This window comes from Nocardia sp. NPDC004260 (genome assembly GCF_053603155.1).
This window is the reverse complement of record NZ_JBSGEZ010000031.1, coordinates 1-56562: the sequence shown is the minus strand read 5'-3', so window position 1 is coordinate 56562 and position 56562 is coordinate 1. Positions and strand designations below refer to the sequence as shown.

Here is a 56562-nt window from a genome sequence, read left to right as displayed (position 1 = left end):
AGACGTCTTCGAGCAGTCGCTCGCGCGCGAGCACCGCGCGCGGGCGGCGGGCCAGCCGGGCCAGCAGATCGAATTCCAATGGCGTGAGCAGGGCCTCGACCTCCGCGCGCCAGACCCGGCGCTGGTCGACATCGATTCGGAGATCACCGACCAGGATCGTCGCGCCGTCGCGGTCGGCGGCCCGATCCAGCCGGCGCAGCAGCGCGTGCACCCGGGCCGCGAGTACGCGCAATGAGAAAGGTTTCGTGAGATAGTCGTCCGCGCCGACACCCAACCCGACGAGCTGGTCGGTTTCCTCGGCGCGCGCGGTGAGCATGAGTACGGGCACCGGGCTGCGCGCCTGAATACGGCGGCACACCTCCAATCCGTCGAACCCCGGCAGCATGACGTCGAGCACCACCAGGTCCGGTCCGACGGCCTCGGCGGCGGCGACGGCCGAGGGGCCGTCGTGCGCCAGGTCGACGGTGTACCCCTCCGCCCGCAGGCGCGCCGCGACGGATTCGGCGATGGTCATCTCGTCGTCCACCACCAGGATCCGCCGTGCGGCCTGCGCCGGTGCGCTGTGTTCCATGCACCGAACCCTAGCCACCGGCTGTGGAGAGATCCGGGCTCGATTGTGGAGATTTCGTGTGCATCCACGCGGGCGCGCCCGCGTTCACGGCCGGGGCCACGGACGCTTGTCGATGCGTTCGATGTCGGTGTTGAACCGCTTCAGGAATGCGGCGAACGCGGCGATGTCCTGCGCCGTCCAGTCCGCCAGGACATTTTCGAGAGCGCGGACGTTGTAGGCGCGTTCGGCGTCGAGCTGGCGGCCGCCCTCGGCGGTGATCCGGAATTTGCGTGCCATGCCGCCGTCCGGATCCGGAATGCGTTCGATCAGACCGGCTCCGCGCATGGCGGTCGTCTGCCGGTGCAGCGTCGAGGTGTCCAAGCCGAAGGCATCGCTGAGTTCACCCACGGACATCGGGCCCTGCACCCGCAGCCTGCTCAGCACCGTGTAGGCGCTGCGGTCGAGGTGGCCACGGCCCCGGCGGGCCTTGGCGCTGAGGCTGTGCCGCCCCAGCAGCATGGTCTCGAACTCCACCGAAGATACGGGCTTGTCCACACAACGCTCCTGCCGATATTCGCCAGCTACGTGCTCATCTCCGCACCTATACCACACCCCTGCGGTCCGACCAGCTATTTGCATAATACAACTCTTGTGCATCATGCAATTCATATGTACCGCGCACAAGAATCGAGAAGAGAGGGAGACCCGCGTGACAGCACCATCGGCAGCTCGGTCCGAGGGCATCGTCGGCGTACTCGCGGCGGCAGGCATCGTCGCCGCACTGATGCAGACCCTGGTGGTGCCGCTGATCGGGGACCTGCCCCGGATCCTGCACACCACACCGTCCAACGCGTCCTGGGTGATCACGGCGACGCTGCTCGCCGGCGCGGTGGCCACCCCGATCACCGGACGCCTCGGCGATCTCTACGGCAAGCGCCGCATGCTGCTGGCGTGCACGGTTCCGCTCATCGCCGGATCGCTGGTCTGCGCGCTGGCGAGTTCGGTGGTGCCGATGATCGCCGGTCGCGGCCTGCAGGGCATCGGCATGGGTGTCGTCCCGCTCGGCATCAGCGCATTGCGCGACGTCCTGCCCACAGAACGACTCGGCACGTCCATCGCGGTGATGAGCGCGTCGATGGGAATCGGCGGCGCGCTGGGTCTTCCGCTGGCCGCGGCGGTGGCCGAGAACGCCAGCTGGCGCGTGTTGTTCTGGGGCTCGGCGGCGCTGAGCGCGGGTGTCGCCACGCTGATCTGGCTGCTGGTGCCCGCCATCCCGGCACGCGGCGGCGGCGGTTTCGACGTTCCCGGCGCACTCGGTCTCGGCACGGCGCTGGTGTGCCTGTTGCTCGCGGTGTCCAAGGGCGCCGATTGGGGCTGGACGAGCGGAACCATCCTCGGCCTGTTCGCGGTCGCGGTCCTGGTCCTCGCGGTGTGGGGCTGGTGGGAACTGCGTACCGCGGACCCGTTGGTCGACCTGCGCGTGACCGCGCGCCCGCAGGTCCTGCTGACCAACGCGGCCTCGATCGTGGTCGGGTTCGCCATGTACGCGCAGTCGCTGATCATCCCGCAGTTGCTGCAACTGCCGGTGGTCACCGGGTACGGTCTCGGACAGTCCATGCTGGCGATGGGATTGTGGATGGCCCCCGCCGGCCTGGTGATGATGGCGGTCTCCCCGCTCGGCGCCCGGCTCTCGGCCGCGCGCGGGCCGAAGGTGACGCTCGCCGTCGGCAGTTCGGTGATCGCCCTCGGATACGGTTCGTCGGTCCTGCTGATGGGGTCGACCTGGGGGCTGCTCATCGTCACCTGCGTGTGCAGCGGTGGCGTCGGCCTCGCCTACGGCTCGATGCCCGCGCTCATCATGGGCGCGGTCCCGCTGTCGGAAACCGCGTCGGCCAACAGCTTCAACACCTTGATGCGCTCGATCGGCACCACGGTGTCGGCCGCGGTCGTCGGCGTCGTCCTCGCGCAGATGAGCACCCGCCTCGGTGGGCACACCATCCCCACCGAGGCCGGCTTCCGCACGGGATTGCTGATCGGTTGCGGCGTCGCGGTGCTAGCGGCGCTCATCGCGCTGGCCATTCCGGTTCGCAAGCCTGGCGCGACGCTGCCGGAGGCCGACCACGAGCCCGCGGCCGCGCGCGCCTGAGCGCCGCGGCCCGCGCGGGGGTCAGGCGAAAAGGCGGGCGACGAACGGAATGCTGTCGGACAGCGAAGCGGCCATCGTGGCGCTGTGATCCTTGCCCGGATACACGTGGACCTCGGGCCGGACGCCGTGCGATTCCAGATCGGTGACCAGCTTCGCGGTCAGCGGAGCCGGGACGTCGGTGTCGTTGGTGCCCTGTCCGATGAACAGCGGCCGGTCATAGCCCGTGAGCGGAACGTCCATGACGGAGCGGGCGGTGGCGACGAAATCGCCGTCCGCCAGCGGGCGCGAGAACAACCGGTTGACCGAGATCCCTTGCGCCCGCTCGGCCAGCGGCTGGAAGCACAGCGATTCGGCGGCGGTGACCAATTGCTTGCCGACCGGGCTGAGGTAACTGTCGAGATCGAAGCCAGGTCGCGCCGCCTGCAGTCCGTTCAAGACATACGCGATATAGGCGGTGAGGTGCGAATTGTCGATCGGAGGGGCGTCGGGCCCGAGGAACGAGGCGGCCTCGACGACATTGGAGGCGGGGCCGGTGGCGACCGCGCCGCGATAGTCCAGTTCAGGGGCGTACGCCGTGGCCAGCGAGGCGGTGAACACCGCGGCTCCGCCGCCCTGGGACTGCCCGATGGCCACCCACTTCGACGACAGCGAATCCTCGACGGCGCGGGCCGCGCGCACCATGTCGATCCCGGCGTGCGCCTCGGCACGTCCGTCCAGATACGCGTGCGGCCCCGGGGTGCCCAGACCGATGTAGTCGGTCGCGACGACGGCGTAGCCCTGGCGCAACCAGGTCGCCAGGTAATCCAGGTCGCGCTTGCTACGGCCCGCTGTCGACGGCGCGCATTCGTCGGCGAGGCCGACCGTCCCGTGCTCCCAGGACAGCACCGGCCAGCCACCGCTCGGCGGCGTCCCCGCGGGAACGAAGACCGCACCACCGGCCAGCGCGGGCCGGTCATCGGAGGTCCTGGTCCAATACGTCAGGCGGCGGGCCGCGCCCGCGCCCTCGATCCAGAGCTGTTCGGGCAGCGCCTCGTCGGTGGCGACCGCGCCCGGAGCCGCGCCCGGCCCGGTGGGGTCGGCCACGGCCGCCCCCAGCGGGGGACCCGCGAAAAGCAATGCGGCTGCGGCCACGGTGATTCCTGCACGTCGCACCGACATGGCGCCACCTTTCGGTTCTCAATTTGGTGTCCCGTCGAGACACTGTAGCCCGATTGTCGGCTAATGTGTCACTTTGAGACACCAATGGAGATGACAGCGCCGAGAGAGAATGCGGGGCATGACGGGTGTGAACGGTCCACGCGACCGCGAGAAGGCGCGGGTGCGGCGGGAATTGGTCGACGCGGCGCTGCGACTGTTCGAGCTGCATGGGTTCGAGCAGACCACCGTGCAGCAGATCGCCGACGCGGCACAGGTCTCCCGGCGGACCTTCCACCGTCATTTTCCGTCGAAGCTCGCGGTGGTGTTCAGCCACGAGGAAGACCTCATGGCCCAGTTGCTCGCCGCCGTCGACCGCCGCCCGGCGAGCGAATCGGTGCTGACCGCGGTGCGCGCGGCGCTGCACGACTTCTTGCTCGACGAGCGGGACGCACCGTCGCGTGACCGCCAGGCGGAGACCGCGCGCCGAGCCAGGCAGCTGCTGGTCGGCAATCCGGAATTGCGCCGGGAGAACTTCATCGGGGCGCTGGGACGCCAGCGCGCGATGGCGCTGAACTTCGCCGCCCGCGCCGGGCTTCCCGCCGACGACCTGCGACCGCAGCTCACCGCCGCGGCCTGCTTCGCGGCCTTCGGTGTCGGCCTCGACCACTGGATGATGGGGGCGGACCACTCGATCCCGGCCTTGCACCGGGTTCTCGATCGCGCGATCGCGTCGCTCCAGCAGGGCATCGACATCCGGGGCGCCGGCTGAGCGCGCGCCGGATCGGCACAGCCCGCGCCCCAACCTGTTTCGATCGGTCGCATACCATCGCGAAGGTGATCACGGTGGCCACTTGGAACGTCCTGCATCGCGTCCACGCCGAGAACTGGTACGAGGACGTCGCCACCCGGTGGCCGGACGAGGGTGCGCGGATCGCCGAAGTCACCGCGCGGGTGGCCGAACGCACCGAGCGGATCATCGCGTTACAGGAGGTCAGCGGCGATCAACTGGCCAGCCTGCGAATGGCGCTGCCGGATCGAATCTTCCACGCGATGCGGTATCAGCGGTTGCCGACGCCGCGGCGCATGCCCAGTTCCTTGCTCGACGGCGGGGAGTACCTGGTGGTGCTCACCGCGGAGCCGAGCAGGGAGGTGACCGCCGAATCCTTCGCGCACGACCACGGCAAGGGCGCCCTCGTCGTCGACGTCGGCGGGCTGACGGTGATCGCCACCCATGTCACCGGCGACCGGCGGCGCACCGACCAGCTCGCCCGCCTGGCCGAACTCGCCACCGACGCCCCGGAGGACGCCGCGGTGCTGCTGGGTGACTTCAACATCGACCGCGCCACCGTCGCCGCCGGGTTGGGCGACCACTTCACGGTCGCCGAACACCTCGCCGGTGGGCTGCCCACCCGCCCGCGTTCCTCGGGAACGAAGTCGCAGCACATCGACCACGTGGTGGTCCACGGCGCGACCGTCACGGCGGCGTCGGTCGACGACATCGGCGGGGTGTCCGACCACAATCTCGTCCACGCGAGCGTCACGGTGTGAGTCGGCCGGGGTCCGCCTCGATGCCGTCGTGCTGCCGACGCCGAGCGGGCCACGAGTTCGGTGCCGCGGCGATTCCGGTCGAGCCGTGTAGGAGGTCGCGACCGGAGTTCCGGACCAGCGGTGATGCCACGGCATGATCGGCGAGTTGCCGCATCACGTGCGCCGCAACAGCATCCGTCCTGGTCACACCCGAGTCCCGAAACTCCGGGCAGCACGAACGACGTCGGCGCGGACGACGAACGTCGTCACCCTGCCCGTGGCAGAGATGCTCCACGCCAGAACGATTCGGCTCCGGTCTGTGGGCGGGACCCGTCGAGTAGAGTTCGGCGCGGGGGTCCGTTGGGTGTCCGATCCGGCACCTCCCCGCGCTACGACAGGCGGTAGTATGAGTCGGTGCGTAATCCGACGGTAGTGGCGGCGCGGCTGCGCGGCGCGTTCGTCGGATCCGCGGCCGGGGCGGTGAGCATCGCCGCGCACGCACTCGGCGGCGGCGCCATGGCACCCGGCGCGGCGCCGATCGCCCTGCTGATCGCCGCGTGCACGGCGGTCGGCGTGCTGACCGGTGCGCGACCCCGCCGGCACGGGCTCGGCGAGATGATGGCCACGCTGGCGGTGGCGCAAGCCGTCGCGCACCTCGCGTCCACCCTGTCGGCCGCTCATCACCACGACGCGGGCGCGACCTCGGTCATGCTCGGCACGCATCTCGCGGCCGTCCCGCTCGGCGCGCTGCTCATCCGCGCCGCCGAACACGCTGTGGTGCGTGCGGTTTCCGATGTGCGCCACACGGTGCGCGTGCTCGGCGAATGCCCCAGCGCGCCGGCCCGGATCGGCTCGCCCGCGTTCGGGCATGTTCTTCCCCATCCGGGCCGCCCGCTGCTGAGTTCGGGCCCCGGCTTGCGCGGCCCGCCACCGATCCGCTGACCCCTACATCGCGCCGACGAGCATCGCCGGAGCACCGGGCCGCGCCCGACGACCCTGCCCACGATTCGCTTCGGATCATGGCTGCCCACTCCGGCTCGTGAATGTCGTTCCGCCCTCGGATATCACGGCGGTACAGCGCCGGAGAACCGACTCGCCGTGAACCCGATTGCGAAGCGGGCGTTTCGGCGACTCACAGTGCGGCTTCAGGGCCGGATCTGCTGCCGCCGACTCGGATCGGCCTCGTCGCGGTGGGCCAGATGTGACGTGCCCACCGACAGCACCGAGTGACCCGGGCCCGCCGACGGGTCGGTCGATGCCCGGAGCTCCCGAGGCCTTCGTCAGCGCGCACCACACCGAATCTCACGACTTTGCGGAGTTCTCATGACCGTCAACCTTTTCGTCGCACCGCGCACCACTCGCCTCCTGCGTGGCGCGCTCGCCGCCGCGGCGGTGCCCCTTCTGCTGACCGCGTGTTCGTCGGCCGACAACACCGGCACTGTCGCATCCGCCGATGCGGTGACCATCTCCGACCAGTGGGTCAAGGCCGCCGACAGCGGGATGTCGGCCGCGTTCGGCGACCTGACCAACAGCGGCGACACCCCGCGCACCATCGTCTCGGCCACCAGTCCCGCCTCCGGCCGGATCGAGTTGCACGAGGTGGTCACCGACGCGAACGGGACCAAGGCGATGCGGCCCAAGCCCGGCGGCTTCGTCGTTCCGGCGCACGGCCGCACCCAGCTGCGGCCCGGCGGCGACCACATCATGTTCATGGACCTGCACGGGCCGCTGCGCACGGGGGCGGAGACGTCGGTCACGCTGACCTTCGACGACGGCTCGACCACCACCTTCACCGCTCAGGTGCGCGACTTCGCGGGCAACCAGGAGAATTACGTGCCCGATCACATGGGCGGCGAGGCACATGCAGGCGCGCAGACCCCCGCGCACGGTGGCTGACCGCGACGAACCGCGTCCCGCACGGATCAACCGGCGGCGTCTGCTCGGCGGCGGGGCCACCGCGGCCGGCGTCGCCGGTGTCGGGCTCGGCGCGGCCGCGCGCACCGGACGGCGGGAATCCGGTCCCTCGGCCCGGGAAGCGACGGTGCCGTTCTACGGCCCGCACCAAGCCGGGATCGACACCCTCCCACAAACGCACGCGGCATTCGTCGCCTTCGATCTGCGACCGGGTGTCCAGCGCGACGACCTCGTCGGACTGCTGAAGATATGGACCGGCGACGCCGCCCGGCTGACCGAGGGGCGGCCCGCGCTCGCGGACACCGAAGCCGAACTCGCGGTCCGCCCCGCACGACTCACCGTCACGGTGGGTTTCGGGCCCGCGGTGTTCACGGCGTCCGGGCTCGAACATCGCAGGCCGTCCTGGCTGCGGCCGTTGCCCCCGTTCGCCATCGACCGGCTCGAATCCGCCTGGACCGGCGGCGATCTGCTCGTGCAGGTATGCGCGGAGGAGGCGACCACGGTGTCGCACGCGGTGCGTGTGCTGTGCCGGAGCGTGACCTCGCTGGTCACCGTGCGCTGGGTGCAACGCGGATTTCGCAATGCCGCCCCGGGCCGGACACCGCGCAACCTGATGGGCCAGGTCGACGGCACGGTGAACCTGGCGCCCGGCACACCGGAGTTCGCCCGTCTGGTGTGGGACGACGGGGCCGCGCAGCCCTGGCTGCGCGGCGGAACCTCGTGCGTACTGCGGCGGATCGCGATGACGCTGGACACCTGGGACCGGATCGACCGAGAGGAAAGGGAACTCACCGTCGGCCGCACCATCGCCGACGGCGCGCCGCTGACCGGAACCGGCGAGTTCGACGAGCCGGACTTCGCGGCCGTCGACGCGAACGGGATACCGGTCATCCCACCCTCATCGCACATCGCTCGCGCCCATCACACCCACGACGGCGAGCGTTTCCTGCGGCGCGGCTACAACTACGACGACGCCCCCACCCCGGGCGGGACCTCCAACTCGGGCCTGCTGTTCGCCGCCTATCAGCGGGACGTGGACACCCAGTTCCTTCCGGTCCAGCGCCGGCTCGCGGAATTCGACGCTCTCAATGTGTGGACCACACCCATCGGTTCCGCGGTGTTCGCGATCCCGCCCGGGGTCGCCTCACCGGGCGGCTATCTCGGGCAACCGCTGTTCGAGGCGTGAGAGGTGTTCGGCGCCCATGCGGCGCCGGACACCCCAGGCCCACAACACGGCCACCAAGAGGTTCACGATCGCCAGCACGCCGCGGCATCGGCCGGCCACGGCACCGGCTTTCCTCGCCCGCACCGGTGCAGCGCACTCGAAGACCTCGGTCGCCGACCTACGTCGCGTACAGCGTCACCTGACGGATGTGGCGGGGATGCCGCACGACCGACAGTGGATCCCACGACTCGCATCACACCTGCTCGAAGGACTAACCGCATGGTCGAAATCCGACGCGGTCGCACACGGCGGCGAATCACCAAGACTGTCACCACAATCGCGGCCGCAGTCGCCGCGGGCGGTCTCGCCCGACCAGCGGCACGGTGCGCACTCCTTCTCCGGCTCCGCCCCGTTCGCGGGTCCCGCCGCGACCCTACCGAAGCGAACTCCCGGGCCGGCTACGACGCCGACGAGCCCGCGAAGAGACGTCGGCGTCCGTGTAGCGACACGACCGCCCGCGCGACTATCGTGACGAGTCGATCTGTTGGTGGACTTGGCTTCTCACCCCGCGGTGGGAGTATTCGAGGTGACGTATGAGCAGCACATCGGCCACTGTCACGCTCGACCGGCTGCGCCGGGATCTGCGCGAATTCGCGCGCTTGGCCGAAGCGCGTTACGACCCCGCGGTGGTGGATCCGGCGCTGGACGCTCTCGCCGATCTGTGGACCGGCTCGGTGGTCGGTGTGCGCACCACGACCCATCCGGTCCCCGAGCGCGAGGTCAACGCCAGGGTGCAGCACTCGGGCCCACCGGCCGAGTTGGTCGAGACGCTACGCGGTGCCGGACTGATCACCTTCACCGGACATCCCATGGAGCGATTGCTGGCGGAGGTCTGTGCCGAGGTCCCGGCGGGATCGGCCGTTGACCTGTCCCTCACCGGTGGTGTGCAGAAGGTCTGGCTGTTCTTCGCCGATGTCCTCGAGGTCGAGCGAATGCTCGCGTTCCCGGGGATTCCGGACGCGGCGCGCTCGCACACCGAGCACTTGACCCGCTACGGCGGCAAGATCGGCATGCTGGCGCTCGATTTCGCCAGTCGCACCATGAACTTGTACTCCCAGGTGCTGCCGCCCGGTGCGGTCACTTCCGACGACATCGCCACCATTCTGACCGACCTGGATTTCGTCGCGGCCACCGACGAAGAACTGACGCTGTTCGACGGCACATTCAACGTCTACCGCACCTTCTCTTGGACCTCGCCGCGCATGCGACGCATCTGCTTCCCGCAGCGTTACCAGGAATCGAATTTCCCGCGCGACCTCGATCCGGTACTGGCCCGTTTCGTCGACGGGGCGCCGCGCGCCTTCGAAGGGCCACGCGGCTTCACCCTCTACGCCGCCTACGGTCCGCAATCGCGGTACTACAAAGTGCAAGCCGAATACACGACCGTCCATCGTGCCGTCATCCCCGGCGGCGGCGCCGCGCCGCGAGCGAGATAGGCGCGGCTCGTGGTGGTCGCCGCTGACGAAGATGGCCTCGGGGTGCGGCGGACGTTCGTCGTGCCGCACGGGAGGGCAGCGACACCATCTCCGAGCGGATGCGAGCCCTCGACGTGGTCCCCGACGGACGCTCCGACACCGTCGCCGCGACGACGAGCCTTCCGCCGTTCCCCGCCCAAGAGGTGAACTCCGCCGACGTCGTCGACTTGATCACGACCGCACCTACGCGGCGATCGACACCATCCGTGACGTGCCGCGCTCTCGGTGTCCGGCGACGTCAAGGTGACCATCGAGAGGGCCTATCCCCTCGGCGAAGCCGCGCACGCGGTCGCCCACATGCTCGGACACCACGCCAGAGGCAAGATCGTCATCACCGACTAGCTTGCCCGGCGACCGCGGTCCAGCCTTCGCCGCACCTCTGCAAGCCACCGACTCCGATAACCGCACCGTCGGCGGAGTGGCCTGTGCGCCACCGGGGAAGTCGCTCAGCCACCCGTGAACTGGGGTGGTCTGCGCTCCAGCACGGCCGAGACGGCCTCGCGATGGTCCTCGGTGTGATGCGCGGCGGCCTGCATGGCCGCCGACAGTTCGAGCAGGCTTTCCAAGGTCTGGTGTGTGCCTTCGCGCAGCAGCCGCTTGGTCATTCGCAGCACATGCGGCGGATTGGCGCACACGCGGGCAGCGAGCCGGTGGGCCGCGTCCAGGAGTGCGCCGGGCTCGACCACCTCCGAGACCAACCCCCAGTCGAGCGCGGTGTGCGCGTCGATCGGCTCACCGGTGAACGCCATTTCGCAGGCCCTGGCCATGCCGATCGCCCTGGGCAGCAGCCAGGCTCCGCCGTCACCGGGGACCAGGCCGATCTTGACGAAGCTCTCGGCGAACACGGCGGTGGCAACGGCGATCCGCAGGTCGCACAGTAAGGCCAGGTCGCAACCCGCGCCGATGGCCGGGCCGTTGACGGCCGCGATGGTGGGTATCTCGCAGTGATACAGCGCTCTCGGGATCCGCTGAATCCCGTGACGGTATTCCTGACGTAACCGCGCCGGTGTGCCGCCGAACATTCCGGCCCGGTCGCGCATGTGCTTGACGTTGCCGCCGGAGGAGAACGCCGAGCCCGCACCGGTGAGGATGGCCGCCCGGAGGCTGTGGTCCCGGTTGGCCGCCGCCACCGCGTCCTCGAGGGCGCTGATGGTGTCCGCTTCGGAGATCGGATTGCGAGCTCGCGGGTTGTTCAGGGTCCAGACGACCACGTCGCCGGTCCGGTCGATCAGGATCGGGTCACTCATCGCGACCTCCGGACGCTGACTCGGACAGGACGATTCGCACATCCACCGGCGTGAGGTCGTGCCCGGACGCGATCACCGGATTGAGATCGAGTTCGGCTATGTCCGGGTGCGCGGCGACGAAATCCCCGATGCGCACGAGGAATCGCGCGAGCCCGTCACGATCGACCGCGGGCAGGTGCCGGTAGCCGTCGAGCATGCGGGAGGCGATGGTCTCCTCGATCATCTCGTGAGCTTCCGATTCGGTGAGGGGGACGGCTCGGAACGCGACATCCCGGACCGCCTCGACCAGCACCCCACCGGTGCCGAAAGCCAGCACCGGCCCGAAGATCGGATCCCGTGTCGCGCCGACGAGCAACTCCACCCCAGCATCCGCCATGGGGGTCACGATCATTCCGTCGATCCTGGCGTCGGGCACCTCCGCGGTCACCGCCTCGACGATGGCCTCGGCGTTCTCGGTCGCGGTGGAGGCCACCACTCCCAGCCGGACGCCACCGACGTCCGACTTGTGGATCACCTGTGCTGAGACGACTTTCAGTGCACACGGTCGCCGGTACGCGGCTACTGCCGGAGCCACCGCATCCACGTCGCGCGCGAAGGTCCACATGCCGACGTCTACTCCCGCCTCGGCCAGCACCCGCCGCGCGGTCGGCTCGTCGAGGATCCCCGAACCCGGGATGGGCGGGGCGGGCGGCGGCAGTGTCAGCGAGGAGCGCCGGGCGCGTTCGGCGATCAGGCGGCCGCGCCGCTGCAACGCCGCCGCCGCTCGCACGGCGTGCTCGATCGAGCCGAGCACCGGTACGCCGCCGGCGCGCAGCCGGTCGTGATTGGCGATATCGAGACCGGCGTAGCAGCTCTGGACCAGCAAGGGCACATGGTATTCGGCCGAAAGCGCGAGCAAGACGCCCGCCGTCGCGTCTTCGCGGTCACGCAATCCCGCGTCGAAACGCAGGTGGTAGCCACCGAACAGCCCGATGATCAGCACGAGGCCCACCGCGGGATCGCGCATGAGGATCTCGGCGGCTTCGGCGAAGACCATTGGGTCGGTATCGGTGGCGCCGGCCACATCGACGGGGCCGGAAACCGCGGCCGCCGCGCCGAGCACTTTCCGCAATTGTTGCCGGGTGCGTTCCGCGAGCCGCGCGGATTCGATCCCGTACGCGGCCAGGGCGTCCGCCGCCAGCGCGGCGTGTCCACCGCCGTCGCTGAGAATCGCGACCGTGCGCCCCGGGGTGATCGGAGCGCACACGGCGAGGGCTCCCGCCACGACCGCGAGTTCGTCGGAGCGATCGACCAGTTCCACCCCGGCCTGGCGCAGGACGGCGGTCGCCACGGCGTCCGAGCCCGCTATCGAGCCGGTATGCGAGGCCGCGGCGCGCCGGCCCTCCTCCGAGCGGCCGCCGCGCAGCAGGACGACCGGTGTGTCCGGCACGGTCCGAGCGGCCGCCACCAGGAACGACCGCCCGTCGGCGAATCCCTCGGAATGGATCGCCACGACACCGGTTTCCGGATGACGGGCGAGTTCGACCAGGCATTCGTCGTAACGGACGTCGGCTTGGTTGCCCAACCCCACGTACGCGTGAAAGCCGGGACCTCTGAGGGCGCTGTTGTCGTTCACCAACGACAACAGCATGTTCCCGCTCTGCGTGATGACGCTGATCGGTCCGCGCGGAACACCGTGCAGCCCGACCAGATTCGCACCCGACGTGAGGTTGAGCAGGCCGGAGGTGTTGGGACCGATGACGCGGATGCCGGTCTCGTCGATCGCGGCTGCCAGCGCGGCGGCGAGATCGGCGCCGTCCGCCCCGATCTCACCGAAACCGTTGGCGAGCACCACTGCTCCGGCGATGCCCGCGGCCGCGCATTCACGCAGCGCGCCGGGCACGGCGGCGGCGGGCAGAGCGATCAGCGCGACATCGGCGCCGGGAGGAACCTGATCGAGCGACGCGCAGACATCCAGGCCGAGTATTTGCCCGGCAGTGGGATTGACCGGGTAGACGGGGTTTTCGTAACCGGCCTCTTGCAGAGCGCGAATGGCCTGGTGACCGCGCTTCGCCGGGTCGGAGGACGCACCGACCACCACGACGGAGCGTGGATCCAACAGACGTTCGAGCGCGGTGCGGACCGAGGCGTCGAGTGTGGGCACGTCACTTCCCTTCGAACACAGGGGTGCGGCGTTCGGCGAACGCCGCGACGCCCTCGGCCCAGTCTCTGGTCGCCATCAACTCCAGGATCTGGCGCGGCTCACCGGCGAGCGCGACTTCCAGGGGATCGTCACGGCGCAGCGCGGCCTTCATCCGCGCCAGCGACAACGGCGCTTTCCCCGCCAATGTGTCGGCGAGTCCGCGCGCCGTATCGAGAAGGACGTCGCCGGGCACCGACGCGTAGGCCAAACCCCACTCGAACGCTTGTGTGCCCGTGCAGCGCTCGCCTAGGACGAGCAGATCGGTGGCGCGGCGCAGACCGATCAAACGCGGTAACCGGTGGGTGACTCCGCCGCCGACGAACGTCCCGATGCTCACCTCGGGGAAACCGAGCTGCGCGTCCTCGGCCATCACGAGGAAGTCCGCGCTCACCGCCATTTCGGCGCCGGCGCCCAGCGCGTACCCGGCGACGGCGGCGACGACCGGCGTGTCCATTCGCTGGATCTGCTCGCACGCCCGCTGGGCGAGATCGAGGTAGCGCGCTTGCTCGGTGGGCGTGCGGGAGCCGGCGTGGTGCGCCTTCAGGTCGGCGCCCGCACAGAACGCGCGGCCCGCACCGTGGAGGACCACGCAGCGCACGGCCGGATCGGAGTCGGCGACCACCAGATGGCCGATCAACGCTTCGTAGAGCTCTTCGCTGACCGCGTTGAGCCGTTCCGGATGGTTCAACGTCAGCGTCGCTATCGGACCGGACCTGCTCACCAGCACCATGGACATTCGCACATCTCCTCCTGCTCGGGTCGGGTCACACTATGCCATACAAGTTGCATTCCCAGCTCTGAATGCAATTCAGTTTGCATGCACGGTGACGCGGGTGTTGCATGACCGACCATCAGTTACCCGGGTCACAGCCCACGGTCCTTGGGAGGCATCGTGCCCACCTCAATTCCCCCTACGCGAAATCTGCAGCACACCATCACCACTCGTCAGCTCACGATGATCGGGATCGGCGGCGTCATCGGCGCCGGGTTGTTCGTCGGCAGCGGCAACGCGATCGCGGCCGCCGGACCCGGCATCGTCCTGGCCTATCTGCTCACCGGCCTGGTCGTGATCCTGGTGATGCGCATGCTGGCCGAACTGGCCACGGCGCGCCCGGAGACCGGCTCGTTCTCCAGTTACGCCTCACGCGAACTCGGGCCATGGGCCGGACTGTCGGTCGGCTGGGTGTACAGCTACCACTGGTCGGTGACGGTCGCTTTCGAGGCCGTCGCCGGTGGCGCGATCGCCAACCAGCTGGCGCCTGCGGTGCCCGCCTGGGCGTTCGCCCTGCTCTTTCTGAGCGCCCTGACCGGAGTGAACTTGGCCGCGGTGAGCTCGTTCGCGCGTTTCGAGTTCTGGTTCGCCTTGATCAAGGTCGCCGCGATCGTCGTCTTCATCGGCGTCGGTATCGCGGCGATCTGCGGCGCTTTCACCCACTACACCGCACCGGGCACGACGAACCTGCTGGGCCGAGGAGGGTTGTTGCCCAACGGATTCACTCCCCTGCTGGCCGCGTCGCTGACGGTCTTCTTCTCCTACTTCGGCACCGAATTGGTCACCATCGCCGCCGGTGAGGCCGACGATCCGGTCAACGCCGTGCGGGCGAGCATGCGCAGCGTCGCCGGGCGCATCCTCGTCTTCTACGTGGGCTCGATCCTGGTCGTCGTGACCTTGCTGCCGTGGGACAGCGCCGAGATCACCGAAAGTCCGTACACCGCGGTGCTGAACCTGCTGGGGATTCCCGGCGCGAGGACCATCATGAACCTGATCGTGCTCACCGCGGTGCTGTCGTGCCTGAACTCGGGGCTCTACTCCGCGTCGCGCATGCTGTTCGCGCTGGCCCAACGCGGAGAGGGGCCGCGACCGCTGGGCCGCGTCACCCGCTCCGGTGTGCCGACGGCCGGGGTTCTCGCCGCCGCGAGCGCCGGATTCCTGGCCGTGGCCGCGAACTACTTCCTGCCCACCGGAGCGGTTTTCAGCTTCCTGCTCAGCTCGTCCGGCGCCGTTGCGGTGGTGGTCTACCTGTGCATCTGCGCCACGTACATCGCCGGTCGACGCAACCGCGCCGCCGTGGAATCCGCCGCGCCGGCGGTACGGATGTGGGGGGCTCCCTATCTGCCGTACCTGGTCTTGGTCACCTTGCTGGGCATCGTGGTGGGGATGGTGTTCGGTTCCGATACCCGAACGCCGCTGGCGCTCACCCTGGTGGTCACGACCCTGGCCGTCGCCGCGGGCCTGCTGCACCAACGTCGCGCCGACCGGGGCGCGGCGATGACGCCGGTGAAATAGCCACCGGCAGAACAGGATCAGACGCCGTCGGCGGCGTATACGCCGAATTCGGCCAGCAGTCTTTCCTCCTCCAACAAGGTCTCGCGGACCTCACGGCCGAGGAGGTGCGCCACCGCGCCGGACAACGCCTGGACGATCGACGTGAAGGCGGTGATCGAGCGCAGCACGCTCGCGCTCGACGCCTCGACGTAGAAGGTCTCGTGCGCCGCCGCCGCCAGCGGCGAGGCCGGGGTGTCGGTCAGGGCCACGACGTGGGCGCCACGCTGACGGGCCCACCGCGCCGCACGGACCGTGTCGGAGCTGTAGCGATGGATCGAGATCGCCACGAAGCAATCCCCCGCGCGAACACGGCGCAGTTCGTCGGTCAGCGACCCCCTGGTCCCCGTCACGGTGGCCACGTCCTCACGCAACAGACCGAGCAGGTAGCCCAGCAGATAAGCAGGCGCGTGGCACTTGCGCAGGCCCATCACGTGCACTCGGGGCGCGCGCGCCAGCTGGGCGGCCACCGCGTCCCAAGTGGCGTCCGCGATGCTCGCGAAGGAACGCGCGATGTTGGCCTGGTCCAGCACCACCTGGCTCTCCCGCAGGCCGGCACCCTGCGCCACCAAGTGTTCGAGGTTCTCGAAACGGCGCAGCAACTGGGCCCGCTCCTGCAGCCGCTCCTGACAGAGGCGGGCCAAGCCGGGATATCCCTTCAGCCCGAGGCCATTCGCGAACCGCACCACCGTCGCCTCGTTGACGCCGACCGCGCTCGCCAGATCGGACACGGTCATGAACGCCACCGCCTCCGGGTCGGACAGCACGCGCTCGGCCAGCTTCTTGTGCGAGGCCGACAGCGAATCCCATCTGGCGCGCATCTCGGTGACCAGATCGTCGAATGTCGCCGGACCCGTCGCCGACTCAGCATTCGCGCCCACCGCGCCTCCTCCACCACTTCGACCACCACGAATTCTTTCCCAATCTATCCGACCGAGCCGACCGGCCCCCCGGGTCGGTCCCCGATCCGAGGAGCAGGAAATCGGTCGCGGTGGAGCGCACATGCCGCCCCACCGCCCGGCTCGCACCGAATTTCGCGGCATCGTCGCGTTCGCCGTCTGATGCACACCACCAGCACGATTTCATTGGTGATGCCAATCAAAATTGAGTATAGTTGGCGGAGCCAATGTTAGTGTCGCCAACGAAAGAGGCTCTCATGTCCACGAACACCCTGATCGCCGATCGGATCGAGATCGCCGATCTGTTCGCGCGCCTGGCGCGCCTGCTCGACGAGAAGCGATGGGAGGACGCGGCCACCGTCTTCGCCGACGATGTGGCGATCCACTCGCCCCGTAACGGCGAACTCCAGGGCATCGACAACCTGGTCGGCCTCATGCGACAGGCCGAGGTCGCGGAGGAGCACACCCAGCACGTGACCACTGATCTGCTGGTGGACGTCCACGGCGACCAGGCGGCTGCCTCGGCGAACTCGCTCGTGTACTTCTTCCGCGAAGGCCGAGCACCCCATCGAACGAGCGGCCTGCGCATGGCGTGCACCGTCGTACGGACGCCTGCGGGCTGGCGACTCGGGGAGTCGCGGACCACACTCGCCTGGATGCACGAGGAGTGATCTCTCCCCACCCCGCCGGCTCGGCCCGGCGGGGGCCGGGATTGTTACCGCGTAACCGGATCAGGACGCGGTCAGCTCGGCGGCGAAGAGCTCGCGCACCCGCTGCCAGGAATCCTCGGCGGCTTGCTTGTCGTACACCTCACGGCCGGGGAAGAAGAAGGCGTGCCGAGCCTCGGGATACACCACCACGTCGTGCCGGACACCCGCCGACGACAACGCCGCACCGATCCGCTCCCGCTGATCGGCATCGATGATGTGATCCTGCCCGCCGAAGAACAGCGCCAGCCGAGCGGTGATACCAGGCGTCGCCGCCGACAGCGGATCCGGAACGCTCAACGCCATACCCGAGTCGGGCACCCATCCCGGGTAGTAGATGGCGGCGGCGCGCAGCGGCAGCCGGGTCGCCGCGAAATAGGTGACGTGGCCACCGAGGCTGAAGCCCAACATGCCGATCCGGTCACCGGCCCCGGCATGCTCGCGGGCATGCTCGGCGGCGGCGCGCAGATCCGCCTCGACACCGTCGCGGGTCAACCGGCCCAGCAGTTCGAACGCGCGGGCCCGGTTGGCATCGCTCTCCTCGAACCCGGCAGAGGTCTCGGGACCGGAGCGGTGGTACAGATTCGGCGCGATCGCCACATACCCCAGAGCGGCGACATCGCGCACGACGGCCCGGACCTCATCGGTCAGCCCCCACAACTCGGCTCCGACCAGGACGAGCGGGTAGTCGCCCGCCCCCTCCGGCCGGGCGAGATAAGCCGCCATGGGTGTCGCGTCGTCCTGGGGGATTTCGATCTGCTCGGCCGTGATCTCGTATGTCACGAGGTCACTCTAACCGCTTCGGATCGCCACCGCGCCAGAGGAAATCGCGCACCGGCTCTCCGGAATCACGGGCACCGCGTCAGGACGCCCAGCGCACTGCACCCGGACGGCGGATCCGGCCCGACGCCCTCGGCTGCGCCGGGATCGCCGCCTATCCGATGCGTCGCGGCCTCCGACCTGACCGCGAGGGCCCCGACTCGAGCGGCGAGGGGTTCGCGCCGTACACCGTCGCAGGTGGCAAGTCGTCCGCTTGCGGCGAAGTCGCTGCCGTGCCTGTAATGAGCGCGAGCACCCGCCGAGGCGGGGTGAGACCGGGGTGGACGGCGTGGCGGTCCGCCGACCGCGAGGAGTATGCCGAGGAGGCGAGGACGCCCGGGTTCACACCGTGCCGGCGTGGACCAAATGCGGCACCGAATTCGCGGACCGAGCGGCGGCTCCGACGCCATACGCGCTCAACAACTCTGTCGCAGTATGGTCTTCGACCCGTGTGAAGCCGAAGGACAGCAACGCATCGCGGATCTCCTCCGCGGTGAAGAAACTGAGCCATGGCTCGCCGACCGCGGCGACGCGATCCGCGCGTGCCTGCCTGTCGTCGGCCACGACGTCATGCGGCGCCGAGGAGGGCGGGTACAAATAGTCGAAGACCACCTCCGCGGCGGCGCCGTGACCGGCGATGTAGCGCAGCGTGTCATCGACCGATGCCCTGGTCAGGTACATGACAACACCCAGCCAGACGAACAACGCGTCGCTGCTGCGGTCCAGACCGGCCGCGGCCAATCCGGCGGCGAGCGTGGACTCTTCGAAGTCGATCGGGGCGAACGTCAGCGATGGCGGGACGGCGATTTCGGCCTCGGCAAGCCTGCGCCGCTTCCATTGCTGGGTGTCGGGATGATCGACCTCGAAGAATCGCACGTTCTCGTGGGTATTGCGGTAGGCGCTGGTGTCCAGCCCCGCACCGAGGACGACTACTTGGTTCGTCCCCCGCGCCACCGCGGCCGCCACGACGTCATCGGCGAAGCGGCTGCGCGCCGCGATGAACAAACGCCGTCGACGAGCCAGGTCCGCGTCGACGCCTCGGTCGAATTCGCTCGCCCCGACGGCGGTTTCGCCGACGATCCGCACAGCCAGCGGATCCGTGAACACCCGCGGCTCGTCGGCGATCTGATGGTGGGCCCTCGCTCGCGCTACGGCCATGGCGGTTCTACTCGGTTCCCCGACCTGCATGCCGCCACCCTACCGATCGGACCGAATCACCCACACACCAGACGGTGACCGTCGCCGCTTGACGCACCACCACCAAAATGAGAGCATTGCTCTCAAGAAAGAGCGGTTATCACTGGAGGTAGTTGTGCTCGGCGCGGTCAAAGCGGCCAATCTCGGCCTGATGTTCTTGTTGGAGTTGAGCGTGCTGGGGAGCGCCGGATACTGGGGTTTCACCGTGAACTCGCAGTGGCCGATGAAGATCGTGGCGGGCATCGGCACGCCCCTGCTGCTCGCGGTGCTCTGGGGACTGTTCGCCGCAGGCGGCGGAACCAATGCCACGTACCCGTTGCACGGTTTCGCTCGAATGCTGTTCGAATTGGCCTGGTTCGGCACCGGCGCGTTGGCGCTGTACGGTGCCGCGTCACTCACCCCGGCCGCGATCCTGTTCGCCTGCTACCTCGTCAACGGCGTGCTGCGCCTGGCGTGGAACCAGGGGTGACGCCGGCGCCGCCGCCGCTCGGCTCCGAGCACCCAGTCGCAGACCCTGTCCACCGATGAGCGACGCGTGGTCGTGGCGCTATTCGGGGAAAGCATCCTCGACGACGGTGTCCAAGTGCGCCGAGAGGTCATCGACCAGACGACCGAGCAGGCGAACGAGGTCGCGCTGATCGGACTCGGACCATCCGGAAAGGGCCCGGTCGAACCAGCCGTCTATGACCCGCAAGTAGCGGCCGATCAGCTGCTCACCGGCCGACGTGAGGGTGATCAATCGGGCGCGCTGGTCGTCCGGGTCCGGGACACGACGCACGAGGCGGCGCTGTTCGAGACCGTTGAGCTGGCGCGTGACGTGCGGCCCGGCCACCTGCATCCGGGCCGCTATCTCCCCCACCCGCAAGGGCCGCCCGGCGGATTCCAGGATCACGAGGATCGTGACCGCGGGCCGTTCCAGGGTGATTCCCGCTGCCGCCGTGGCGGTTTCGAACAACTGCCCGCGGCCCAGCGTGTTGCTCAGCTGCCCCATGCGCGGCAGCAGCCCCTTCAGCGCATCGTTGTCGCCGCTCATTTCCCACCTTGTCCAGATACCTAAGTTAGGTATATAGTACTCGGCATCCCACCCCCTCGAAAGCGGCGGCGTGCGGCCGAATAATAGATACCTAAGGTAGGTAGATTATATGCAGACCTCAACCGAAATTCTGATCGTCGGCGCGGGCCCGACCGGTCTGGCCCTGGCGATCGACCTGGCCCGCCGTGGCGTCGATTACCGCATCGTCGACCGCGCCGCCGGACCCAGCACGGCGTCGCGAGCCAAGACCATCCAGCCCCGCGCCTTGGAGGTCGCCGACGACCTCGGCGTGATCGATCGAGTATTGGAGCTGGGGCGGGTGCATGTGCCGACCCGGCACTACGAGCGTGACCGCGTGACCTCCGAGGCCGTAGAGGCCGCGCTGGGCGTACGCGATCCAGGCGTGCCGTACGCGCCGGTGTGGTTGTCCCAGCCGCTGTTCGAGCAGATCTTGCGCGATCGGCTCGCCGAACTCGGCGGCCGGGTCGAGTGGGGAGCCGAGGTGACGGCCGTCGCGCAGACAGATGACGCCGTGGAGGTGACCGTGTCCACGACCACCGGTGATCGGCGAATGCGCGCCCTTTACGTCGTCGGTTGCGACGGTGGGCGCAGCGTGGTCCGGGATCGGATCGGCGCCACACTCGCCGGGGTGTCCTATGGCGATCACCGCTGGTGGCTCGGCGATGTGCGGATCGAGGGTTTGGACGGCCGCTGCCAGCATGTGTGGATGAGCCCCGAGCATGGGATCCTCTCGCTGTTCCCGCTGCCCAGCACCGATGTCTGGCAATTCCAAGCGTCCATTCCCGCCGATGACCCCCAGCCTGCCGCGCCGACGCTCGACCTGTTCCGGCGCCTGTTCGCCGCGCATTCCGGACTGGGAGACGTCCGCATCGAGGATGCCGGTTGGTTGTCGCTGTACCGGATCAACGTCTGCCTGGTCGACCGTTACCGGGTCGGGCGGGTCTTCCTCGCCGGGGATGCCGCGCATATCCACTCCCCCGCCGGTGGGCAGGGCATGAACACCGGCATCCAGGACGCCTACAACCTCGGCTGGAAACTCGCCGCCGTCCTCGACGGGGCCGACGAAACCCTCTTGGACACTTACGAACTCGAACGCCGCGCGGTCGCGCGGGCCGTCCTCGACGACAGCACCGACCGTATGCACGCACTCATGCGCTCCGCGGGCGACGGCGACGGAGCGTCGGCCGTCAGCAGGCTCACCGACGATTTCACCACCGGGCTCACCGTCGCCTACCCCGACAGTCCGCTCACCGGCCCCGGCCCGCGGACCGGCCGCGTTCGCGCCGGTGACCGCGCTCCCGACGCCGTCGGTATCGAGGCCTCGTCCGGTCGCGAAGTCCGGGTGTTCGATCTGCTGCGCGGTCCGCAGTGGACCCTGCTCACCTTCGACCAGGGCGACGCTCCCGACCAGGCCGACACCCGCGGCACCGCAGCAACGCGAACGATCCGGATCACCACCGACACAGCCACTACCGGAGCGGACACGCTGATCGATGGAGACGGCAGTGTCCACCGCAACTACGACATCACCGGCGACACCGCGGTACTCATTCGTCCCGACGGCTACATCGCAGCCGTGTTCCGCGACGAACCCACGATCGCGGGCGGGCTGCCCCGCTTGGCCGACATCGGAGAGGACGTGCGGCCGGGCGTGGAGAACGATGACTCGATGCGATCGGCTTATGGGGCGGATGACAGAGCAAACCAGCCCGCGTTCGGGATTTTTCATAGGCCGCCGAACCGGCGTTGACGGCACGGACGCGCCGCCCTGGGTTTCCTCGCACCGGTGCGGAATGTTTCGGCGATATGGCCGCTCCGCTGTCGTGACAAGAGGTCGTGCGCCACCCCCGAGGTCACCGACATCGCGGACCTCTCGCGCAGCCTCGCCGCGCAACCGCTGGACTTCTCCGAGTGGTACCTCCCGACGCGACTCGCGTTCGACGTCTTCCAAGCGCGGGCGCCCGAGATCACGCGGCACCGCACCCATCCCGGCGGTATCCTCGCCAATCCGACGATCAAGCTGGTCGGCGGCGCCGGAATGGTCGCCGCGGCGGGGTGACATAGCCACGGGGAGACGGTGATCGCCCCCGGCTACCACCACCTCGACGTGCTCGCCGCCGCGGCGAGACAGTCCGGTGGACGACCGGAGACCGTTTCCACCGATCTGGCCCGCTTCGCCCTCGAACGCGTCGACCAGTCCTGAGCGGCCCGCTCCCGTCGCGGGTCGAGGCGGTTAGCCTGAGCGGGTGGCACCGATCGGGCTCGAGCATGACACCGGGTGGGATTTTCGCCGTTCGTCCGCCGCCGCACCGGTGGGCGGCACGGCGATGATCGGGTATCGCGCCCATGGGGCCGGCGGGTTGGACCTCCGGGTCACCGCGCTACCGGCGATCACGGTGCTGATCGAGTTCGGGGAGAACGAACTGATCGTCGACAGCACGGCGGGCCGGCAGGCACTCAGCGGCTTCGTCTCCGGGTTTCCGCACGGGACGATGCGGGTGCGCACCGAGCGGGCCGAATGCATCGAGGCGCGCTTGTCGCCGCTGCAGTTCTATTCGTTGTCGACTATCGATCCGGTCGATCTGGGCCACACGGTCGTCGGCTTGGACGATCTGTGGGGTCGCGGGGCGCTGTTGCTGCGTGAGCGGCTCGCCGGTGCCGAGACGTGGGAGGAGCGCTTCGCGCTGACGAATTCGTTCTTGCGGCGGTGTGCCGACCCTACCCGGACCCCGGACCCGGAAGTCGTCGCCAGTTGGCGACGCATCGTCGCGAGCCGAGGGCAGGTGCTGGTCGGCGAGCTCGCCGAATCCTGCGGATGGAGCCGCAAACGGCTGTGGTCCAGGTTCGAAGCTCAGATCGGACTCACCCCGAAGCGGGCCGCGATGCTGGTCCGGTTCCGGCACGCGGTCGAAGGCCTGCTGACGGGTCTTCCTGCCGCCGACGTCGCGGCGACATGCGGATACACCGACCAGTCCCACCTCTGCCGCGACGTGTCGAGCTTCGCGGAGATCACGCCGGGTGCGCTGACGGCGGAGCCGCTCACCGCCATCTCGAAACACCGCTACCGAGTGTGGGGAACATTCTTCCGGTGAACGCCTTCAGCTCTCGCCACCCTGTCGCCACTGCCCCGGGGCAGGGCTCCGAGAGCTGACGACGTGCCCGTCAAGCGACCAGCATCTCGCTCGACACCTGCCACAGCCGGGCCGTGATCCTGCCGGTGGATCTGCGCGCAGACCGGTGAGACGGCGAAGCACGCCCATTTCGATCCGGCTGACTGTAATGCTGGCCGCACCCGGGTGGGCGTGGTTTCCTCTGACCCGATCATCCGGTTAGAGCGAAAGGCCCTGGTATGTCCGCCGATCACACAGCCGGCATCGCATCCGCTCCGCAGGTGGTCGAGTCAGGCGGTCACGTCGGCGCGCCGAGCACCGTGACGGCGGGCAATGCCGGGCTCTACTCGGCGGTCGACCCCGTCACACAGGCGGCATAACCCGTCTCGTGACCGGAGGACTCGTGCCCACAGAACTCGTGTCCGGCAAAGAATCGGTTACGGTCGAAAAGGAGCGCGAATTCGGCCGTGCGGCGATTCGCTTTCCGCGTGCCGCCGGAAATCGAACCCGCGTTGTCCACGACTTTTCACCGGCTCGCGCGGCTGTACACGGACAGGTACCGACCGGTCTTCGGCTGACGAGGGGAATCCCGTGAATTTATGGAGCTATATCAGGGGGCGGGGCGAAGTCCTGGCGTTCCTGACCTATCAACACGCCTCCCTGGCGTTCCAAACCGTTCTGGTCGGAACCGTGGTCGCCGTCCTCATCGCGGTGGCGGTCTACCGGCTACCGCTGCTGTCCGCGCTGTCGCTGACCACCAGCCGCGTCGCGCTGACGATTCCTTCGCTGGCACTGCTGGCTATCCTGCTGGTCCCGTTCGGGCTGGGGGTCGTCCCCTCGTTCGTGATGCTGGCGTTCTTCGCGGCGTTGCCGGTGGTCGGCAACGCGATCGTGGGGTTGCGGTCGGTGCCCGCCTCGGTCGTCGAATCCGCCCGTGGGATCGGCTTCTCGCGCCGGCGCATTCTGCTGACCGTCGAATTGCCGATCGCCTGGCCGGTGATTCTCACCGGCATCAGGGTGTCCACGCAGATGATCGTCGGGGTCGCCGCCATCGTGGCCTACGTCCTCGGACCGGGCCTGGGATCGCTGATCTTCAACGGCCTCTCCCGCCTCGGCGGCGCGAACTCCCTGGAGATGGCGCTCACCGGGACCATCCTCATCGTCATCATCGCGCTGGTGTTCGACGCACTCCTCGTCCTGCTCGGACGCCTCACGATCGCAAAGGGACTGTCATGACCGCGCATGTGACCAACGGGCCCGCTCCCGCGCCGACGCAACGCTCAGTGACCGGTGCGTCCATCACACTGGACTCGGTCGTCAAGCGCTACAAAGGCCAGGACAAGCCTGCGGTGCGGCGCCTCGACCTCGAGATCGAGGCGGGAGACATCGTCGCGTTCGTCGGCCCGTCCGGGTGCGGCAAGACGACCACGTTGAAGATGATCAACCGCTTGATCGAGCCGACCGAGGGCCGCATCTTCATCGGCGGCCGCGATGTCACCAGGGAGGACCCGGACAAGCTCCGGCAGTCGATCGGATACGTCATCCAGTCCGGTGGCCTGTTCCCGCACTGGACCGTCGCCAAGAACGTCGGCGCCATCCCCCGGGTGCTCGGGTGGGACAAGAAGCGGATCGCCGAACGCACCGAGTACCTGCTCGATCTGGTCGGTCTGGATCCCGCCACCTACGCCGACCGGCTGCCGAAGGACATGTCCGGCGGACAGCAGCAGCGCGTCGGGGTAGCCCGTGCGCTCGCCGCCGACCCGCCGGTGCTGCTCATGGACGAGCCGTTCGGCGCGGTCGATCCGATCACCCGGGTTCGCCTGCAGGACAGCTTGATCGCGATCCAGCAGGAACTCGGCAAGACCATCGTGATCGTCACCCACGACTTCGAAGAGGCCACCAAGCTCGGCGACAAGGTGCTCATCCTGTCCGAAGGCGGTCAGGTCGAGCAGTACGCGAGTCCGGAGGAGATCCTCACCGATCCGGCCACACCGTTCGTGGAGGAGTTCGTCGGGTCTGGCGCGAAGCTGGCCTATCTGACCGTGTCGCGGGTGCGCGACGTCGCCTACGACGACGTGATCACCGCGCGGATCGGCGAGTCGGCGCAGGGCGTGATCGACCGCGCCGAGGCCGCCGGACAGACCTGGGTCGTCGTCGTCGACGAGGCCGGGCGGCCCCGGTCGTGGCCTTCGCTCACGGAGTTGGCGACCAAACCGGAGGTCTCCGACTACCTGGATCGGCGGTTGCCCGTGGTCGCACGATCCTCGACGCTCAACGACGCGCTCGACGCCATGCTCGCCACCAGCCAAGGCGCCGCCCTGGTCACCGACGGCCGCGGCGCGGTCCTCGGCTCGCTCAGCATCGACACGGTCACCGACGTGATCCGGACCAAACTCGCCGAAGGCCGCGCCGACGCGGAGGATCTCTCCTACGTCACCTACGTCGACGGAACCGATCCGGCGCCCACGCCGGTGGTCGCCGCCGACGAGGAACCCGGATCGGACGAGCCGTCATGAGCCGTCTGCGCCGCCTGCCGATCGACGTGTGGTTCGAACCGATCGTCATCCTCGTCATCGCTGTCGGATACATCCTCTGGTACCGGTCGACGACATTCACCGCGACCGAGCGGGCGTCCCTCGGCTGGGACAACCTGCGGACCACGATCGCCCAGCACATCGAGCTGACCGTGGTGGCCACGGTGATCGTGGTGGTCGTCGCGATTCCGCTCGGCATCGCGCTGACCCGCCCGGCGTTGCGGCGGCTCGAGCCGATCGCGGTCAATATCGCCAATATCGGCCAGGCCGCGCCCGCGGTCGGGCTGCTCGTGCTGTTCACCTTCTGGCTGGGCACGGGATTCCGCACGGCGATCGTCGGACTCGTCGTGTACGCGGTGCTGCCCATCCTGCAGAACACGATCGTCGGGCTCCGGCAAGTCGATCAGCGCACCATCGAGGCGTCCCGCGGCATCGGCTATTCCGCCGCGCGCACGCTGTTGCAGGTCGAACTGCCGCTCGCGGTCCCGGTGATTCTGAACGGGGTGCGCACGGCGTTGGTGATCCTCGTGGGCACCGCGACGTTGAGCACGTTCATCGGCGCGACCAGCCTCGGCACGCTGATCACCACCGGCGTCACCCTCTTCCTGCCCAAACTGCTGGTCTCCGGCGCGATTCTGGTCGGACTCCTGGCGTTGATCATCGACTGGCTCGGCCGACTGGTGGAACTGGCCGCGACCCCACGAGGTATCTCATGAGATCGCCACGAGCCCGGCTGGTCACCCTGCTCTGCGCACTCGTCGTATCGGCGGCGGCGCTCGCCGGGTGCGGTCTGGTGAGCTCCTCGGGAACCTTCCACGACGCGCGCCTGCCCGGCGGTGACCGGCCGCTGGACGGCGCCGAGCTGGTCGTCACCTCGAAGAGCTTCACCGAGGGGGTGCTGCTGGGCAAGATCACCGCGACCTACCTGGCCGCGGCGGGCGCGAAGGTCACCGACCTGACCGGGGCGCCGGGCTCGGCCTCGTCCCGGCAGGCTCAGCTGAGCGGCGACGCCGATGTGCTCTGGGAGTACACCGGCACCGGCTGGGTCAACTACCACAACCAGACCGAGACGATCTCCGACCCGACCGAACTCTGGCAGCGCGTGCACGACATCGAGAAGCGCGACCACGATCTGGAGTGGCTGCCACCGGCGAACTTCAACGACACGTACGCCTTCGGCGCCTCGACCCCGACCGCCGAACGCCTGCATGTGAAGTCGCTGTCCGACGTGGCCGCGCTCCCGGTGCCCGACCGGACATTCTGCGTCGACGACGAATTCTTCAGCCGCGCCGACGGTTTCATTCCGATGCTGCAGAAATACGGTATTCCCTACAACGATCCGAACGGTGTCCCCTCCGGCAACGTCACGCGGATGGACGCCGGTGTCGTCTACACGGCCACGGCCAAGAGCGCCCCGTGCAATTTCGGCATGATCTACACCACCGACGGCCGGGTCAAGAACCTGAACCTGGTGGTCCTCGAGGACGACCGGAAGTTCTTCCTGCCCTACAGCGGCACCGCCGTCGTGCGCGGCGCGATCATCGATCGGTACCCGCAATTGCGCGCGCTGCTCGCAACCATCTCCGAGCACCTCACCGACGAGCTGATGCAGGATCTCAACGGCCGGGTCGACATCGACGGCGAAGACCCCGCCGACGTCGCCTACGACTGGCTGAAGAGCGCGAGGCTGGTCGAGTAGGGCCGGGACGATTTCGGCCGCCGCGACATGCCCGGAATGGACCTCGCCCATCGGACAGTTGCCATGCACATGACCGAGATCGACAAGGACAGACTGGCTTCCGACACCGACGCGCTGGACGGCTTCAACCGCGGCATCGTGGAAGAGTTCCGCGCCAACGGCGGCGAGGTCGCCGGCTTACCGGGCGGCAGGCTACTGCTGCTCCACACGACGGGCGCGAAGTCGGGCGCGCCCCGGCTGTCACCGCTCGCGTATGTGACCGTCGACGGGCGGATGCTGGTCGTCGGCTCCTACCTCGGCTCGCCCAAGGATCCGGCGTGGGTGCACAACCTGCGTGCCGACGCGCGTGCCCGAGTCGAGGTCGGCACCGATGCCTATGCCGTGATCGCTCGTGAGTTGCCGCGCGACGAACGCGACCGGTATTTCGAGCGAGTTGTCGAGCTGGCTCCCGTTCTCGCGGATTACCAGGCGAAGACCGAACGCGTCATTCCGCTGTTCGAACTCACCCGCGTCTGACCCCCTCCACCTACAACCTATAGCGCACCCGGGGGCTTGCGGCAAGACCCGGGTCGTGCCGCAGAATCGCTGGCTGCGGCGTTACTGCTCGATGCGATCGGGCGAGCAGCGGCGTCCGCGCGGGATCGTCGAGCCACGAAACGGAGGGGCCTGTGTCAACTCAGGGGTACGAGGACGAATTGCGGTCCGAGCGGAGCTACGTGGCCGGGCTCTACACGCGGCTCGACGCCGAGCGCGCGCGAGCGAGGAGCGGATACACCACCGCTCTGCGCGGAAACGGCGGAACGCCGATGGAACGGGATGTCGAGGTGCGCACGCTGGCCAGGGAGGTGAAGCGGCTGGACGTAGCGGACAACGGGCTGTGTTTCGGGCGATTGGACGCCTTGTCGGGCGAACGTTCCTACATCGGCCGCATCGGCCTGTTCGACGCGCAGAACGAGTACGAACCGCTGTTGCTCGACTGGCGGGCGCCCGCGGCGCGCGCGTTCTACGTCGCCACCGCCGCCAGCCCGGAGAACATGCGCAGGCGCAGGCAATTCCATACCCGCGGGCGCCGAGTGGTCGATTTCACCGACGAGGTCCTCGGCCGCCCCGGCGGCGCCGAGCGCGGCGACGCCGCGCTGCTCGCGGCGGTCGACGCGCCGCGTGGCGAGGGGATGCGCGACATCGTGGCGACGATCCAGGCCGAACAGGACGAGATCATCCGGCTCGACCACCCGGGCGTGCTGGTGATCGAGGGTGGCCCCGGCACCGGCAAGACCGTCGTGGCGCTGCACCGCGTCGCGTATCTGCTCTACACCCAGCGGGAGCGGATGGAACGCCACGGCGTGCTCGTGGTCGGCCCCAACCCGGCGTTCCTGAACCACATCGGCCGCGTTCTGCCGTCGCTGGGCGAGACGAACGTCGTGTTCACGACCACCGGCGACCTGGTGCCCGGCCTGCACGTCACCGCGGAGGACGACCCGGACGCCGCCCGGCACAAAGGGTCGCTGCGGATCCTGGACGTGCTCGCGGCGGCCGTAGCCGATCGGCAGCGGGTGCCGGAGCATCCGCTGTCGATCGAATTGTCCGACGTCACCGTGCGAATCGACGCCGAAACCGCGGAGTGGGGCCGGGAGGAGGCGCGGGCGAGCGGGCTATCGCACAACGAAGCTCGCGCCGTGTTCACCGAGATCGTCACCTGGGTGCTCACCGAGCGGGCGATCGCCCGCATCGGCCGGGGCTGGCTGACCCGCGACGACCGCGAAGCATGGGAGAACCTGCGGTCGGACCTGCGCGCGGAACTCGCGGACAACGACCGGTTCACCGCCGCGCTCGACGAACTCTGGCCGATCCTGACACCGGAGACGCTGTTGGCGGAGCTGTACGAATCCCCGGAACGGCTGGCAGCGGCGGGCGCCGACCCGACCCTCCTGCGCCGCAGAGGCGATGCCTGGACGGTGTCGGACGTGCCGCTGCTCGATGAATTGGTCGATCTGCTCGGCCGTGTGCAGCGGGACGACGACACCGAGCGGGAACAGCAGGCCCAGGCCGAGTACGCGGCGGGTGTGCTGGACATTCTGGTCAGCCGCGAGGACATGATGGACGACGAGGACCACTTGTTCGCCCAGGACCTGCTCTACGCGGAGGATTTGGCGGATCGCTTCCTCGAGCGCGACACCCGGGAACTCGCCGAACGCGCGGCGGCGGACCGGGACTGGACCTACCGGCACGTCGTGGTGGACGAAGCCCAGGAACTGTCCGAAATGGATTGGCGGGTGCTGATGCGGCGCTGCCCGGGGCGATCTTTCACGATCGTCGGCGATCTCGCCCAACGCCGGTCGGCCGCCGGAGCGACCTCGTGGGGCGCGATGCTGGATCCGTACGTACCCGGCCGGTGGGTTTACCGATCGCTGACGGTGAACTACCGCACCCCGGCGGAGATCATGACCGTCGCCGCCGAGCTGCTCGCCACGTTCGCACCCGGCGTCCAGCCACCGGAGTCGGTTCGCGCATGCGGCGTACGGCCGTGGTCCAGGCAGGTCACCGCCGACGAAATAAGTTCCGCCATAGACGAATTCGTCCGCGACGAAGCCTCACGCGAAGGCACCAGCGTCGTGATCGGGCCACCGGACGTGCCGGGCGCGGTGGCGGCGGAGACCAAGGGTTTGGAATACGACGCCGTCCTGGTCGTGGAGCCGGAACGAATTCTGGCCGACGGCCCGCGCGGCGCGGCCGAACTCTACGTCGCCCTCACTCGCGCCACCCAACGTCTCGGCGTGCTGCACCAAGGGCCACTGCCGCAGGCGCTGACCGGCCTCGCCGAAACCTCGACGCCCGTCGGGGCCGGAGACCGCCGGCGCGATCAGCCTTCCGGGTAGAAGACGAACAGCGTGCAGCCGGTCGCAGTCCCCGGCACGTGCCACGATCCGGCCGGGGCGTGCAGGAAGGTCCCGGCCGGGTAGTCGCGCGCGCCGTCGTTGAAGGTGCCCGCGACCACGTAAACCTCCTCGGGGCCGGGCTCGTGGACGTCGCGGCGCGGCCACGACGTACCCGGGTCCATCTCCAGCACGTTGGCGCTCGCCCCGGACGGCCCGGTCCATAGGTGCCGAACCCGGATGCCGGGAAATAGCTCCCGGACCGGGGATTCCGCGACGGACACAGAGGTGTAGCCCTCCTGGGCGAGGATTTCGGAATGCATGGCTTTCACGGTGCCGCGTGGAAGCGGACCGAGAAAGTGTCCAGTCTGCCGCCACCAGGTACATTCTTGCCATGCATCGCGTGGTAGCCCTGGTGCGGCCGGTGCAGTCGACATTCGAGCTGGGCTGCGCCGCGGAGGTTTTCGGCACACAGCGGGCCGGGGTGCCGCACTACTACGAGTTCGAGGTGTGCACGGAGACGCCAGGGCCGGTACCGACATCGGCCGGGTACACGCTGGAAGTGTCGCAGGGCCTTTCGGCGCTCGCTTCCGCGGACACCGTGCTCATCCCCGGCTGGGCGCCGGTGGAGGCGCCACTCTCGGCCGCCGTGCGTCGCGCGCTGCTGCGGGCGCACGCCCGTGGGGCGCGGCTCGTCACGATCTGCTCCGGAGTGTTCGCGCTGGCCCGCACGGGCTTGCTGGACGGACGCTCGGCGACGACGCACTGGGCGCGCGCCGCACAGCTGGCGCGGGAATTCCCGGAGGTTCGGGTGGAACCGGACGTGCTCTATGTGGACCACGGCGATGTCGCCACGAGCGCCGGAGCGGGCGCGGGCATCGACCTGTGCCTGCACCTCGTCCGGAAGGACCATGGGGCAGCGCATGCCACGCTCGTCGCGCGGCACATGGTGATGCCGCCGCACCGCGAGGGCGGCCAAGCACAGTACGCCCCGCCCACACCACCCACGGACGCGCTGGACGGCCTGCTCGAGTGGGCCGGCGCGCGGCTCGGGACAGCGCTGTCGGTCGGCGATCTGGCCGCACACCTCAGCGTTTCGCCGCGCACGCTGGCCCGGCGTTTCGCCGATCAGCTCGGCACGAGCCCGGGGGCATGGCTGCTGTCCCGCCGGGTGGCCGAGGCGCGCACCCTGCTGGAGGAGACGAACCTGCCGGTGGAGGCGATCGCGGCACGGGTCGGCCTGACCTCCGCGGTCAACCTGCGCCGCCGCTTCCGCGCCCAGGTGGGCACGACCCCGGGCGCCTACCGGCGAGCGTTCCGGGGCACGGGAATACAGGTCTGACAGGGAAAGTCACCGAGGCGACCGCTCATCCGCGGGTAGTCGGCAGCCCACGGTCGCGGTGATCGTCATCGACCGGGCATCGGCGAACACCGACAGTTCGGTGTTGCTGTCCCACTCGGCCCCATCCGAGCCTTCGAACGTGACGTACCGGTCCGGTGACGATGCCGCACCCGGCAGCATGTCCGTCGCACCCACGGACGCGGCCGGCGCTCGGGCCGTTTCCTGGAACCCGGGCCAGGCCCCGACCGACGCCATCCGCTGCTCGGCCACCTCCGAAGCCGGTAGTCCGGCCAATTCCGCTGCGGCGGCGGCGATCTCCTCGGCCGAAGGCGGCGGAGCAGGCTCACCGAGCAAGGTCGCGCATCCGCCCGTCCAAGCCGCGACCGCGAGCACGGCGGACCAGCGCAGCGCTACGGTGGGCCATCGCAGTCCGGTCATCGTCTCCCACGTTTCCCGCGGCCGCACGGATCGGGAGTCCGCTTCCCGCGCAATTCAATTCGTGGCGGGTGATCCGGGAGCGACAACATGGCGCGGCGACGAACACGACCGGTGTCACGGCCACACTCGTCGAATCATTGACTCAATGACACAGTCTTTGTATGTTTGTATCATGAGCGAGGGTTCCGACGGCGTCGACGAACGGATCATGGACGCCGCGCTCGAACGAATCCTGCAGGTCGGGATCCGCCGGGCCAGCCTGGAGGACATCGCCCGCATGGCCGAGCTCAGCCGGATCACCATCCACCGCCGGTTCGCGGGCAAGGACAACCTGATCCAAGCGGTCCTGGCCCGCGAGACCCGACGCATGCTCGCGGAGGTGACCGCGATCGCCGCCACCGCCATCGACGTGGACGCCCAGATCGAGGACACGATGCTGCACGTCCTCTTGCAGACCCGCATCCACCGGCTGGTCACCCAGCTGCTGCGGGTCGCGCCGGACGAAGCGTTGCGCTTCTCCACCGTGCAGGGCGAACGCCTGGTGTCCATCGGCATCGAGTACATCGTCGGCATGCTCAATCATGCCCAGTCCACGGGCCTCGTCGACGAGTACGACCCGCGCCCGGTGGCCGAACTCGTCGCCCGCCTGGCCCACTCGCTGATGCTCACCCCCGGGGGCGGCAGCGTCGACTTCACCGACGACGACCGCGCCCGTGCCTTTGTCCGCACCACCATCGTGCCTTTGATGAAACACGGCATCACCCGCACCGACGAGGAGCCCACCCATGACGACGTCCGCGACAATCCCGGCCCGGCATCCCGAGCGGCCTCGTAAGGCGCCGGGCCTGGGCCCGTTCGCCGCGCTGCTGCGCATCGGGAAACCCTCCCCGCAGCGCTGGCAGCTGCTCGGCGCCTCGTTGCTCGTCGGCGACGAGCCGATGGACAGCCTCGTGGAGTGGATGTACACCGAAGGCATGGCCGTCACGCGGCCGTTGTTCGAGCAGGCACTCCGGTCGGGCGTCGACAGCATCCCCGGCGCGCCCGCGCCGCTGCGCGAGTTCTTCACCGCCGTCGAGGACACCCCCGCCTGGGTCGACCCGAAGTTGTTGCGCGACGGCGAGCGAGTGTTCCGTTCCGGCGGCAACGACGGGCTGTATTTCGCCCGTGACGTCTCCTTCATCGGCGGCTATCTGGCCTCCGGTTTCAACAAGACCCTTCTGCGCACCGGCGCCCTGGAGAAAGGCCCCGCCCGCCGGTTCGCCGAGACCCTGCAATGGGCGATGGACGTGTCCACCGAGAACGGCATGGACCGTTACGGTGTCGGCTACCGCTCCACCCTGCACGTGCGCCTCATCCACTCGCTGGTCCGCAGGCACGTCGCCGCCATGCCCGACTGGCGCACCGAGGAATGGGGCCTGCCGATCAACCAGACCGACATGGCCGCCACCCTCGTCGGCGCCCTGCTCGCGCCCGTCGTCGGCGGCATGGCGCTCGGCGTCATCCTCTCCCCCCGTGAGCTGGCCGCCGCCGCCCACCTCACCCGCTACGTCGGCTGGCTGATCGGCGTCGAAGAGCGATGGCTGCCCACCAGCTTCCGCAACGGCATCGCCATCCTCGACCACTGCTTGACCGCCATCACCAATCCCGACGAGACCAGCCGCCAGCTCGCCCTACCTATGGCCGACGATCCACTGAACTGGTCCTATCCCAACCTGCCTACGCTGCGCGGCCGGCTCGCCCGCGCCCAGCACCTGTCCGTCAGCAGCGCCTTCCTCGGACCCAAGGCGATGCGTATCCTCGGCCTGCCCGCCTATGTCCCGCCCTGGTACCCGGCGCTGCGCATCCCAGTCAACCTCGTGCGCACCGCCTACACCCACCTGACTCCCGGCGGCCTCGACCGCGCCGCCATCCACGGACGCGAGCAGCAGGAAGCCTTCCTGCGGCGCCTCATCGGCGAAACCAGCGCCACGATAGGGCATTCCGCGCCGCGGCTGGATCGCACCGCCTGACCGCCGATCCGGCAGCGCGACCCCGCCGGTGCTGCCGGACCGCCCATATCGGCGGCGCGTCGGAGAATCTCGCGATGAGCCACCGCTCCATCTGGATCACCGCCGCCGCGGACCGAGCACCTTTGCGCTACCAGCTCATCACGACGACCGACACCGCGAAAGGCGCGGCGAACCTCCGGTTCTGCTTCCCCGACCGACTGCATCCAGCCGACCATCTGACCTGACGAACGGCTTTCCGGGTTGACGCCGCCCGGAAAAGGCTGCCGCCGCTGGGTTCACGCTTGTCAACACGTCCTGATGCCGACGCCGCCCGCGCGGGTGCGCGCACACACGGCGATGAGCCGGCCCACCGCAGCGCCGACCTGGACGAACAGCCCGCGGCAGTCGGCGAGACGGTGAACCGAGCGCGGTTGCCGAGGCCGTTGGTTCGCGCATGCGACGCGGACGAGTATGCGCTGTTGTCGACAACGTCACCGGTCGGTCTATCTACACTGACAACGCTGAGCACCACCGGATCGACGCCTTGTCCGAAACCACACTTCGACGGAGAAGTTCTATGTCCGGCCGCCGGAACCCCAAGCGCAACAACAGCTCACGTCGTCCGAGTACCGTACCGGCGATTCGGTATCCGGCCCGATCCGTCATCGACATCCTGCTGCCCGCCATGATCACGCGCCGCAGCGATGCGCCGACCACCGACACCGGCCTCGTCCACGTCTGGGGTTTCACCGGCACCGGCGAGGACGACAGCGCGAGTGCGGCGGGCTTCGCGGAATTCTCGCCCAACGACACCCCCACCGTGGCGGGCTCTCCCATCCTGGACATCGCCGGGCGGATGATGGCGGGTATGAACGGCCGCCTGTGGGGATTCGGGCTGGCCCACCAGGCCGCCACGGACGCCGTCGTGCACGGGATCGACAACCAGCCCGACACGATCACCCCATCGCCGGACGGGCCGGAAGAATCCTCCACCCCCGAAGAAGTGTGGGCCGCCAGCATCTTCGACGCCCGCGGAAGGGAGATCACCCAGCTGCGCTACGTGCATCTGCCGGAGCTCGAACCGATCACCTTCGACAGCGACACCCTCGATCGGCGCAGCACCATTCACGACTGGATCGACCGAGTCCAGACCGGAGTCATCTCGGCGCACGTCTGGGCGGCGGCCCTTGCCCTGGACGCGCAACGCAACCGAGCCGTCCTCGCGCAACTGGAACAGCGACTGCTGAGCTGACCGCGGCGCCCGCCGAACCGACCCGGCGATGTCCCCACGGCATCACCGGGCGCGGCGCGGTCCGCGCGAATATCAGGTGTGCGCGCGAGCACCGAACCAACGGGCCAGCGATTCCTCGAGGCCGTCCAGGTCACCGCCGTCGGCAGCCCACGCCACGCAACCGTCGGGACGGACCAGAATCGCCGAAAGCTCGCGCGGCTGAGCGGCTTTCGCGGTGACGACCCGCACCCGCCCGGACCATCCCGCGGCGTGGGAGCCCAGGTCGCCGGAATCGACGAGGTCGAGCAGGATGCCCTCCGCGCCGGTGAAATGCTCACCGAGGCGGGTGCCGTCGGCCAATTCGATGTCGGGAGCGACCGATCCGATGAGCGGGTGTCCCCCGCCGATGTCGTAGCGATGCCGAACACCGGAGATGTTCTTGAACACGCCGGTCGCGCCGTCGCGCGAGGCGAGCAGTTCGGCGGCGACGGCGCGCAGGGCACGGCTGCGGATGTCGGTGCGCATCAAAGCGACCTGCGCGCGCGTCCAATCCAGCACCCACGCGCCGATGGGATGGCGTTCGGCGGTGTAGGTGTCGAGCAGACCGCTGGGCGCCCAGCCGCGCACTTCCGCGGCCAGCTTCCAGCCGAGATTCACCGCGTCGCCGATACCGAGGTTCAGGCCCTGCCCTCCGAAAGGTGAGTGCACATGTGCGGCGTCACCGGCGAGCAGCACACGGCCCTTGCGGTAATCGGGGACCTGGCGGGTGTTGTCGGTGAAACGGGTGGCCGAATGCACGGCGGTGACGACCACCGGGACTCCGCTCACGGCACGGATGCTCTGCTGCAATTCGGCCGCCGTCACCGGGGTCTCCCGGTCGGCGGGCGGGCCGTCCAGTTCGACGGTGAGCACGCGGCCGGGCATCGGTCCATAGGCGTAGATACCGGTTTCGGTGGCATTCCAGCTCATTCGGAGGTTCTCGGCTCCGGTCATGTCCACGATCGCCTGATGGCCGGTGATCTCCGGGTCCAGGCCGGGGAACTCGAACCCGGCGAGCTTGCGGACCGTGCTGCGCCCGCCGTCACAGCCGACCAACCAGCCGGTGCGCACCCTACGGTCACCGCAATCGACGGTGACACCCTCGCCGTCGTCGGACAGCCCGATGACCTCCACCCCGCGCCGGACCTCCACGCCGAGTTCGGCAGCGCGGCCACCCAGTATCGCCTCGACGGACTGCTGGGCCACCAGGAAGACCTCGGCGGCCGGACCGGCCTCGGCGAATTCCGGATCGTCGAAGTCGACGGCGTCCGTATTCAGCATGATGCCCGCGAAGTGACCCACCGCCGGCCGCCGCCCCCGGTCGATCGGCGGCATGCCGCCATCGCGACGGAACTGCGCGAACCGGGCGAACGCGGCGTCCTGCTCGGCGCGCAGGTGCGGCAGCAGCCCGCGCCGGTACATCGCCTGAGCGGTGGGCACATTGATCGCCCCCGCTTTGATGGTGCGGTCCGGCTCCGTGAGACGCTCCACCACGAGCACATCCACCCCCGCGAGCCGCAACTCACAGGCCAGCATGAGCCCGACCGGCCCGGCGCCGACCACCACCACTTCACGTGTCTCGTTCATGCGAAACACTTTGCGGCGGACGAATTGCCCGGCACTTGCACCGGCTTGCATGCCGCTTGCGCGGAGGCGTCGCCGCAGAAATCGGCAGACACTCGAAGCACCCGAGGATATTCCCCGCTGGGTGAGACCGCCTTGTCACAGCTGGGCAGGGAATGGCGGACGTTTGCGCTGGTCATGCGAGAATCGTGGACATGGGCACCCCCTACTACGACCCGTTGCAGGCGGATCCCTGGGGGCGGGCCCGATACGGCCTGCTCGCACTACCGGCCAAGATACTCGGGGCGGATCCGACCCCGCCGGCGTCCTCGGCGGTCGCCGATACCCGGAAACAGATCGAGAGTCTGATCGCCCCACCCCAAGCCTCGGCCACGCTGCGGGAAGTCATCGAGTTCACTCGAAACGCCTTGGATCTCATGGTCGACCAACTCGGCAACGGACAGCCCGAGGACATTCCGGACCTGATCGTCCTGCTCGATGAGGCCGACTTGTACGACGTGGCCAACGAGTCCATCGTCACCACGCATTACAACGAGAAGTCCGGAAAGCTGGCCCGCCTTGCCGACGATCTGAAAGCCCAAGCCACGCGAATATCCGGCAAGGTGGGCGACGTGGCGAAGGACAACATCGCGTTGATCGGAACGATCGGAGACGAGGCAGCACGTCTCGCACCGGTGCTGCAAGCTGCCACGGTGGCGGTCTCGGCGCGCTCGAAGAAATTGTCGCCGACCGAGGAGAAGGCACTCCTGACCGAAGTCGTCGCAACCCTCGTGCGGGTGGAGACGAGATTCGCCGCGGTCGCCGGGCACAATGCCGACCGGGCCGGGACCACGGGCCCGCTGACCCTGGAACAACTGGAGCGGATCTTCCCCGGCACATCGCGTGCGAAATTGCGGGAGTACCTGCCCTACCTCGACCAGGCGATGCGCGACTTCGGGATCGACACGCCGAAGCGGGAAGCCGCTTTCCTAGCCCAGATCGGGGTGGAAACCGACGACCTGAAAACGCTCGACGAATACGGTGACGACGAATATTTCAACCGCCTCTACGGGCCCGGCTCCAGCGTCGGCCGAAGCTTGGGCAACAACAAGCCCGGCGACGGCGCCCGCTTCCACGGCCGTGGCGCGTTGCAGCTGACCGGTCGCAACAACTACCGGAAGGCGGGCGAGGCCCTCGGTGTCGATCTCGTCGGCGATCACAAGCTGGCCGCCGACCCGAAGTACGCCTTCGCAACCGCGGGGTGGTTCTGGGACGCCAAGAATTTGAACGACCGGGCCGACGAATCGGATGTCGACGCGATCACCAGATCAATCAACGGAGGTTCCAATGGCGCTTCGGAGCGCAAGGAGAACTACGACCGTGCCCGCAAGGTACTCGACGCGGAATGAACGCAAATTGTTCGCCACGCATCGGCGGACTTGCGCAAATGGTATCCAAGCGTTCGCCATCGGTTCACGCACGGAGTTGCCGCCGATCGACTGACGCGGTCGGCGCGGCCCGTGGCAGCGGTCGGCGACCACGTTCGCGATCGGGCATTGTCCGATACGGTGCGCGGTCCCGCACGTCTTCCGACCGTCCCCGGCGCCTACGATCCGGTCATGGCGGAGATCAGGAGTGAGCGGCGGGACAAGGTCGCGGTCATCACCGTGCACGACCCGGATCGGCGGAACGCGTTGACACCGGCGCTGTCCGAACAACTGGCCGCCGCGGTGGCCGGGGCCGAGCGCGATACCGGCGTGCACGCGGTGCTCGTCACCGGAACCCCGCCCGCATTCTGCGCCGGAGCTGATCTGAGCGCGCTCGGCGCGGCACGCGAGGAGGGGCTGCGGGTGATCTACGACGGATTCCTCGCGGTCGCGCGCTGCGCACTGCCCACCATCGCGGTGGTCGGCGGCGCCGCCGTCGGCGCGGGACTCAATCTGGCGCTGGCCGCGGATGTCAGGATCGCCGGTCCCCGCGCGCGGTTCGACGCGCGATTCCTGCGGCTCGGCCTTCATCCCGGCGGCGGGATGACCTGGATGCTGCAACGCGCCGTCGGACCGCAACGGGCCGCCGCGATGACGCTGTTCGGGGAGATCCTCGATGCCCGGTCGGCGCTGAGCGCCGGATTGGCGCACCGGGTGATCGACGGCGATCACGACGCGCTGCTCGCCGGAGCGATCGACTTCGCCGGCGGCGCGGCCGAAGCTCCGCGCGATCTGCTCATCACCACCAAACGCACCATGCGCCACACCGCGAACCTCGACGCCCACGCCGACGCCGTCGACGCCGAGATCGTGCCGCAGGTCGCCTCCCTCGGCTCCCCGGAATTCGCCGCGCGCCTGACGGCGAAGCAGGCGGAGATCGGCCGATCGAGATGAACGTCGGCGCGGTGTGGGCGGAGGCCGTCGGAGCAGGACGAAATCGGTTTGGCGTTTCCGGCGGCGGGTAGCCGCTCCGAGACCGCATAGGAAGCGCACGACTCTGCGGCCGATGGTTCGTGTCCGAATCGCGGGGCCCCTTCGTGTGTGCCGGGTGCCTTGCGACCACGGAGAGCGAGAGGAGGCCCTATGCACTACATCGATGACACCAAACACCTGCTCAGCGATCTCGTGGGACGGGTGATCGAGTCGGCGACCAGCTACTCGGGCAGTCAGACCGTGACCATCGCCCGGCCACGAGCCGAGGTCGAGCAGTTCTGGCGCGACCCGACGAGCCTGTCCGAGGTACTCGGCGACGTCGCCGAGGTCAGATCTCCCGCTCCGTCCACCTACGAGTGGAGGCTGCACGCGGGCGCCGACGGACACACGACCTGGAAGACCACACTGCGCGAGGAGGACGGACACTTCCGGTTCGTCGGCTCCGCCGACCAGGACGCAGGCCAGGGTCTCGAAATCGAACTCACCTTCCGGGAAGCACCGCGAAATCTCGGGACCGAAGTGACGATGCGAGCCCGGACCCCGCTGCCCGACCTGCTGACCGGCGCGGGCATGTTCACCGCGCTCTACCGAGCCCGAGCCCGGTTGCAGACCGGCGAAATGCCCACCCTGGCCCACAATCCGAGCGCCCGCTCTTCCGCTCGGTGAACAGGAGGAGACATGCACGCGCTCTGCTGGAACGGCGTCAACGAACTCGCCGTGGAAACCGTCCCCGATCCGATTCTGGTCAATCCGCACGATGTCATCGTCCAGGTCCGCCTGACCACCACCTGCGGGTCCGATCTGCACTTCATCGACGGATATCTGCCGGGAATGCGGGAAGGCGACGTCTTCGGACACGAATTCATGGGCGAGGTCGTAGAAACCGCAGCCGAAGTCACCTCGATCGCCGTGGGTGACCGTGTCGTGGTCCCGTCCTTCATCGGATGCGCATCGTGCTGGTACTGCGACCACGAACTGTATTCCCTTTGCGATACCACCAATCCGAACAGCGCTCTGCAACAACCGCTTTTCGGCTACCCGACCGGCGGAATCTACGGCTACACCCATCCCTTCGGGGGTTATCAGGGTTCCCATGCGCAATATGTCCGTGTCCCCTTCGGCGACACCAACTGTTTCCGGATACCGGAGGGCATCACCGACGAACAGGCATTGTTCCTGTCCGATGCCGTGCCGACGGGACTGATGGGCGCCGAATTCTGCGACATCCACCCCGGCGACACCGTCGCGGTGTGGGGCAGCGGCGGCGTCGGGTTGATGGCCGGGCACACGGCACGCCTGCTCGACGCCGAGCGGATCTTCGTCATCGACCGCCTTCCCGAGCGGCTGCGTGTGGCGGAAGAGCAGTTCGGCGCGGAAACCATCGACTACACCGCCGTCGACAGCGTTTACGAGGTCCTGCGCGAAAGTACCGGTGGCCGCGGGCCCGACGCCTGCATCGAGGCCGTCGGGATGGAAGGACACGGCACCGGACTCCAGCAACTCTACGATCGGGCCAAACAGTTGCTCCGGCTGGAATCGGATCGCGCGACACCGCTGCGCGAAGCGATTCTCGCGTGCCGGAAAGGCGGCATCGTCTCGGTGCTCGGCGTATACGGTCTCACCGACAAATTCCCCATGGGCGCCGTGACCAACAAGGGCCTCACCATCCGCACGGCACAGCAATACGGCCAGCGGTTCGTACCCCGCATGTTCGATTACATCCAACAGGGCGATCTCGACCCCTCCTACCTGATCACCCACGACATGCCGCTCGACGACGCGGTATACGGCTACGACGTCTTCAAGCACAAAAAGGAAGGCTGCATCCGATCCGTTTTCCGGCCCTGAGCGGGCCCATGTGGCCGCAGCGCCGAGATAGCTCGTTGGTTGCCCATCCGACCCGGTAGCCGGATCCTCCGCGCCTCGCCTGCTCGATCGAATCGCCGCAAACGCCCACGCGCGTTGCGCGACAGTGGGTACGCTGCCCGACGACCCTCGAGACGGCCTCCGCGCGACCCGTACCGCGCAACTTCCGAACAAACTCTTGACTCGTTCCAGAAAACGGACGAGACTTCCGAGCATGCCAACGGCCTCGGAGTTCCAGCAGATGCTGCGAGGAGTTTCGCTACGTGTGACCCGCCCGCGGGTCGCGGTGCTCAGCGCGGTGCACGACCACCCGCACGCCGACACGGAGTCGATCATCCGCGCTGTTCGATCCGCGCTGCCCGAGGTGTCCCACCAAACGGTCTACGACTCCTTGAACGCACTCACCGCCACCGGCCTCGTCCGGCGTATCCAGCCGTCCGGGTCCGTCGCCCGCTACGAATCGCGGGTCGGCGACAACCACCATCACGTCGTATGCCGAGGGTGCGGGGTGATCGCCGATGTCGACTGCGCCATCGGCGAGGCCCCGTGTCTGACCGCGTCCGATGACAGCGGGTTCTCGATCGATGAAGCCGAGGTCATCTACTGGGGCCTGTGCCCCGATTGTGTGGAATCACAGGCTTTCCGATCACATTCGTGATCGCAGCCCACATCACTCATTCAGGAAGGAATGCTGTGTCATCCGATAGCCGCCCGCCCAATCCTGACACCAAGACCCACAGCGCGAGCGAGAGCGAGAACCCGGCGATCCCGTCCCCCACCGCGAAGACGGACCATCGCCCCCGCAGCAACAAGGACTGGTGGCCGGAGCAGATCGATGTCTCGGTGCTGCACGCCCATACGTCCAAGTCCAACCCGCTCGGGGAGAACTTCAACTACCCAGAAGAATTCAAGAAGCTCGACGTCGACGCCCTCAAGGCCGACGTCGCGGCGGTCATGACCAATTCGCAGGACTGGTGGCCCGCCGACTACGGCCACTACGGCGGCCTGTTCATCCGGATGAGCTGGCACGCCGCGGGCACCTACCGTATCTCCGACGGCCGCGGCGGCGGCGGTCAGGGCGCGCAGCGTTTCGCGCCGCTGAACAGCTGGCCGGACAACGCCAACCTGGACAAGGCGCGCCGGCTGCTGTGGCCGGTCAAGCAGAAGTACGGCAACAAGATCTCCTGGGCCGACCTGCTGGTGTTCGCGGGCAACGTGGCCCTCGAATCGATGGGGTTCAAGACCTTCGGCTTCGGCTTCGGCCGTCCGGACATCTGGGAGCCGGAGGAGGTCTTCTGGGGTCCGGAGGACACCTGGCTCGGCGACGAGCGCTACAGCGGTGACCGCGAGCTGGCCAACCCGCTCGGCGCCGTCCAGATGGGCCTGATCTACGTGAATCCCGAAGGGCCCAACGGTCAGCCGGATCCCGTGGCCGCCGCGCGCGACATCCGCGAGACATTCGGCCGCATGGCGATGAACGACGAGGAGACCGCCGCGCTGATCGTCGGCGGACACAGCTTCGGCAAGACGCACGGCGCGGGCGATGCCAGCCTGGTCGGCGCCGAGCCGGAAGGCGCTCCCCTCGAACAGCAGGGCCTGGGCTGGAAGAGCGCCTACGGCACCGGCAAGGGCAAGGACGCCATCACCAGCGGCCTGGAGGTGGTCTGGACGGCCACCCCGACCAAGTGGGGCAACGGCTTCCTGCAGAACCTGTACGGCTACGAATGGGAGCTGACCAAGAGCCCCGCCGGGGCCTGGCAGTGGAAGCCGAAGGACGGTGCGGGCGAGGGCGCGATCCCGGATCCGTTCGGCGGGCCCGCGCGTACGCCGACCATGCTGACCACGGACCTGTCGCTGCGCGAAGATCCGATCTACCGGGAGATCACCCGGCGCTGGCTCGATCACCCGGAGGAGCTGGCCGAGGCGTTCGCCAAGGCGTGGTACAAGCTCCTGCACCGCGACATGGGCCCGATCAGCCGCTACCTCGGCCCGTGGGTTCCCGAGCCGCAGCTGTGGCAGGATCCCGTTCCCGCTGTCGATCACGAGTTGATCGACGAGCAGGACATCGCGGAGCTGAAGAGCAAGGTGCTCGAGTCCGGCCTGTCGGTCGCGCAGCTGGTCAAGACCGCCTGGGCCTCGGCAGCCAGCTACCGCAGCACCGACAAGCGCGGTGGCGCCAACGGTGCCCGGATCCGGCTCGAGCCGCAGAAGAACTGGGAAGTCAACGAGCCGGACGAGCTGGCCAAGGTGCTGCCGGTGCTCGAGCAGATCCAGCAGAACTTCAACAGTTCGGCCACCGGCGGCAAGAAGGTCTCGCTCGCCGACCTGATCATCCTGGCCGGGTCCGCGGCGATCGAGAAGGCCGCCAAGGACGCGGGCCACGACGTCACGGTGCCGTTCGCACCCGGACGGACGGACGCCACCCAGGAGAACACCGACGTCGAGTCGTTCGCGGTGCTCGAGCCGCGGGCCGACGGGTTCCGCAACTACACGCGGACCGGCGAGAAGGCTCCGCTGGAGCGCCTGCTGCTCGACCGGGCGTACATGCTGGACGTGACGGCTCCGGAGCTGACGGTGCTCATCGGTGGTCTGCGCGCTCTGGGCGCCAACTACGGCGGCACCGACCACGGTGTGTTCACCGACCGGCCGGGCGTGCTGACGAACGACTTCTTCGTCAACCTGCTCGACCAGAACACCGAGTGGAAGGCGTCGGAGTCGGCGGAGAACGTCTACGAAGGCTTCGACCGCGCCTCCGGTGCGGCGAAGTGGACGGCGACGGCCAACGACCTCATCTTCGGATCGCACTCCGTGCTGCGGGCGGTGGCCGAGGTGTACGCGCAGGACGACGCCAAGACGAAGTTCGTCGACGACTTCGTGGCGGCGTGGGTCAAGGTGGTCGACAACGACCGGTTCGACCTCGCCTGATCGATATTCGACGATCCAGGCCGGTCCTTCGTGGCCGGCCTGGATCGTCTCGTCACGGACCTATATCGATTGCGCGACCTCGTCGTCCTGGCGGCGCCCGGTGGTCATGTACAGGGTGCGGCGGCCCACCTCGACGGCGTGGTCGCCGAAGCGTTCGTAATAGCGGCCGAGCAGAGTGACGTCGACCGCGGCTGCGGTGCCGTTGTCCCATCCTTCGGCCAGGATCGCCGCCAGTAGGTCGCGGTGTAGATCGTCCATGGTGTCGTCGCGAGCGTCGAGGTCCGCGGCGTCGCCGGGGTCGGCGGTGGTCAGCACACCGACCGCGGCGTCGGCGAGGTCGACAGCCGCCGCACCCATGTGGGTCATCAGATCTCGCACCGGTTCGGGGACCACGCCGGCGGGATGCCTGCGTCTGGCGGCGTCGGCGATGTGCTCGGTCAGCGCGCTCATCCGGGTGAGGTCATCGACCAATTGCAGCGCCGTCACCACCTGCCGCAGTTCTCCCGCGACGGGAGCTTCGAGGGCGAGCAGGGTGACCGCGGCGTGCTCGGCGTCCTCGCGCATCGCGGCGGTTTCGGCGCAATAGTCGATGGTGCGTTCGGCCAGCTCCAGATCCGCGCCGAGAAGGGCGTCGGTGGCCATCGCGATGGCCTCCCGATTGCGCACGCACATCGCTCGCAAGTGGTCGGCGAGCTGCTCGAGGTGATCGTGGAAGCGGGTGCGCACCCCTCCATCATCGCGCGCATCCCGCCGGCGCGCTGCGGGTCCGCGATCGCGCACCGGTCGACTGCCGGAACCTGAGTTAACATCGTGGTTTGCCTGAGAAAGCTGTTCGTCGGCCGTGCCGCTGCCGGTCGGGCTGGAAGGGGCCGGTGTGGATCTGCCATCAGCGGGGCCGTTGACGGCGCGGACCGGTACCGCCGGGACGTGGTGGTCGTGTTGCGCCGCCGGGATGTCGATGCCGTGGCGCACGCTGCAGCCGCGACGTCGCGACACGGAGTTGCTCGACACGCTCACCGACGCGGGATTGCCCCTGGCGCGAGCCAGGGTCCGGCTGACCGCGCTCATCCATGGCGTGCGGCCCGCTCCGGCCTACGGGGTGATCGAAGGAGCGTTGCGGCCGCCCGCGGTAGCGATCGCTATGACCAGTTTCCTGGTCGAACACCCACAGGCTCGTTTCGTGGTCGATCCGGCGATGTGCGCCGACGTACACGCCCGGGTCCTGCCACAGCTGCGCCGCCCGTATCGCGATCTCGTCGCTCCACGTAAATCGCCTGTCGGCCTAGCTGATTCGCTCGCGCTGTCCGCTGTCCCCGTGGACGCGCTCGACTTCGCGATCGCGACGCACATCCACTGGGACCACGTGGCCGGACTGCTCGACCTGCCGGCATCCCTCACGCTGCGGGTGACCACGGCCGAATTGGGATGGGCGACGAACCCCGAGACGGCCCCCATGGGCGTCGCGGAGTCGCTCGGCTCACGACCGAAACCGTCCTTCGACCTCGACGGGCCCCCCGTACTCACCTTTTCCCGCAGCCACGACCTCTTCGGCGACGGCTCGGTGCTGGCGGTGGACCTCTCCGGGCACACCCCTGGCAGCATCGGGCTCGTTCTCGCGGTAGCGGACGGGGGCACCGTGCTGTTGGCGGGCGACGCCGTCTGGCGGCGGGAGCAGATCCGGCTGCTGCGCGAGAAACCCCCGCTGCCAGGGCTTCTCGTCGACCACGACCGATCCGCCGCGTTCGCCGCGATCCACCGCCTGCACCGCCTGCCCGCGGACGTCGAGGTCATTCCCGCCCACGACCACACCGCGGCGAAAAGATGGGCGCATCGATAACCGCGCGGCCTCGTGTACTGGGCCTCCCCCCTTCGCCGGCATCCGCGACCCGGCGCCGCGTTGGTCACCAGACGTGGCGGACCGCGGTCTGCGAACCCGCCGGATCACACGGGGAAGACGGGGCCAAGGTCCCGCGGCGAGTGTCGGTTCGACTCTGTGCACGGTCTCTCACGGCGCATAGCGTCCGTGGTACCCGCGTTCGCCAAGGCGCGGTGCGGAGGAGAGCCAGCCATGCGTGCACGAGTCGTCTACGAATCGATGTTCGGCAACACCGCGGCGGTCGCGGAAGCCATCGCGGAAGGGCTGCGCGAGCACGCCGACGTCGAAGTCGTGCCGGTGGCCGCGGCCGCCGAAGTGCCCGCTCCGAAGGTGCATCTGCTCGTGGTCGGCGGACCGGCCCGCACCTTCCGGCTCGGCCGTCGGCGTACCCGCCGCGACGCCACCAAGCGAACCGATGCGCCGATCGCCGATATCGGTGTCCTGGAGTGGCTCGAAGCGGCACTGCCCGTTCCGCGGGGGCACACTGCCATCGCGTTCGCCACCAAACCGGCCGGTCAGTCGTGGCTGCCCGGATCGACCGCACGCGGCATCGGAAAACGACTGCGGCGCTTGGGCTATGCCCTCGCCGACGACCCGATGGATTTCCTCCTCGAAGACTCGACCGGCCCGCTCGGTCCAGGAGAGCTGGAACGCGCCCGTGCCTGGGCCGCGCGCATCGCCCACACCGAACTGGACCGGATCTCGCACCCGGATTGCCGGCACCGGAACGATGCGCGAGATCAACGACTCGACCAATGGGTAGCTCCGGCTGACGACCGCGGTCGAGCGGTACCGCCGCACAGGCGGAAGAGCCGGTGATCATCACCCGCCCACCGAGTTCATCGGCAGCCGGACCGTAGCTCCCGCCTCGAGCCGCGCGCTCTGGTCCCGGCAGGTGACCTCGATCGGCGGCGACGCGCCGGGATCCGAGCTGATCTCGACGCCATCGCCGCTGACACGCACCGTCAGCCGATGGCCGCGATAGATCATCGGAAACGACAAGGCGCCCAAGGACTCCGGCCAATACGGGCAGAACACCAGGCGGTCGCGGCGCAGCTCCATACCGGTGAAACACCGTTGCAGCAGATCGACGCTGCCCGCCATCGCGGCGAGGTGAATCCCCTCCGCGGTGGTTCCGCCCTGGATATCGGCGACGTCGGAGCCGAGTACCAGATCGAAGAACTCCACGGCGCGCTCCCGGTTGGCCCGCGCCAGCACCCACGAATGCACCAGCGCGCTGAGCGTCGAGCCGTGCGACGTGCGCGACAGGTAGTAGTCGATGGTCCGCGGAATCATCTCGCCGGGCAGTTCGTATCCGAGATGGCCCAGCAGTTCCCGGAGTTCGTCGGCCGACAGTAGATAGAACAGCATCAGGACATCGGCTTGTTTGGCTGCGCGATAGCGGTTGACGTCGTCGCCCTCGGCCTCGAGTAGCCGGTCCAGCCGCTGGATGTTGCCGTATCGACGACGGTAGTGATCCCAATCGAGTTCGGCCAGTCGCTCGTATCCCTCGAACTGGCTGATGACTCCGTCGTGGAAAGGGACGTACATTCGCCGAGCGACAACGGACCAGTGCTCCGATTCCGACGGTCGCACCGACAGCTTCTCCAGCAGCTCCGATCGTTCGCGCGGTGCCAGCAGGGCGAGCGCGTCGATCGCCCGCAGGATCACCCAGGCCGCCATCACATTGGTGTAGGCGTTGTTGTCGATACCGGCCTCCGGCGCGTCCGGATAGCCGGAATGGAACTCGTCCGGGCCGATCACGCCGCGGATGGTGTAGCGTTCGCGCTCGGCGTCGTAGCGGGCCAGGCTGGACCAGAAACTAGCGATCTCCACCAGCAACTCCGCGCCGCATTCGACGAGGAACTCCAGGTCGCCGGTGGCCTGGTAGTACTGCCAGACGTTGTAGGCGATCGCGATCCCGATGTGGTGCGCACGGCGGCTGGGATCCGGATTCCAGCGTCTCGACAGTGGATTCAGATGCATCCGCTGGCTTTCTTCACGGCCGTCACTGCCGGACTGCCACGGGAACATCGCCCCGACGAGTCCCGCTTCCGCGGCCGCTCGCCTGGCCTCGGGCAGACGGCGATAGCGGTACCGCAGCAGAGAACGGGTCAGCTCGGGAAACCGCGGATTCAGCACGGGAAAGACGAACAGCTCGTCCCAGAACACATGACCGCGATAGGCCTCACCGTGCAGGCCGCGCGCGGGCACGCCCACATCCATGTGGGTGGTGTTCGGTGACAAGGTCTGCATCAGGTGCAACAGGTGCAGGCGCACGATGCGCGTCGCGTCCTGGGCACCGTCCAGGTCGATCCGCAGCCGCGCCCACAGATGCTCCCACGCCACCGCGTGTCCCTCGAACAGATCCGCGTAGCTGTCGACGGCGTCGATCCAGCGCGCGGCTTCCTCGTCGGGTCCCGCCGTGGCCGGATCACGTCCGGTGAACACGGCGACGATCTTCTCCACGGTCACCGCGTCCCCGCTGGTGACCGGAACCGTGAAATCGTGCCCGATCAGGCCGTCCTCATGGATCGCTTCGCATGCCGGGTCGATGGGCTCCCCGCCGCGTCGCAGACCGCTGCGGGTCGCGACGGCCACCGGTGTTCTCGAGGCGCCGGTCCGCGCCGAGAGCAGCACCGATCTCGCGGACAGGTGGACGGCGTGTTCGGTCACCAGATGGGTGTCGGACAGGTCCCAATACCGCTGCACCAACTGATTGCGCACGGATCCATCGATCGCCGAGCGGATGGTCAGTTCGCCCGACCAGTTCTCGGCGGTGATCGTCGTCGCCATCGCGCCCGAGTGCGGACGATGCATGGCGGCGAACCGGCGTTGCGTCACCGCGGTGATCCGACCCGACGGATCGCGAAAACGGAAGCGCCGCACGAGTTCGGCGCGGCGCAGATCCAGCTGCTGGCGGTAATCCAGCAAGTCCGCGGTATCGATGTCGAACCAGGGGCAGCGTTCGATCCGGAAGGTCAGCGGGAGCCAATTCGGCAGATTGACCAGACTTTCGTTGTCGACCACGTGGCCGGTGATCGTGTCGGAGAGCCGGTTGTACACACCGCCCACATACGTACCCGGGTAGTGGACCGCTCCCGCCCCGCATTCCGGAGCCGCACCGCGGGTGGCGAAATAACCGTTGCCGACCGTGCACAGCGACTCCCGAAGCTTCTCCCGGGCCGGATCGTATCCATCGAAGTCGAGGGTCCACGACTCCGGCGCGGCCGCGACGGTATCGGGTCGCAGTCTGCGGGCCAGCCGATCGAGGAAGTCGCGGACACGATGCGGCCCGTCGACCGCGTACCGGGCGGCGGTGTGCCTGTCACCGGTCTCCTCGTGGCGCACCACGATGGCGAGCCCATCCGCTTCGACGGCATCGAATGCGTCCTCGTCGGTCAGATCGTCGCCGAGATAGACCGGCAGCACCGGGACGGTGAGATGGTCGAGAATCCACCGCACCGCGGCGCCCTTGTCCCAGTCCACATCCGGACGCAGCTCGGCGACACGCCTGCCATGGGTGACGCGCAAACCCGCCGTGTGCCCTGCCTCGTGCACCGCGGCGACCACTCCCCCGACGTGGTCCGCCGTAACGTTGCGGTAGTGAACGGCGACCGCGAACCGCTTGTGCTCCACCAGGATTCCGGGGACGTCCCGCAGGCGACGCCGAAGATCACCGGCCGCCGCGGCGAGCGCCTCCTCTGCGCCGGGCGCGGCATCGTGCACGTGCCCGGTGCCGTCCGGGGCCACCAGATCGAAGCCGTGACTGCCCGCGTACCAGATTCCGCCGACGCCGACGCGGGCACGCAGATCGGGGAGATCGCGTCCGCTGACGACCGCGACGGGGCATTCCGTGGCCAGCTTCCCCAATGCGGCCGCCACGCCCGCGACGGGTTCGGCGGCATTCGGATCGGGGACGATATCGGCGACGGTACCGTCGAAGTCGAGCAGCACCGCGACCTTCTCGGTGCTCAGACGGTCGGCGATACGCGGCCAGCCCTCCTCGACGTCCGGCAGCTGCGACATCCGCCGGAAGCCCCCGCGCAACCGCACCCGAGCGAGGTCATCGACGACGACGTCGGCTCCCCGCGCCAGCAGCCCATCCGCGTTCGCCCGCCGGTCGACACCGATGACCAGCGCGAAGCCCCCACTGCGACCGGCGGCGACGCCAGCCTCGGCATCCTCGACCACAACCGTCCGGTCCGGTCCGGCCCCGAGTCGGCGCGCGGCCTCGAGCAACATCGCCGGATCGGGCTTCCCCGCCAGGCCCAATGCCTCGGCATCGTTCCCGTCCACTCGCACCGTGAACAGGTCCGCGACACCGGCGGCCGTGAGCACCTGCGCGCAATGCCGGCTGGCGGAAAAGATGCCCGTGCCGATGCCCGCGGCCGTCAAACGACGAACGAGGTCGACGGTCGACGGGAACACCTGGACACCCTCACGTGCGACGCGCTCGCGGAACAGGCGATCCTTGCGGTTTCCGAGCCCACATACGGTTTCGGCCGTCTCCGGATCGGCGGCGGTGCCCCAGGGCAACGCGATACCTCGCGCCGCGAGGAAGTCCGCCACGCCTCGATAGCGTGGCTTGCCGTCGACGAAGCGGAGGTAGTCGGTTTCGGTGAACGGCGACCGGTCCTGTCCGGCGCCGGCGGGACGCCGGGTGAGGAAGTCGTCGAACAATTCCGTCCACGACGCGGCGTGCATCGACGCGCTGTCGGTCACCACCCCGTCCATGTCGAAGATCACCGCGTCGTGGCGGCGCGAATCGATCCGCGGTGTCGCCCGCACACCGTTGCTCACGACTTCAAGCCTGACCGAGCCGCCGGTGTCCCGTCCAGGGACGAAAGTCCGCAACAACCGCCTGACGTGGGGGCCACCAGCGACGAGATCCGGGACCAACGACTGTTTTCCCATCGGCGCGGGAGACCTACCGTCGGCCATATGAACGAGCTACCCACCGCAGAAACCATCGAGAAGGCCGTCCTCCTCGCCGGCCGGGCGCCGTCGCTGCACAACAGCCAGCCCTGGCACTGGACGTTCGACGGCCAAGCGCTGCGGCTGTTCGCGGTACCCGAACGCCGCCTCCCGGCGACCGACACCGCCGGTCGTCAGATGCTGATCAGCTGCGGTGTCGCGCTGGGCCATCTCCGGGCGGCCATGTCCGCTGCCGGTTGGCGCACCCTCGTCGCCCATTTCCCCAACCCGAATCGTCGCAATCATCTGGCCACCATCACGTTCCATCGGTCGCATTTCGTGACCGACGCAGACCGCGCCCGCGCCGACGCCATCCTGCGCAGACACACCGACCGGCTGCCGTTCGCGGCACCGCCCGGATGGCCCGATTTCGAAACCGTGCTGCGCAGCACGTTCGATCCCGCCGACGCCACGCTGAACGTCCTGCACGACGACAGCCGCCCCACGTTGGCCCGCGCCTCAGAGATGACCGCGTCGCTGCGCCGCTACGACCCGGATTACCACGCCGAATTGCAATGGTGGACGGGGCACGTCGTCGCCGACGCCGGTGTCCCCAAAGAGTCGCTGATCTCCGAGCAGGAACGGCAGCGGGTGAGCGTGGGCCGCAAGTTCCCCACCGTCTCCGGTGACCGGCGCGGTGAGGTCGCCGACGACCATTCGGTGATCCTCGTCCTCTCCACCGACAGCGACACCCCCGACGACGTGGTGCACTGCGGTGAGGTGCTGTCCACGGTGCTGCTGGAGTGCACTCTCGCGGGGTACGCGACCTGTCCGCTGACCCACCTGACCGAAGTCCCACAGAGCCGCGCGCTGGTCCGCACGCTGACCGACGGTTTCGGCTTGCCTCAGGTGCTGGTCCGGGTCGGCTCGGCGCCCGAATCCGCGCAGGACGTCCCCCTGACGCCGCGCCGCCCACTCTCGGAGATCCTCGAAATGTCCGGTCCACAGGGCGAGGTGGACTGAGGCCACATCGATATCGGGACGTTCGCCCCCGCTTTACGGGCAGCAGTACCCTCCCCTCGCACCCGCCCCTCGAGCAAGCTGTGTGCTATGTCGACCCGTCGTATACCTCCATGTCCACCCGACGGAACTCCGGACCCGGACTCGGTGCCGTTGGCGGTTCCCGCGGTGGTGCTCGCCGCGATCATGCTGATCGGGATGCTCGTGGCGCTCGTCCTGTTGCTGCCCGATTGGGCGCACGACTACGGCGCCGGCCTGGTGTATCTGGCCGTGTTGATCTATGCCGGTCTCGCGCTGCGGCTGTTGTGGTGGGGCGTGACGATCCTGCGTGCCGGGGTGGCGGACACCGAGAAGTAGAACGCCGTGCGGAGAGGTCACGGCGGCCTCGCGCCGGGCCGGCGGCCGACAGCGGCGACGGTGACCAAGGACCCTGCGTCGCGGGCGGAACGCCCGTATCCGCCCCGGACGATCCCGCGAAGACTCGAACCATGACCGCGAACGACGAAGCACCCGCCATTTCGGTACCCGAGCATCGGGTGATCCTGGCTGCGTTGCGGCTGGCCACCCGCGCGCCGTCGGTGCACAACACCCAGCCGTGGCGGTGGGTGTTCGACGGAACCCGCCTGCACCTCTACACCGACGCCGATCGGCTGCTGCCCTCGACCGACCCGCACGGCCGCCAGCTGGTGATCAGCTGCGGAACCGTCCTGCATCACGCGCGGACCGCCTTCGCCGACCAAGGCTGGCACACCGACACGGTGCGCGTGCCGAACCGGCAGCGACCCGACCATCTCGCCGTGATCGAATTCCGGCCGTGGACCGACCCACCCGACGGGATCCACACCCGAGCACGCGTCATCGACCGGCGCCGCACCGACCGGCTGCCGATGCTCGAACCGCAGGGCTTCGCAGGCCTGCTGCCCCGGCTGCGGATGCTCACCTCCCCGCACGAGGTGGAACTCGACGTCTTGGACGACAGCGCCCGGCCTCGGCTCGCCGCCGCCTCGGAACAGATCGGTGCGCTGCGCCGCCAGGACTTGCTGTATCAGACCGAACTGGAATGGTGGGCCGGGCATTCGGAGACGCTCGAAGGCGTGCCGGCCTCCGCGCTGGTGTCCGACGCGGAATTCGCACGGGTCGGAGTCGGGCGCGCGTTCCCCCCGGCGCCGCGTTCGATGCGGCGGGCCCGGCTCGATGATCACGCGCGGCTGGTTCTGCTCGGCACCGACGGGGATTCGGTGACGCGCTGGCTGCGCACCGGCGAGGCGCTGTCGGCCGTGCTGCTGGAATGCACCGCCGCGGGCCTGGCGACCTGCGCGCTCACCCATGTCACCGAACTGCCGACGACCCGGGGACTGCTCGCCAGTCTGGTTCCCCGTCCGGCGACCCCTCAGGTGCTGCTCCGTGTCGGCACCGCACCCGACGACGCCGACATGGTCCCGCCGACTCCCCGGCGCCCGGTCACCGACGTCTTCACCGTCACCGGCTCCCGCTGAGCCCACCGACACCCGAAGGGCGGCGGCCCGCGCCCATGGCACGACGAATCGAGGAGGACGCGGTGGAATACCGGATCGCCCTGGTCGAGTCAGCACCGGAAACGGTGCTGCGGATGGCACGCAGGCTTCGTCCCGACCCAGGTCTGCTCGGCGAGGACATCGCCGAGGGAATGCGGGAAGTGACCCGCGTCGTGCGGCAGGCCGGTTTGGTCGCCAGCGGCGCGCCCACGATCACCTTCCGCGACGACACACTCGAAGGCGAAGCGGCCGCGGTGGAATTCGGCGTCGCGGTGGAGCCCGCACCCAACCTCGGGCCCAGCTCCGGCGCGCAAGTGGTCGTCCTGCCGGGAACTCTCGTCGCCCGCACCTGCCACCGCGGCAGCTACCGCGATCTCGCCGCCGCGTATCAGGCGCTCCAGGAATGGCTGCGCGACAGCGGCTACCGGCCGATCGGTCCCCCCACCGAGGCGTACCTCATCGGCCCGGACGAGGTCACCGACGCCCGGCGTCTGCTCACCGAGATCCGGTTGCCGGTCGCCCCCGCCGTCACCGTGGCGGTGCATCTCGACGCCCCTTTCGAGGAGGCGGTGCGCAGGACCAGGGATGCCTTGCGCGGTGCGGAACTGGCGGTGATCGGCGAAGTCGATCTGCAGGCCACGCTGCGCGAGACGATCGGCGAACAGATCGAGAACTATCTGCTGCTGGGCGTCTGCGACCCCCAGCTGACCTACCGGGCGCTGTCGGCCGACCGCCACGCCGGGGCGATGTTCTCGTGCGGTCTCGTGGTGCGCTCGACCGACACCGGCACACAGGTCGAGGTCGCCGATCCGGAACTGCTGGTCTGCGTCACCGCGCAGCCGGGGCTGCGGTCCGTCGCGGGCGAGCTACGGCGGCGGCTCGCCGCCGCATTGGCGGTCCTCCGCGATTCTTCGCCCGCGCGGACGTGATCCGATCGCGTCCACGGCGATCCGGTATCCGGGGTGACCATGGTCCCGTCAGTGCGGGTAGGAGTCCTCTCACCGGTCCCGGCTCGGACGAGCAGTCTCGTGGATATCGCACCTCGACCACGATTCACCCGTGAAAGGCACACGTCATGAGCTACCACCGCGACCCCCTCGCACCCGCGGTGCACACCGCGCACGAGTGGCTGCGCACTCTGACCGACGAACTCGCCACCGAAGACCGGGCATTCGCGCACCGCGCACTGCGCGCCTGGCTGCACACGGTGCGTGACCGCATCGGTGTCAACGCGGCCGCGCACCTGAGCGCCCAGCTGCCCGAACTGCTGCGCGGGATCTTCTACGAGGGCTGGGTGCCCACACACGTGCCCTTCCCGCACGACGTGCCCTCCTTCCTCGATCAGTTCGCAGTGGAAGCAGGCGTCTCCCGAGACGAGGCCTACGCTCTCGCGGGTGCGGTGACCGACGCGCTGGCCGATTTGTTCTCGCCCGGCCAGCTCGATCACGTGTTCGCGCTGTTGCCCGAAGATCTGCGGGCCGTCCTGCGCGGAGCCGACCTCGCGGGCACCTTGCAGCAGGACGCCACTCCGGTCACGCGACCGGAATCGTCTCGTCTCGACGAGCTGGACGGCCGGCTACGCGCACTCACCGACGCGGTGGCGGTGCTCGCCCGCAGCCTGGAAGATCTCTCCGGCGGCGAACCGCACGACAGCGCGCAGGTCTCCGCCGCGCAGCAAGCCCACCGGATTCTGATCGCCGAAGGCCTCACCCGCTCGGAGGCGCCGACCTGATCGCTGCCGGGCTCCCCCGACCGGCCCTACCGAATACTTCCCGGCGCGGTGCGTCGCACCGCGAGTGATATGCCTGCGCGGCGAGTCCCGTCGCCACGGAGGAAAGGACTTTGGTCCGTACCGAGCGGCGTGCCCGATGCGTAGTGTCGACCCCACCCCCGCTCCCGGATTGGACACTCGATGATCACGGTGTTTCTGGTCGACGACCATGAGATCGTCCGCCGCGGCCTCGCCGACCTGCTCTCCGAAGACCCGGAACTCACCGTGATCGGCGAAGCAGGCGACGTCGCCCAGGCCCTCGCCCGCATTCCCGCACTCCGGCCGGACGTCGCCGTTCTCGACGTGCGCCTGCCCGACGGCAACGGGATCGAACTCTGCCGTGACCTGCTGTCCAAGCTCGACGATCTGCGCTGCCTGATCCTGACCTCCTTCACCGACGAACAGGCGATGCTGGACGCGATCCTCGCCGGAGCCAGCGGCTACGTCGTCAAGGACATCAAGGGCATGGAGCTGGCCAAAGCCATCAAGGAAGTCGGCGCGGGGCGCTCCCTGCTCGACAACCGCGCCGCCGCCGCCTTGATGCAACGACTACGCGCCAACACCCACCACGACGGCCCCCTGGCCGGACTCACCGATCAGGAACGCAAACTGCTCGACCTCCTCGGCGAAGGACTGACCAACCGCCAGATCGCTCAGCGCATGTTCCTCGCCGAGAAGACGGTGAAGAACTACGTATCCCGCCTGCTCGCCAAGCTCGGGCTGGAACGGCGCACCCAGGCCGCGGTCTACGCCTCCAAACTCCGGTCCCGGCCGTCCGGCTCCACCATCGACTCCTGACCGGTGGCGCGTCCATATCCGCTCGGCGGTGGCGTTCATTTCCGGAACCGGGTGAAATATTCTTGAGCCATGGCGAGAAGCCGCGCTGACGGCGTTTCAGGGGCGCATATGACTGATTACGCGTCGGCCGACCCCTACTCCGTGCGCGATACGCTTTCGCAACTGCGGCTGCGCGAACTGCTCGGCGAGGTCAAGGATCGCATCGAGCAGATCATCGATGCCCGTGACCGCATGGA

56 protein-coding genes and 1 pseudogene (1 of these 57 only partly in view) are annotated in these 56562 nt (G+C 68.7%); 42 read left to right on the top strand and 15 right to left on the bottom strand.

The window, feature by feature from the left end; translation table 11 throughout:
- Window positions 1-571, bottom strand: the 5' portion of a protein-coding gene (locus ACWEO7_RS19600; RefSeq protein WP_452425035.1) for a response regulator. 125 nt of this gene lie to the left of the window's left edge; only the first 571 of its 696 coding nucleotides appear in the window; its start codon is at window positions 569-571; its stop codon lies beyond the left edge, outside the window.
- Window positions 572-655: 84 nt separating this feature from the next.
- Complete coding sequence (locus ACWEO7_RS19595; RefSeq protein ID WP_452425033.1) at window positions 656-1105, bottom strand: MarR family winged helix-turn-helix transcriptional regulator; 450 nt, start codon at window positions 1103-1105, stop codon at window positions 656-658.
- Between the two features lie 154 nt (window positions 1106-1259).
- On the opposite strand from ACWEO7_RS19595, the gene ACWEO7_RS19590 reads away from it, so the two are divergent.
- Window positions 1260-2696, top strand: a complete 1437-nt coding sequence (locus tag ACWEO7_RS19590) for an MFS transporter (RefSeq protein ID WP_452425032.1) — start codon at window positions 1260-1262, stop codon at window positions 2694-2696.
- Window positions 2697-2717: 21 nt separating this feature from the next.
- On the opposite strand, the gene ACWEO7_RS19585 is transcribed toward ACWEO7_RS19590, so the two are convergent.
- Entirely contained in the window at window positions 2718-3854 is a 1137-nt protein-coding gene (locus ACWEO7_RS19585) for a lipase family protein (RefSeq protein ID WP_452425030.1), read from the bottom strand.
- Between the two features lie 118 nt (window positions 3855-3972).
- On the opposite strand from ACWEO7_RS19585, the gene ACWEO7_RS19580 reads away from it, so the two are divergent.
- The 8 genes and pseudogenes from ACWEO7_RS19580 to ACWEO7_RS19545 all read left to right on the top strand — a co-directional run bounded on the left by ACWEO7_RS19580 (window position 3973) and on the right by ACWEO7_RS19545 (window position 10316).
- The gene (locus tag ACWEO7_RS19580; protein WP_452425028.1) at window positions 3973-4602 is read left to right on the top strand and encodes a TetR/AcrR family transcriptional regulator; all 630 of its coding nucleotides are present in this window, start codon (window positions 3973-3975) and stop codon (window positions 4600-4602) included.
- Window positions 4603-4667: 65 nt separating this feature from the next.
- Window positions 4668-5381 (top strand): endonuclease/exonuclease/phosphatase family protein, encoded by a 714-nt coding sequence (locus ACWEO7_RS19575; protein WP_452425026.1) that lies wholly within the window; start codon window positions 4668-4670, stop codon window positions 5379-5381.
- Window positions 5382-5774: 393 nt separating this feature from the next.
- Window positions 5775-6302: a hypothetical protein gene (locus tag ACWEO7_RS19570; protein ID WP_452425024.1), complete on the top strand. Its 528-nt coding sequence runs from the start codon at window positions 5775-5777 to the stop codon at window positions 6300-6302.
- Window positions 6303-6683: 381 nt separating this feature from the next.
- Window positions 6684-7256, top strand: a complete 573-nt coding sequence (locus ACWEO7_RS19565) for a copper chaperone PCu(A)C (RefSeq protein ID WP_452425022.1) — start codon at window positions 6684-6686, stop codon at window positions 7254-7256.
- The gene (locus tag ACWEO7_RS19560) at window positions 7222-8460 is read left to right on the top strand and encodes a Dyp-type peroxidase (RefSeq protein ID WP_452425020.1); all 1239 of its coding nucleotides are present in this window, start codon (window positions 7222-7224) and stop codon (window positions 8458-8460) included. Before ACWEO7_RS19565 ends, ACWEO7_RS19560 begins: the two co-directional genes overlap by 35 nt.
- Before the next feature lie 572 nt (window positions 8461-9032).
- Window positions 9033-9935, top strand: a complete 903-nt coding sequence (locus ACWEO7_RS19555; protein ID WP_452425018.1) for an aromatic prenyltransferase — start codon at window positions 9033-9035, stop codon at window positions 9933-9935.
- A gap of 65 nt (window positions 9936-10000) precedes the next feature.
- Window positions 10001-10188 (top strand): annotated as a pseudogene (locus ACWEO7_RS19550) (DNA starvation/stationary phase protection protein); the annotation flags it as partial.
- Between the two features lie 11 nt (window positions 10189-10199).
- Window positions 10200-10316 carry a zinc-binding dehydrogenase gene (locus ACWEO7_RS19545; protein ID WP_452425017.1) on the top strand — a complete coding sequence of 39 codons (117 nt, stop codon included), beginning with the start codon at window positions 10200-10202 and terminating at the stop codon, window positions 10314-10316.
- Window positions 10317-10420: 104 nt separating this feature from the next.
- Here the strand turns inward: ACWEO7_RS19545 and ACWEO7_RS19540 are convergent, their stop codons facing one another.
- From ACWEO7_RS19540 to ACWEO7_RS19530, 3 genes are read right to left on the bottom strand one after another with little or no spacing between them, the layout of a single operon-like run.
- The gene (locus ACWEO7_RS19540; protein WP_452425015.1) at window positions 10421-11221 is read right to left on the bottom strand and encodes a crotonase/enoyl-CoA hydratase family protein; all 801 of its coding nucleotides are present in this window, start codon (window positions 11219-11221) and stop codon (window positions 10421-10423) included.
- Entirely contained in the window at window positions 11214-13364 is a 2151-nt protein-coding gene (locus ACWEO7_RS19535) for an acetate--CoA ligase family protein (protein ID WP_452425014.1), read from the bottom strand. Before ACWEO7_RS19535 ends, ACWEO7_RS19540 begins: the two co-directional genes overlap by 8 nt.
- 1 nt (window position 13365) lies before the next feature.
- Entirely contained in the window at window positions 13366-14139 is a 774-nt protein-coding gene (locus ACWEO7_RS19530) for an enoyl-CoA hydratase/isomerase family protein (RefSeq protein ID WP_452425012.1), read from the bottom strand.
- A gap of 156 nt (window positions 14140-14295) precedes the next feature.
- On the opposite strand from ACWEO7_RS19530, the gene ACWEO7_RS19525 reads away from it, so the two are divergent.
- Window positions 14296-15690, top strand: a complete 1395-nt coding sequence (locus ACWEO7_RS19525) for an amino acid permease (protein WP_452425010.1) — start codon at window positions 14296-14298, stop codon at window positions 15688-15690.
- Between the two features lie 17 nt (window positions 15691-15707).
- Here the strand turns inward: ACWEO7_RS19525 and ACWEO7_RS19520 are convergent, their stop codons facing one another.
- A complete protein-coding gene (locus tag ACWEO7_RS19520) occupies window positions 15708-16607 on the bottom strand; it encodes a MurR/RpiR family transcriptional regulator (protein WP_452425008.1) in 900 nt (299 codons plus the stop codon).
- A gap of 275 nt (window positions 16608-16882) precedes the next feature.
- Here ACWEO7_RS19520 and ACWEO7_RS19515 point away from each other — a divergent pair, with 275 nt between their 5' ends.
- Entirely contained in the window at window positions 16883-17296 is a 414-nt protein-coding gene (locus ACWEO7_RS19515) for a nuclear transport factor 2 family protein (protein WP_452425006.1), read from the top strand.
- Between the two features lie 60 nt (window positions 17297-17356).
- On the opposite strand, the gene ACWEO7_RS19510 is transcribed toward ACWEO7_RS19515, so the two are convergent.
- Window positions 17357-18115 carry a dienelactone hydrolase family protein gene (locus tag ACWEO7_RS19510; RefSeq protein ID WP_450023518.1) on the bottom strand — a complete coding sequence of 253 codons (759 nt, stop codon included), beginning with the start codon at window positions 18113-18115 and terminating at the stop codon, window positions 17357-17359.
- Between the two features lie 378 nt (window positions 18116-18493).
- On the bottom strand, window positions 18494-19309 hold the full coding sequence (locus tag ACWEO7_RS19505) for a class I SAM-dependent methyltransferase (protein ID WP_452425004.1): 816 nt from the start codon (window positions 19307-19309) through the stop codon (window positions 18494-18496).
- Window positions 19310-19463: 154 nt separating this feature from the next.
- Here ACWEO7_RS19505 and ACWEO7_RS19500 point away from each other — a divergent pair, with 154 nt between their 5' ends.
- On the top strand, window positions 19464-19817 hold the full coding sequence (locus ACWEO7_RS19500) for a YrdB family protein (RefSeq protein ID WP_452425003.1): 354 nt from the start codon (window positions 19464-19466) through the stop codon (window positions 19815-19817).
- Between the two features lie 78 nt (window positions 19818-19895).
- Here ACWEO7_RS19500 and ACWEO7_RS19495 read toward each other — a convergent pair whose 3' ends face one another.
- Window positions 19896-20381, bottom strand: a complete 486-nt coding sequence (locus ACWEO7_RS19495; RefSeq protein WP_452425001.1) for a MarR family winged helix-turn-helix transcriptional regulator — start codon at window positions 20379-20381, stop codon at window positions 19896-19898.
- Window positions 20382-20490: 109 nt separating this feature from the next.
- Between ACWEO7_RS19495 and ACWEO7_RS19490 the strand changes: the two genes are divergently transcribed.
- From ACWEO7_RS19490 to helR, 10 genes are all read left to right on the top strand, one after another.
- Complete coding sequence (locus ACWEO7_RS19490) at window positions 20491-22152, top strand: FAD-dependent monooxygenase (RefSeq protein ID WP_452424999.1); 1662 nt, start codon at window positions 20491-20493, stop codon at window positions 22150-22152.
- 36 nt (window positions 22153-22188) lie between these two features.
- The gene (locus ACWEO7_RS19485) at window positions 22189-22461 is read left to right on the top strand and encodes a hypothetical protein (RefSeq protein ID WP_452424997.1); all 273 of its coding nucleotides are present in this window, start codon (window positions 22189-22191) and stop codon (window positions 22459-22461) included.
- Between the two features lie 18 nt (window positions 22462-22479).
- Window positions 22480-22605: a hypothetical protein gene (locus ACWEO7_RS19480; protein WP_452424995.1), complete on the top strand. Its 126-nt coding sequence runs from the start codon at window positions 22480-22482 to the stop codon at window positions 22603-22605.
- Window positions 22606-22648: 43 nt separating this feature from the next.
- Window positions 22649-23494 (top strand): helix-turn-helix domain-containing protein, encoded by an 846-nt coding sequence (locus ACWEO7_RS19475; RefSeq protein WP_452424993.1) that lies wholly within the window; start codon window positions 22649-22651, stop codon window positions 23492-23494.
- A 609-nt stretch (window positions 23495-24103) separates the two neighbouring features.
- Window positions 24104-24748, top strand: coding sequence for an ABC transporter permease (locus ACWEO7_RS19470; protein WP_355079357.1), 645 nt, complete (start codon window positions 24104-24106; stop codon window positions 24746-24748).
- Window positions 24745-26028 (top strand): ATP-binding cassette domain-containing protein, encoded by a 1284-nt coding sequence (locus ACWEO7_RS19465; RefSeq protein WP_452424992.1) that lies wholly within the window; start codon window positions 24745-24747, stop codon window positions 26026-26028. The genes ACWEO7_RS19470 and ACWEO7_RS19465 overlap by 4 nt, the downstream gene beginning before the upstream one ends.
- Complete coding sequence (locus ACWEO7_RS19460; RefSeq protein ID WP_452424990.1) at window positions 26025-26762, top strand: ABC transporter permease; 738 nt, start codon at window positions 26025-26027, stop codon at window positions 26760-26762. The genes ACWEO7_RS19465 and ACWEO7_RS19460 overlap by 4 nt, the downstream gene beginning before the upstream one ends.
- Window positions 26759-27745 (top strand): glycine betaine ABC transporter substrate-binding protein, encoded by a 987-nt coding sequence (locus ACWEO7_RS19455; RefSeq protein ID WP_452424988.1) that lies wholly within the window; start codon window positions 26759-26761, stop codon window positions 27743-27745. The genes ACWEO7_RS19460 and ACWEO7_RS19455 overlap by 4 nt, the downstream gene beginning before the upstream one ends.
- 69 nt (window positions 27746-27814) lie before the next feature.
- Window positions 27815-28261 (top strand): nitroreductase/quinone reductase family protein, encoded by a 447-nt coding sequence (locus ACWEO7_RS19450; protein WP_450023536.1) that lies wholly within the window; start codon window positions 27815-27817, stop codon window positions 28259-28261.
- A gap of 152 nt (window positions 28262-28413) precedes the next feature.
- Window positions 28414-30621 (top strand): RNA polymerase recycling motor ATPase HelR, encoded by a 2208-nt coding sequence (gene helR / locus ACWEO7_RS19445; protein WP_452424986.1) that lies wholly within the window; start codon window positions 28414-28416, stop codon window positions 30619-30621.
- Here helR and ACWEO7_RS19440 read toward each other — a convergent pair.
- Window positions 30606-30941, bottom strand: coding sequence for a cupin domain-containing protein (locus tag ACWEO7_RS19440; protein ID WP_452424985.1), 336 nt, complete (start codon window positions 30939-30941; stop codon window positions 30606-30608). The genes helR and ACWEO7_RS19440 overlap by 16 nt on opposite strands.
- Window positions 30942-31012: 71 nt before the next feature.
- Here ACWEO7_RS19440 and ACWEO7_RS19435 point away from each other — a divergent pair, with 71 nt between their 5' ends.
- A complete protein-coding gene (locus tag ACWEO7_RS19435; RefSeq protein ID WP_452424983.1) occupies window positions 31013-31960 on the top strand; it encodes a GlxA family transcriptional regulator in 948 nt (315 codons plus the stop codon).
- Between the two features lie 9 nt (window positions 31961-31969).
- On the opposite strand, the gene ACWEO7_RS19430 is transcribed toward ACWEO7_RS19435, so the two are convergent.
- Window positions 31970-32398 (bottom strand): hypothetical protein, encoded by a 429-nt coding sequence (locus ACWEO7_RS19430; RefSeq protein WP_452424982.1) that lies wholly within the window; start codon window positions 32396-32398, stop codon window positions 31970-31972.
- Window positions 32399-32570: 172 nt separating this feature from the next.
- Between ACWEO7_RS19430 and ACWEO7_RS19425 the strand changes: the two genes are divergently transcribed.
- The 4 genes from ACWEO7_RS19425 to ACWEO7_RS19410 all read left to right on the top strand — a co-directional run bounded on the left by ACWEO7_RS19425 (window position 32571) and on the right by ACWEO7_RS19410 (window position 35638).
- Window positions 32571-33233 (top strand): TetR/AcrR family transcriptional regulator, encoded by a 663-nt coding sequence (locus ACWEO7_RS19425; RefSeq protein WP_452424980.1) that lies wholly within the window; start codon window positions 32571-32573, stop codon window positions 33231-33233.
- The gene (locus ACWEO7_RS19420; RefSeq protein WP_452424978.1) at window positions 33184-34407 is read left to right on the top strand and encodes an oxygenase MpaB family protein; all 1224 of its coding nucleotides are present in this window, start codon (window positions 33184-33186) and stop codon (window positions 34405-34407) included. The genes ACWEO7_RS19425 and ACWEO7_RS19420 overlap by 50 nt, the downstream gene beginning before the upstream one ends.
- 74 nt (window positions 34408-34481) lie before the next feature.
- On the top strand, window positions 34482-34631 hold the full coding sequence (locus tag ACWEO7_RS19415; protein WP_452424976.1) for a hypothetical protein: 150 nt from the start codon (window positions 34482-34484) through the stop codon (window positions 34629-34631).
- A gap of 332 nt (window positions 34632-34963) precedes the next feature.
- Window positions 34964-35638 (top strand): hypothetical protein, encoded by a 675-nt coding sequence (locus ACWEO7_RS19410; protein WP_452424974.1) that lies wholly within the window; start codon window positions 34964-34966, stop codon window positions 35636-35638.
- 72 nt (window positions 35639-35710) lie between these two features.
- Here the strand turns inward: ACWEO7_RS19410 and ACWEO7_RS19405 are convergent, their stop codons facing one another.
- Window positions 35711-37243 (bottom strand): FAD-dependent monooxygenase, encoded by a 1533-nt coding sequence (locus ACWEO7_RS19405; protein WP_452424972.1) that lies wholly within the window; start codon window positions 37241-37243, stop codon window positions 35711-35713.
- A 191-nt stretch (window positions 37244-37434) separates the two neighbouring features.
- On the opposite strand from ACWEO7_RS19405, the gene ACWEO7_RS19400 reads away from it, so the two are divergent.
- The 6 genes from ACWEO7_RS19400 to katG all read left to right on the top strand — a co-directional run bounded on the left by ACWEO7_RS19400 (window position 37435) and on the right by katG (window position 44430).
- Window positions 37435-38628, top strand: coding sequence for a glycoside hydrolase family 19 protein (locus tag ACWEO7_RS19400; RefSeq protein ID WP_452424970.1), 1194 nt, complete (start codon window positions 37435-37437; stop codon window positions 38626-38628).
- Window positions 38629-38838: 210 nt separating this feature from the next.
- Window positions 38839-39600, top strand: a complete 762-nt coding sequence (locus ACWEO7_RS19395; protein ID WP_452424968.1) for an enoyl-CoA hydratase — start codon at window positions 38839-38841, stop codon at window positions 39598-39600.
- Window positions 39601-39789: 189 nt separating this feature from the next.
- Window positions 39790-40305 carry an SRPBCC family protein gene (locus ACWEO7_RS19390; RefSeq protein WP_452424966.1) on the top strand — a complete coding sequence of 172 codons (516 nt, stop codon included), beginning with the start codon at window positions 39790-39792 and terminating at the stop codon, window positions 40303-40305.
- A 12-nt stretch (window positions 40306-40317) separates the two neighbouring features.
- Window positions 40318-41487 carry a zinc-dependent alcohol dehydrogenase gene (locus ACWEO7_RS19385; RefSeq protein WP_452424964.1) on the top strand — a complete coding sequence of 390 codons (1170 nt, stop codon included), beginning with the start codon at window positions 40318-40320 and terminating at the stop codon, window positions 41485-41487.
- Between the two features lie 232 nt (window positions 41488-41719).
- Window positions 41720-42163 (top strand): Fur family transcriptional regulator, encoded by a 444-nt coding sequence (locus tag ACWEO7_RS19380; protein ID WP_452424963.1) that lies wholly within the window; start codon window positions 41720-41722, stop codon window positions 42161-42163.
- Between the two features lie 35 nt (window positions 42164-42198).
- Window positions 42199-44430 (top strand): catalase/peroxidase HPI, encoded by a 2232-nt coding sequence (katG, locus tag ACWEO7_RS19375; protein ID WP_452424961.1) that lies wholly within the window; start codon window positions 42199-42201, stop codon window positions 44428-44430.
- 60 nt (window positions 44431-44490) lie between these two features.
- On the opposite strand, the gene phoU is transcribed toward katG, so the two are convergent.
- Window positions 44491-45156: a phosphate signaling complex protein PhoU gene (gene phoU / locus ACWEO7_RS19370; protein WP_452424959.1), complete on the bottom strand. Its 666-nt coding sequence runs from the start codon at window positions 45154-45156 to the stop codon at window positions 44491-44493.
- A 148-nt stretch (window positions 45157-45304) separates the two neighbouring features.
- Between phoU and ACWEO7_RS19365 the strand changes: the two genes are divergently transcribed.
- Complete coding sequence (locus ACWEO7_RS19365) at window positions 45305-46267, top strand: MBL fold metallo-hydrolase (RefSeq protein WP_452424957.1); 963 nt, start codon at window positions 45305-45307, stop codon at window positions 46265-46267.
- A 231-nt stretch (window positions 46268-46498) separates the two neighbouring features.
- Window positions 46499-47125 (top strand): hypothetical protein, encoded by a 627-nt coding sequence (locus tag ACWEO7_RS19360; RefSeq protein ID WP_452424955.1) that lies wholly within the window; start codon window positions 46499-46501, stop codon window positions 47123-47125.
- Between the two features lie 3 nt (window positions 47126-47128).
- On the opposite strand, the gene otsB is transcribed toward ACWEO7_RS19360, so the two are convergent.
- Window positions 47129-51109, bottom strand: a complete 3981-nt coding sequence (gene otsB, locus ACWEO7_RS19355; protein ID WP_452424953.1) for a trehalose-phosphatase — start codon at window positions 51107-51109, stop codon at window positions 47129-47131.
- Window positions 51110-51250: 141 nt separating this feature from the next.
- On the opposite strand from otsB, the gene ACWEO7_RS19350 reads away from it, so the two are divergent.
- From ACWEO7_RS19350 to ACWEO7_RS19320, 7 genes are all read left to right on the top strand, one after another.
- On the top strand, window positions 51251-52246 hold the full coding sequence (locus ACWEO7_RS19350; RefSeq protein ID WP_452424952.1) for an Acg family FMN-binding oxidoreductase: 996 nt from the start codon (window positions 51251-51253) through the stop codon (window positions 52244-52246).
- Window positions 52247-52333: 87 nt separating this feature from the next.
- Window positions 52334-52600, top strand: coding sequence for a hypothetical protein (locus ACWEO7_RS19345; RefSeq protein WP_452424950.1), 267 nt, complete (start codon window positions 52334-52336; stop codon window positions 52598-52600).
- A 131-nt stretch (window positions 52601-52731) separates the two neighbouring features.
- Window positions 52732-53739, top strand: coding sequence for an Acg family FMN-binding oxidoreductase (locus ACWEO7_RS19340; protein WP_452424949.1), 1008 nt, complete (start codon window positions 52732-52734; stop codon window positions 53737-53739).
- 35 nt (window positions 53740-53774) lie between these two features.
- Window positions 53775-54686: a DUF302 domain-containing protein gene (locus tag ACWEO7_RS19335; RefSeq protein ID WP_452424947.1), complete on the top strand. Its 912-nt coding sequence runs from the start codon at window positions 53775-53777 to the stop codon at window positions 54684-54686.
- 146 nt (window positions 54687-54832) lie between these two features.
- Window positions 54833-55489: a DUF2267 domain-containing protein gene (locus ACWEO7_RS19330; protein WP_452424945.1), complete on the top strand. Its 657-nt coding sequence runs from the start codon at window positions 54833-54835 to the stop codon at window positions 55487-55489.
- Window positions 55490-55669: 180 nt separating this feature from the next.
- Complete coding sequence (locus ACWEO7_RS19325) at window positions 55670-56326, top strand: response regulator (RefSeq protein WP_450023637.1); 657 nt, start codon at window positions 55670-55672, stop codon at window positions 56324-56326.
- A 108-nt stretch (window positions 56327-56434) separates the two neighbouring features.
- Window positions 56435-56562: hypothetical protein (locus ACWEO7_RS19320; RefSeq protein ID WP_452425070.1), on the top strand; the 128-nt coding region annotated here is incomplete at its 3' end.

What these genes read in the sequence shown, in the direction of transcription:
- ACWEO7_RS19585 (WP_452425030.1), bottom strand. Translation starts at nt 3,854, where the DNA reads ATGTCGGTGCGACGTGCAGGAATCACCGTGGCCGCAGCCGCATTGCTT.
- ACWEO7_RS19580 (WP_452425028.1), top strand. Translation starts at nt 3,973, where the DNA reads ATGACGGGTGTGAACGGTCCACGCGACCGCGAGAAGGCGCGGGTGCGG.
- ACWEO7_RS19565 (WP_452425022.1), top strand. Translation starts at nt 6,684, where the DNA reads ATGACCGTCAACCTTTTCGTCGCACCGCGCACCACTCGCCTCCTGCGT.
- ACWEO7_RS19560 (WP_452425020.1), top strand. Translation starts at nt 7,222, where the DNA reads ATGCAGGCGCGCAGACCCCCGCGCACGGTGGCTGACCGCGACGAACCG.
- ACWEO7_RS19555 (WP_452425018.1), top strand. Translation starts at nt 9,033, where the DNA reads ATGAGCAGCACATCGGCCACTGTCACGCTCGACCGGCTGCGCCGGGAT.
- ACWEO7_RS19540 (WP_452425015.1), bottom strand. Translation starts at nt 11,221, where the DNA reads ATGAGTGACCCGATCCTGATCGACCGGACCGGCGACGTGGTCGTCTGG.
- ACWEO7_RS19530 (WP_452425012.1), bottom strand. Translation starts at nt 14,139, where the DNA reads ATGTCCATGGTGCTGGTGAGCAGGTCCGGTCCGATAGCGACGCTGACG.
- ACWEO7_RS19515 (WP_452425006.1), top strand. Translation starts at nt 16,883, where the DNA reads ATGTCCACGAACACCCTGATCGCCGATCGGATCGAGATCGCCGATCTG.
- ACWEO7_RS19505 (WP_452425004.1), bottom strand. Translation starts at nt 19,309, where the DNA reads ATGGCCGTAGCGCGAGCGAGGGCCCACCATCAGATCGCCGACGAGCCG.
- ACWEO7_RS19495 (WP_452425001.1), bottom strand. Translation starts at nt 20,381, where the DNA reads ATGAGCGGCGACAACGATGCGCTGAAGGGGCTGCTGCCGCGCATGGGG.
- ACWEO7_RS19490 (WP_452424999.1), top strand. Translation starts at nt 20,491, where the DNA reads ATGCAGACCTCAACCGAAATTCTGATCGTCGGCGCGGGCCCGACCGGT.
- ACWEO7_RS19465 (WP_452424992.1), top strand. Translation starts at nt 24,745, where the DNA reads ATGACCGCGCATGTGACCAACGGGCCCGCTCCCGCGCCGACGCAACGC.
- ACWEO7_RS19460 (WP_452424990.1), top strand. Translation starts at nt 26,025, where the DNA reads ATGAGCCGTCTGCGCCGCCTGCCGATCGACGTGTGGTTCGAACCGATC.
- ACWEO7_RS19455 (WP_452424988.1), top strand. Translation starts at nt 26,759, where the DNA reads ATGAGATCGCCACGAGCCCGGCTGGTCACCCTGCTCTGCGCACTCGTC.
- ACWEO7_RS19450 (WP_450023536.1), top strand. Translation starts at nt 27,815, where the DNA reads ATGACCGAGATCGACAAGGACAGACTGGCTTCCGACACCGACGCGCTG.
- ACWEO7_RS19440 (WP_452424985.1), bottom strand. Translation starts at nt 30,941, where the DNA reads ATGCATTCCGAAATCCTCGCCCAGGAGGGCTACACCTCTGTGTCCGTC.
- ACWEO7_RS19435 (WP_452424983.1), top strand. Translation starts at nt 31,013, where the DNA reads ATGCATCGCGTGGTAGCCCTGGTGCGGCCGGTGCAGTCGACATTCGAG.
- ACWEO7_RS19430 (WP_452424982.1), bottom strand. Translation starts at nt 32,398, where the DNA reads ATGACCGGACTGCGATGGCCCACCGTAGCGCTGCGCTGGTCCGCCGTG.
- ACWEO7_RS19425 (WP_452424980.1), top strand. Translation starts at nt 32,571, where the DNA reads ATGAGCGAGGGTTCCGACGGCGTCGACGAACGGATCATGGACGCCGCG.
- ACWEO7_RS19420 (WP_452424978.1), top strand. Translation starts at nt 33,184, where the DNA reads ATGACGACGTCCGCGACAATCCCGGCCCGGCATCCCGAGCGGCCTCGT.
- ACWEO7_RS19415 (WP_452424976.1), top strand. Translation starts at nt 34,482, where the DNA reads ATGAGCCACCGCTCCATCTGGATCACCGCCGCCGCGGACCGAGCACCT.
- ACWEO7_RS19410 (WP_452424974.1), top strand. Translation starts at nt 34,964, where the DNA reads ATGTCCGGCCGCCGGAACCCCAAGCGCAACAACAGCTCACGTCGTCCG.
- ACWEO7_RS19405 (WP_452424972.1), bottom strand. Translation starts at nt 37,243, where the DNA reads ATGAACGAGACACGTGAAGTGGTGGTGGTCGGCGCCGGGCCGGTCGGG.
- ACWEO7_RS19400 (WP_452424970.1), top strand. Translation starts at nt 37,435, where the DNA reads ATGGGCACCCCCTACTACGACCCGTTGCAGGCGGATCCCTGGGGGCGG.
- ACWEO7_RS19395 (WP_452424968.1), top strand. Translation starts at nt 38,839, where the DNA reads ATGGCGGAGATCAGGAGTGAGCGGCGGGACAAGGTCGCGGTCATCACC.
- ACWEO7_RS19390 (WP_452424966.1), top strand. Translation starts at nt 39,790, where the DNA reads ATGCACTACATCGATGACACCAAACACCTGCTCAGCGATCTCGTGGGA.
- ACWEO7_RS19385 (WP_452424964.1), top strand. Translation starts at nt 40,318, where the DNA reads ATGCACGCGCTCTGCTGGAACGGCGTCAACGAACTCGCCGTGGAAACC.
- ACWEO7_RS19380 (WP_452424963.1), top strand. Translation starts at nt 41,720, where the DNA reads ATGCCAACGGCCTCGGAGTTCCAGCAGATGCTGCGAGGAGTTTCGCTA.
- ACWEO7_RS19360 (WP_452424955.1), top strand. Translation starts at nt 46,499, where the DNA reads ATGCGTGCACGAGTCGTCTACGAATCGATGTTCGGCAACACCGCGGCG.
- ACWEO7_RS19350 (WP_452424952.1), top strand. Translation starts at nt 51,251, where the DNA reads ATGAACGAGCTACCCACCGCAGAAACCATCGAGAAGGCCGTCCTCCTC.
- ACWEO7_RS19345 (WP_452424950.1), top strand. Translation starts at nt 52,334, where the DNA reads ATGTCGACCCGTCGTATACCTCCATGTCCACCCGACGGAACTCCGGAC.
- ACWEO7_RS19340 (WP_452424949.1), top strand. Translation starts at nt 52,732, where the DNA reads ATGACCGCGAACGACGAAGCACCCGCCATTTCGGTACCCGAGCATCGG.
- ACWEO7_RS19335 (WP_452424947.1), top strand. Translation starts at nt 53,775, where the DNA reads ATGGCACGACGAATCGAGGAGGACGCGGTGGAATACCGGATCGCCCTG.
- ACWEO7_RS19330 (WP_452424945.1), top strand. Translation starts at nt 54,833, where the DNA reads ATGAGCTACCACCGCGACCCCCTCGCACCCGCGGTGCACACCGCGCAC.
- ACWEO7_RS19325 (WP_450023637.1), top strand. Translation starts at nt 55,670, where the DNA reads ATGATCACGGTGTTTCTGGTCGACGACCATGAGATCGTCCGCCGCGGC.